Below are 41,405 nucleotides of genomic sequence, written 5' to 3'. Positions count from 1 at the left end.
CGCGCTGGATGCCCGTGGTGTCCTGGAGGACGCCACGACGGCCGTCCTGCGTCTGGGCGATGAGCCCGGGACCACGCTGCTCGACCGCGAGGTACCACGTACCGGGGGCGAGTTCGGCGATCGGGTTGGGGGCGCCGTCCTCGCCGTACAGCGGACGGGCCACCGGCACCGCGAACCAGAAGGGGGTGAAGTCACCGGCCGGTGCCCCACCGCCCTGCGGAGCCTGCTGCGCGGCCTGCTGGTGCTCCGGCTGGCCGGGCTGGCCCGGCTGGGCACCGTAAGGCTGCGGCTGGCCGGGCTGTGCGCCGAACGGCTGCTGGCCACCGGGGTAGCCATAGCCCTGGCCGGGCTGCTGGCCGTACGCCGGCTGCACCTGTGCCGGGCGGGGTGCGCCCACGAGCGGGGCCTTGAGCGCGGGAACCAGCGGAGTGGCCACGGCGCCGCCGGCGAGTGCGATGGCCGCCAGGAGTCCGAGGATCAGGCCCGCGCCCGCGTCACCGGCGTCGATGATCGTCCAGAACATGGTCCACAGGGAGAACACGGTGAACGCGGCGCCGAACTGGCCGAGTTCGAAGCCGACCACCTTGCGGCCCGGCATCGCACGGCTGACGATCAGCAGCGCGGCACCGATGATGCCGGCGAGGTAGATGCCCATCAGGACGGAGAGCGAGTCCCAGGCGTTCGCGCTGTAGCCCGAGCAGTCCACGCCCGAGGGGCAGTCGTAGCCGGAGAGGTCGAGGAAAGAGGCGATGAACAGCACGACCGCTGCTCCGATCACCACGCCGTCGCCTCGAGTGAGGGAGCGGATATTCACGTGAAGGTCCTTAGTCGGTCGTCTCGTCGGGGCGGTCGTCGATGCCGCCTGAACGGCGGGTACGGCGCGAAGCTCGGGGCGGCTCCCCATCGTACGGATGAATCTATCGTCTGCACGGGCGGGTTGTGATGTTGCCCGGACCCCGGACTGGCTATCCCCCCAATGTCGCCACTATCACCGCAGAACTACCTCTTGAGATAGCTGCCGATGCCCTCGGCAATGCCGAGAGCCGCTTTCTGGCGCCAGCCCGCGCTGGTGAGCAGGGCGGCATCCTCCGGATCACGCATATTGCCGCATTCGATGAACACTTTGGGCACGGTCGACAGATTCAGGCCGCCGAGATCGTTACGGGTGTCCAGTCCGGTGCGGTCGCCGATGTAATTGGAGGGGGCGCTTCCGGTAACGCGTACGAAATTCCCGGCAATCCGCACTCCCAGTTCACGCGAAGGGACCACGATCTTCGAGGTGTCCGCGTCTCCTCCGTTCACCGCTGCGGGGAGAATGACGTGGAATCCCCGGTTGCCGGTTGCGGAACCGTCCGCGTGAACCGAGACGACCGCGTCCGCCTTCTCCTTGTTGCCGATCCGCGCCCGCTCGTCGACGCACGGGCCGTAGGCGCGGTCGCCGTCCTGGGTGAGGACGACCTTCGCGCCCTGTTCCTCCAGCAGGGTGCGCAGCCTGCGGGAGACGTCGAGGGTGAACCGGGCTTCCGCGTAACCCGAGTTGGTGGCCGTGCCCGTGGTGTCGCACTCCTTGCGACCGGTGCCGATGTCCACCTGGCTGTTGATCTCCCGGGTGTGGTCGCGGTTACCGGGGTTGTGCCCGGGGTCGATCACCACGGTGCGGCCGGTGAGCGGGCCCCGGGGCAGGGGCCTGGCGGACGTGGGCCCCGTGGAGGGGCTCGCTGCCGCAGCCGACGACTGCCGGGGAGAGGGAGAGGGAGAGGAGGAGGACGGTACGGACGTCGCCGGCCGGGACGCGGATTCCGCTCCGGCGCCGGGACCCTGTCCGCCGTCGCCCGCGCATCCCGTGGCGGTCAGACAGACGCCCGCCAGCGCGGCGGCGGCGAACACGGGCCGACGGCGCGGGCCCGGGCGCGATGTGGGGGGAACGAAGTCGTCGTTACGCACGTCGCGATGCTATCCGTGGCGCTCAGACCCCCGGCCCCGTACGCCGCAGAACGCGCAGCGAGTCCGTCACCGAGATCTCGGTGAACGCCCCCGAGGCCAGGGCGCGTCGGTGGACGCGGTACGGGGCCTGGCCGCCGTCCGCCGGGTCCGGGAACACGTCGTGGATGACCAGCAGACCGCCGTCGGCGACCTTCGGGGCCCAGCCCTCGTAGTCGCCGTTCGCGTGCTCGTCGGTGTGCCCGCCGTCGATGAATACCAGGCCGAGCGACCCGCCCCAGACGGCCGCGACCTGCGGGGACCGCCCGACGAGCGCAACGACGTGCTCCTCCAGACCCGCCCGGTGCAGGGTGCGGCGGAAGGTCGGGAGAGTGTCCATCAGGCCGATCTCCGGGTCCACCACCGACGGGTCGTGGTACTCCCACCCCGGCTGCTGCTCCTCGCTGCCCCGGTGGTGGTCGACGGTCAGGGCGGTCACCCCGGCCGCTCGTGCGGCGTCCGCCAGCAGGATCGCGGACCGCCCGCAGTAGGTGCCGACCTCCAGGAGCGGCAGTCCCAGCGCGGCGGCCTCGACGGCTGCGGCGTACAGGGCGAGCCCTTCGTGGACCGGCATGAAGCCCTTGGCGGCCTCGAAGGCGGCGAGAACCTCCGGCTCGGGACGGTCGGCGGACTCGGCGGCCACGGGGTTCCTCCTGGTGGGGCGGTGGGTCGGACGGCGTCCCATCGTGCCGTACGCCCCCGCGACAAGGATCGGCGGGGGCGTACGGGTGGGGTGGGCCCGGGTCGGGGCAGGCCCCTGGCAGGGCTGCCGGGTCAGGTCAGCAGCTCTGCCAGAGTCGGGTCATGACCCGGACGCCGAAGCGCAGGCCCTCCAGCGGGACGCGCTCGTCCACGCCGTGGAAGAGCCGGCCGTAGTCCAGGTCGTGCGGGAGCTTCAGCCCCTTGAAGCCGAAGCAGCGTATGCCCAGGTGGGTGAAGGCCTTGGCGTCGGTGCCGCCGGGATTGCAGTACGGCACGGGGTGGCCGTCCGGGTCCTCCGCGCGGACCGCGTCGCACATCGCGTCGACCAGCGGGCCGTCGAACGTCGTCTCCAGCGCGATGTCGTGGTTGACCCACTCGCGGCTGACGGAGGGCAGCAGCAGCCGGTCGATCGTGTCGATCAGCTCCTGCTCGTGGCCCGGCAGGAAACGCCCGTCGACCCGGGCGGTGGCCTTCCCCGGGATCACGTTGGTCTGGTAACCCGCCGTGAACATGGTGGGGTTGGCGGAGTTGCGCAGCACCACCTGCATGAAGTCCGCCACCGGCCCCAGCCGGGACAGAGTGCCTTCGATGTCGTCCTCGTCGAACTCGACGCCGTAGAGGCGGGCGGCCTCCTCCAGCAGGGCGCGGACCGGCTCGATCAGCCGCACCGGGAAGGTCTCGCGGCCGATGCGGGTGAGGGACTCGGCGAGATCGGTGACCGCGTTCTCGTCGTTGGGGGACGAGCCGTGGCCGGCCCGGCCGGTGGCGGTGAGCTCCATCCAGGCCATGCCGCGCTGGGCGTTCTCGATGGGGTACAGCCGCCGGGTGTCGTCGATCGCGAAGGAGAACCCGCCCCCCTCGCCGATCGCCTCGGTGGCCCCGGCGAAGAGCTCGGGGCGGTGCTCGACCAGCCAGTGCGCGCCGAACTTCCCTCCCGCCTCCTCGTCGGCGAGGAAGGCGAGGACCAGATCGCGGGCCGGCCGGGTACCCGTCCGGGCGAAGTGCCGGGCGGTGGCCAGCATGACCGCGACCGTGTCCTTCATGTCGATCGCGCCGCGCCCCCAGAGGTAGCCGTCGCGGATCTCCCCGGAGAACGGCGGCACCTGCCACTCGGAGGCGTCGGCGGGTACGACGTCGAGGTGGCCGTGGACCAGCAGGGCGCCCCGCGACGGGTCGGCGCCCGCGATCCGCGCGATGACGTTGGCCCGGCCCGGGGCGGACTCGACCAGCACGGAGTCGATGCCGGCCTCGGCGAGGCGGGCCACCACCCAGTCGGCCGCCGCGCGTTCGTCGCTGGTGGGGTTGGAGGTGTCGAAGCGGATCAGCTCGGCGCAGAGGCCGACGACCTCCTCCTGGGCCTGTTCGGACGCGGGGACGATGCTCATGCTGCTCCTGCCGGGGTGGTGACGTGGGCGGCGGGAGCGGGGGTGTGCGCGTCGTCGTCCAGGGTGGAGGTGCCGTACGGCCTGACCCAGCCCAGCAGGCCGAGCACGCAGTACAGCAGGAAGGCGGTGGCCAGCGAGTTGAGGGCCGGTATACCGCCGTCGTAGAACTTGCCGACGCAGAACGCGGCGAGCCAGATGGCCAGGGACATCGGCACCCAGGTGGGAGAGGTCGCGGGCAGCGTCTGCGCCTCGCGGGTCTCGTCCAGCGGCCGCCGCATCCGCTTCACGACCCAGTACTCCGCGACGATGATGCCGCCGATCGGAGGGATCATCACGCCGAGCAGGGAGAGGAACTCCGTGAAGTGGGTCATGATGCCGACCGCGGAGAGCAGCGTCCCGGCGATACCGAGGGCGACGGTGACCACCCCGCGGTGCAGCCGCTTGCCGAAGACGACCTGGAAGAAGTTGACGACGCCGAGCGAGGAGCCGTACAGATTCCAGTCGTTGATCTTGGCGGTGGACATCAGGACCACGATCACGCCGAACGCGCCCGAGGTGGAGAGCACGATGTGCGAGACCTCGCTGGACTTCACCAGGTGGCCGAGGAGCACGCCGACCATGCCGACGATGTACTCGGAGAGGATCATCGAGGAGGCGCTCTGCACGAAGACGTGCGAGCCCTTCCTGTTGTAGCGGGTCATCTCCGGGGAGACGATGGCGCCCGTCATGTAGCCGCCCGCGATCGCGGTGGCGGCCACCGCGAGCGGGATCGTCTCACCGGGCGGCGGTGAGCTGATCAGGTCGCCGAGCGAGTGGTCGTTCAGCGTGGTGATCACCGACCAGGCGACCATGCCGAAGAAGAGCGGGGTGACGATCTTCGCGAACAGGGCCATGTAGCGGAAGCCGAAGATCACCAGGGCGGTGATCGCGATGCCCGCGATCACGCACCACATCCAGGACGGGCCGCCGACGAGTGCCGAGACGCTATTGCCGAAGATGGTGTTCTGGACGCCGAACCAGCCGACCAGGCTGACCGCGATGACGAAGCTGACCAGGGCCGAACCGTTTCGGCCGAAGCCCACCCAGCGGGTCAGCATCGGAGTCGCCAGACCCTCACGCATCCCGGCCAGGCCGATCGCGAAGATCACGATCTCCAGGATCACCGCGCCGAGCGTGAAGGCGAGGAACGCGTCCCCGAAGGTCATTCCCACACCGATGGTGGCGCCGAGCGTGAACTGGGAGATCGACCCGGACTGGGCCAGCCACTGCAGGAGCATCGACCAGAAGCCGAAGCGCTTGTCGCGCGGCACCCGTGAGAGCGAGTAGTCGTCGCTGCCGATGCTCTTGGCCTCGGGGGCCGCGGCGGCCCGGCTGTCGGATGCCATCAGGACTCCTGGGGTGTGCGGCCGAAGGTCTGCAGGTGAGCCAGCGACCCGTAGCGGTTGACGAGGTTGTCGAACTCCACCGCGTCGTGGAAGTCCAGGGTTCCGGCGCCGAAGGCCTTGGCGACCTCGACGGCGTACCGGGCGGCGGACGCGATGTCCGTCTCGTGACTCGCGCCCGTCTGGCAGCCCGGCACCGCGGCGGCCGAGGTGACCGCGAGACCGACGACAGGAGCGGCGGTCGCGGTGGAGGGCTGAAGAATCGAATTGATGTGGTGTGCACCGTTACCGTACGGGGTGATGTCCTGGGTGGTCACCGGGTAGGTGACCAACGGCTCACCGGTCACCACCGCGAGCAGCTCGCCGAGCTGCTCGGACACCCGGAGCACCCAGCCCTCCTTGACGGTGGGCGAGAGCGCCAGGCCCTTGTGGTTGATGATCCGGTTGCCCTTGGTGGTGTCGATGGAGAGCACGGCCTCCATCTCGCCGGTGACCTCGTGCCGGTTCATCGTGGCGATGTCCACCGGGGACCCCATGAAAGGAACCGGGTCGTGCGGCTCGGTCGGGGCGCTCGGGCAGATGTGCGTGGCGACGATCACGTCACCGGGCAGCGCGTCGCCCCGGCGGCGCATGTCCAGCAGCTTTGCGGCGGTGGCGAGCGCCGAGGCCGCGCCGTCGGCGTCGGAGACGAGTCCGGTCACCTCCGGCCGTGCGCCGACGCCCCCGAGCCGGCCGACCACCCCGAGGGTCCGGGCGCTGCCGCCCGAGGTGCGCCCCCGGGCGCCCGGGATGCGGACGAGCACGAAGTCCGTCGCCCCCCGGTCGCCGGTGACCGTCGTGACCTGCGCGGACGAGCCCTCGGCCCCGGCGACGGAGTCGAGGTATCCGACGACCGACTTGCCGCAGACCTGCGGGTCGTCCAGAAGCTCGACGATGTCCAGTACGTACTTGAGCATGGGGGGCCTTTCTCCGGAGCGGGACACCCGCCCGGCGCTTCTGCGGGGAAGCGCGGGGCGGGGTGCTGGAGCAACATTCGGGATCGGCTACCGTGGAACGCAACTCTTTCCCGTTATCTGCAATTCAGGTCTGAATGGTGAGATGCTGATGGCCGACTTCGATCTGGACCGGCGCACCCCGGCCGGGGCCCTGCAAACCGTCGACCGGGCGCTCCTGGTCCTGCTCGCCTTCGAGCGCACCCGGCCCGACTGGGGCGTGACCGAGGTCGCCGAGGAGTTCGGCTGGGACACCTCGGTCGCCCAGCGTCTGCTCGCCACGCTCGCGGGCCGCGGCTTCCTGGTGTCCGACCCGGTCACCCGCCGCTATCGCATCGGCCCCGCGGTGCTGCGGCTCGGCCGGCTCTGGGAGCGCTCGGGGTCACTGGAGCTGCTGGCCGCGCCGGTGCTGGAGGAACTGCGCCGGACCACCGGCGACACCGTCCTGTTCTGCCTGCCCGACAGCTTCCACATGCGGTGCGTGGCCGCCGAGGAGGGCGAGACAGGGCCGCTGCGCTACTACCCGCTGGTCGGCGAGCTCTACCCGGCGCACGCCGGGGCCACCAGCAAGTCCTTCTACGCCTACCTGCCCGACGACCAGCGCCACCGCCTCTTCCGGGGCCGCCCCATGGCCCGCTTCACCGACCGGACGGTCACCGACCCGGACCTGTTGGAGCAGGAGTTCCTCAAGGTCCGCGCCCAGGGATACGCGTGGACCGTCGGCGAGTACGACACTGGGATCGCCACCGTCGCCGTCCCCGTGTTCCTGGGGCGTGAGCCCTACGGCAGCCTCAGTCTCGGTGGAGGCGAGGACCGGTTCCGGGGAGCGCCCGAGGACCGGCTCGACGCGCTGCGCCACGCCGCCCACCTGCTGGAGCAGCGGCTCACCCACCCGCCCCAGCGGCCGAAGTCCCGCGCGGGGCGCCCCCGCAGCGCCTGACCCCTGCCCGTACACCGCCCGGCCGGCCTGTGTGCTGCCGCCGGTCCGACCCGCACGAGGACCACCCGTGAATCTGCTGCTGCTCTCCAACTCCACCCAGTACGGCCGCGGTTATCTGGAGCACGCTCTGGACACCGTCACCGCGTTCCTCCCGGCGGACGCGCGGCTGGCTTTCGTGCCTTACGCGCTGGCCGACCACGCCGCGTACACCGCGCGCGTCCGCGGGGCCCTGGAACCGTCCGGCATCACCGTGCGTGGCGTCCACGAGAGCTCCGATCCCGTGTCGGAACTCGCCGCCTCGGACGCCGTGTTCATCGGCGGGGGCAACTCCTTCCGGCTCCTCGACGCCCTGTACCGCACCGGCCTCCGGGAAGCGGTACGGGACGCCGCACGGAACGGAATGCCCTACATGGGAGCCAGCGCGGGCACCAACATGGCCGCGCCGACCCTCCGGACCTCCAACGACATGCCCATCGTGCAGCCGCCGTCCTTCGAGGCGCTGGGCCTGGTCCCGTTCCAGATCAACCCGCACTACCTGGACCCGGACCCGGCCAGCACCCACAAGGGCGAGACCCGTGAGGAGCGGCTCACCGAATTCCTCGAGGAGAACGACGTCCCGGTGCTCGGGCTGCGTGAGGGATCCTGGCTCCGGGTCCGCGAGGGCGGGGCGACGGTCGAGGGAGCCCAGCCCGCCCGGCTGTTCAGCCGTGGCGTCCGGCCGCGGGAGCTCGCGGCCGGAACCGATGTGTCCGAGCTGCTGGCTACGGAGCCGAGGTTCGACGCTCCGGAGCACTGACCGGCACCGCCACGGGGGCGGACTCCGCGGCGGCGAGCGCGTCGCCCGCACTGCTGGCAAGCAGTACCGGGCGCGCCTGCCGCTGCGCCGGAAGGAAGGCGGCCAGCACGAGGCCGATCAGCACCGCCCCGGTGGCGATCACGAACGAGGTCCGGAAGCCCTCCATGGTGGGGACGTCCACCGACCCCATCCGCACCGAGGTGTTCGCCAGCACCATGCCGATCACCGCACTCGACAGCGAGGTGCCGATCGACCGCATCAGCGTGTTCAGGCCGTTGGCCGCACCGGTCTCGGACGCGTCGACCGCCCCGATGATCAGGGCGGGCAGCGAGGAGTAGGCGAGCCCGATACCCGCTCCGAGCACCACCGCGATCACCACGGTCTGCCAGGCGGCGCTCATCAGGCCGAGCCCCGCCCCGTAACCGACGGCGATGATCAGCATGCCCAGCATCAGGGAGGCCTTGGGACCGCGGCGGGCGGAGAGCCGGGCGTACAGCGGGGCGACGAACATCATGGTCAGACCCAGCGGCGCCACGCAGAGCCCCGCCATCACCATGGACTGCCCCAGGCCGTAGCCCGTCGACTCGGGCAGCTGCAGCAACTGCGGGAGGACCAGCGAGACGGCGTAGAAGGCCACCCCGACCATGATCGAGACGAGGTTGGTGAGCAGCACCTCACGTCGGGCGCTGGTCCGCAGATCGACCAGCGGCGCCGGGGAGCGCAGCTCGAACAGGCCCCACAGCACCAGGATCACCAGGGACGCGGCGATCAGGCCGAGCGTCAGGGGAGAGGTCCAGCCCCAGTCGCCTCCCTTGGTGACGGGCAGCAGCAGGCAGACCAGGCCGAGGGAGAGCCCCAGCGCTCCGACGAGGTCGAAGCGCCCCGGCGCGCGCAGCGGGGGCTCCGGCACGACGAGGACCGTCAGGGTCATCGCCAGCACACCCAGCGCGGCCGAGCTGAGGAAGAGCGCGTGCCAGTCGGCGTGCTGGGCGATGAGCGCGGCGGCGGGCAGCGCGAGTCCGCCGCCCACTCCTATGGAGGAGCTCATCAGGGCCATCGCCGAGCCGAGCTTCTCGCGCGGCAGCACATCGCGCATGATGCCGATCCCCAGCGGGATGGCCCCCATGGCGAACCCCTGGAGCGCCCGGCCGACGATCATGATCACGAGGTCGTCGGTGGAGGCGCAGATCAGCGAGCCGACCACCATCACCGCGAGGCTGGCCAGCAGCATCCGCCGCTTGCCGTACAGATCGCCGAGCCGCCCCATGATCGGGGTCGCGACGGCACCGGCGAGCAGGGTCGCCGTCATCACCCAGGTCGCGTTGGCCGGGTCCGTCCCGAGCAGCGACGGCAGGTCCTTGATCACGGGGACGAGCAGGGTCTGCATCACCGCGACGGTGATCCCCGCGAACGCGAGTACGGGAACGACGCCGCCGCCCTTGCCCCGGCGCGGGTCCGGCAGCTCCCCGGCTTGCTGTTCGTTCGTCGTCCGTTGCATACGTGTGGCCTCCGGGCAGGGGAAGAAGCGGAAGTTCGAGCGGGGTGGAGCATGCGGCAGCGCGCCGAAGGGCAGCGCCGACCGCCAAGTGTGTGCATGTTGAACGCTTCCGTACGCCCGCGATATTCCGGTGAACGCGGCGTAAAAAGAGGGAAGTCGGCGAAGGTCCTACGCCAGGGGACGGAGACCTGATGAGACCGGCGGGGGACCTGAAACCGATGTACGGGGCATGAGTGGCCTGCGAGTATGACACGCATGGTTGACGTCTCCCCGCCCACGCGGCCTCCCGCCCGGTCCAGAACCCGCACGTGGGCCGTGGTCGCGGCCGCCTGCACCGGCCAGTTCCTGGTCGTCCTCGATGTGTCCGTCGTCAATGTGGCGCTGCCGTCCATGCGCACGGACCTGGGCCTGAGCGCACCCGGACTGCAGTGGGTCGTCAACGCCTACTCCATCGCCTTCGCCGGCTTCATGCTGCTCGGCGGGCGGGCCGCGGACATATACGGCCGCAAGCGGATGTTCCTGACCGGGCTCGGCCTCTTCACCGTCGCCTCGCTGGCCGGCGGGTTCGCGCAGGAGGGCTGGCAACTCCTCGCCGCCCGCGCCGGGCAGGGACTCGGCGCGGCCGTGCTGTCCCCCGCGACCCTCACCCTTCTCACCGCCGCCGTCCCCGAGGGCCCGGCGCGGACCCGGGCCATCGGCACCTGGATGGCGGTCGGCGCGGGCGGCGGAGCGGCCGGCGGGCTGATCGGCGGAGTGCTCACCGACACCCTCTCCTGGCGGTGGGTCCTGCTGATCAACGTGCCGATCGGCATCCTCGTCCTCGCGGGCGCGGCGGTGTGGCTGGCCGAGGGCCGGGCCGGTGAGCGCCGCCGCGTGGACCTGCTGGGCGCGGTGCTCGTCACGGCCGGACTGGCGACGACGGCGTACGGCATCGTGCAGACCGAGGCCGCGGGCTGGACCGCGTCCGCCACCCTGGTGCCCCTGCTGGGCGGCCTGGCGCTGCTCGGCCTGTTCGTCCTGGTCGAGTCGAGGGCGGCGGTGCCGCTGATGCCGCTGCGGGTGCTCGCGGTGCGCGCCGTCTCCGCGGCGAACGTGTCGATGCTGCTGCTCGGGTCGGCGACGTTCGGCATGTGGTACTTCATGACCGTCTACGCCCAGAACGTCCTGGGCTACACACCGCTGCAGGCGGGCCTCGCCCTCCTGCCGACGTCCGTCGCCGTCTTCGCCGGCTCGAAGGCCGCCCCCAGGATCATGGCGCGGACCGGCGCCAAGACCCTGGCCGTGACGGGTGTCCTGGTCGCCGCCGCCGGATTCGGCTGGCAGTCCACCATGGGTGTGCACGGCTCCTACCTCACCTCGGTCTGCCTCCCCGGCGTCCTGATGATGGCCGGGGCCGGACTGGCCTCCACCCCGCTGGCCACACTCGCCACCTCCGGTGCGGCGGCCGGTGACGCCGGACTCGTCTCCGGACTGGTCAACACCTCCCGGACGATGGGCGGTGCGCTGGGCCTCGCCGCGCTCTCCACGGTCGCGGCGGCCCGCACGGCGGGCTCGGCCGAGGCCGCGGAGATCACGGCCGGATACGCCCTGGCCTTCCGGACGTCCGCCGTGGTGCTGGTGGCCGGAGCGGTGATGATGCTGGTCTGGCTGCCGGGGCGCGGGGGAATGAGCGCGGGCGGCCGGCCGGGCACGAGGGCCGGGGGCCGGGCGGGGCAGCCGGGGAAGAGGACGCCACCGGCGCTGCACTCCCCGGAGGCGTGAAAATCCTCCTCCGGCGGGGGAGGGAGGAACGGACGGTACGTCAGAGCCAGCCCTGCTGACGCGCCGCGCGCATCGCCTCCATGCGGTTGCGGGTGCCCGTCTTGCCGATGGCCGAGGAGAGGTAGTTGCGGACAGTGGACTCCGACAGGCGCAGCTTCCCGGCGATGTCCGCGACCGTCGCCCCGTCCACTGACGCGTTCAGCGCGTCCCGCTCCCGTGGGGTCAGAGGGCTCGGGCCCGCGCCCAGCGCGGCGGCGGCGAGCGCCGGATCGATCACGGTCTCGCCGCCCAGCACCTGCCGGATCGCCTTCGCCAGATCCCCGACCGGGCCGTCCTTCACCAGGAAGCCCGAGGCTCCGGCCTCCATGGCGCGCCGCAGATAGCCCGGCCTGCCGAAGGTCGTGAGGATCAGCACCCGGCAGTCCGGCACCTCCGTACGCAGGTCGGCGGCAGCGTCCAGGCCGCTGCGGCCCGGGAGTTCGATGTCCAGCAGTGCCACATCCGGGCGGGCCAGATGTGCCGCGTCGACGATCTCGTCGCCGGCGGCCACCTGGGCGACCACCTCGAAGTCCGGCTCCATCCCGAGCAGGAGGGCGAGCGCGCTGCGCATCATGCCCTGGTCCTCGGCGAGCAGGATGCGCACCGAACCCGTGGGCCGGTGGTCCTCCGGCATCTCGTTCACGGGCTCAGAGTAGGCCGCCGGGGCTCTCGCGGAGGGCCCGACGCCACCACCTCGCCGGGTGGCGCGCCCCACCCGGCCCGCTACCCCTCCCGTCCTGAACGGAGTGACCGATCCGGCCCGGCGCGTGGCCTGCCCCGGCTGAGCCGCGCGGCATCCGCGACCGGTCGGCCCGTCAGCACCGACTCACGTGCTCGTCCCGGCAGGCGGCTGCTTGAAGTCAAGGACTCGCTGATACAGCTGGCGGGCGCGTTCGTGGTTCCCGGCGTCGCGCTCCACGTCGGCCCAGTACAGGAGTACGTCGGCCCTCTGCTCAGTAGGTCCGTCTGCCTCGGTGCTCTGCTGGAGCAGCCTGCGGGCTTCCTCCAGATTCCCGGCCCACACCTCGATCACGGCCAGGTTCCACGACGCTGCCATGACCATGCCCCACTCGCCGCTGTCGATCGCCTGCCCGAGGAGGTTGCGGGCGTCCTCCACGTTCCCGGCGTCTCTTTCCAGCAGACCCCAGGAGTTGAGCGCCCAGCTCCTGTGCCAGAGAGGACCGGTCTCGACGACTTGCTGGTACAGCCTGCGCCCCTCGTCCACATTCCCGGCCTGCGTCTCCAACCAGCCCAGGCCGTTGCGTGCGTCGGACGTCTGCTCAGGGGTGCCGCCGGCGTCGATGGCCTGCTGGAGCAACGTGCGCCCCTCATCCGGATTCCCTGCGCCCGCCTCCAGATTCGCGAGGCGGAGCAGCGCGTCGACATGGCGGTGCAGTTCCCGGTCACGCTCCCGATCATTCGGACGCCCCCGGTCGGCCGCGTTCTCCTCGTCCGCCTCCGCCTCCGCCTCCGCCTCCGCCTCCGCCTCCGCCTCCGCCTCCGCCTCCGCCTCCGCCTCCGCCTCCGCCTCCGGATCGGTCTCGGAGGAGACCGTGTCGTCCCGTGCGGGAGGGATGACGTCCCGCTCGGCGATCATTGTGGTGAGGGCGGGGGGCAGCCACGAGATCCCCGCCCCGTCCGGGATGACCACCCGGTCGAGAATCTGTTCCACGGTCGGACGTCGCGAGGCGTCCTTGGCCAGACAGTCCGCGACCAGCGGGGAGAGGGCCGCAGGCAGCCCCGACAGGTCCGGATCCTCGTGCACCACCCGGTAGTTCACCGAGTGAGGGATGCCTGCTCCGAAAGGCGGCCGGCCGGTCGCCGCGTAGGCGATCACGACGCCGAGGGAGAACACGTCCGACGCCGGCCCGGCACGATTTCCCACAAGGTGCTCCGGAGCCATGAAACCGGGTGTCCCGATGGCCATTCCTGTGCTGGTGAGGTGCGTGTCCTCGACCGCCCGAGCGATGCCGAAATCAATCAGCCGGGGGCCGTCCGATGCCAGCAGGACGTTCCCCGGCTTCAGGTCACGGTGCACCATCTCGCAGTCGTGTACGGCGGCGAGCCCTTCCGCGAGCCCGGCGGTCAGCAGCCCCAACGCGCGCTCCGGCAGCGGACCGTTCTGCTCGACGGCCTGGTGCAACGAGGGGCCGGGAATGTAGGAGGTGGCCAGCCACGGCGGATCAGCCGCAGGATCGGCGCCTACGACGTGTGCGGTGTAGAAGCCGCCGACCCGCTGTGCGGCCGCTACTTCGCGCGCGAAACGCCGTCGGAACCCGGTGTCCACTGCCAGCTCCGGCCGTACCACCTTCACCGCCACCAGGCGACTACCACGCGAACGGCCCAGAAACACCTGCCCCATCCCGCCCCCGCCCAGCCTCTTCAGTAACCGGTACGGCCCGACCTCCGTCGGATCCCCGGCCCGCAACTCCTCCACGTCGCCCCCTTCGAACGAAGAACCTCCGCGCCCGGCCCACTGGTCGCGAGACCCTCGTGACCCGTTGCTGTGCTGAGGCCACTACCCCTACCCAGGACGCCACTACCGCCCCGGCAGTTCTGGTGCCGGCGGCCCCGAAAGCCGGTGAGTCCGGCTGCTCGCGGAAAAAGGCACCACGGTCACCGAAGCCGATGAGCCCCACAAGACGCTGCCACGGCACGTGCGACTCCGTCGACGCCGCATGAGAGGCATTAAGGGCAGTCCCGCCCTCCGGGGCCCTCCGGCGCCTCGGCCGGAAGTTCCGCGGTCACGACGAAGCCGCCGTCCGGGCCCGGGCCCGACTTCAGGGAGCCGCCCGCGGCGGTCAGCCGTTCGGCCAGTCCCTTCAGCCCCGTACCGCCGACCGGGCCCGCGGGCTGTTCGGGGCCGGCGCCGTCGTCCGTCACGGTCAGCCGGACCCGTTCGGGTGTGGAGTCGATCACGAACACACAGCGGGTCGCGCCACTGTGGCGTACGGCGTTGGTGACGGCCTCCCGCGCCACCCAGCCCAGCAGCGCGTCGGTCTGCGGAGCCGGGGACGGCCCCGAGCGGTGGACGACCGTCTCGATCCCGGCGGCGGTCAGCACCGGGCCGGCCCGGTCCAGCTCGGTGGCCAGGCTCCCCTCGCGGTAGCCCGTCACCGCCTCACGGATCTCGGTGAGGGCCTGGCGGCCCACGGACTCGATGTCGGAGACCTGCGCGATCGCGGCGTCGATGTCGTGAGGAGCGAGCCGCCGTGCCGCCTCCGACTTGACGACGACGACCGACAGGGTGTGTCCGAGCAGATCGTGCAGATCACGTGAGAAGCGCAGCCGTTCCTGCTCGACGGCGCTGCGCGCCAGTTCCTGCCGGGTCGCGCGCAGTTCCGTCACCGTCTCGGACAGGGTGAGGATCGCGGCCGTCACACCCCCGGAGATGAACGTGCCGTACCCGATCGTCCACGGCTCCGACACGTGGTCGCCGTGCCACACGGCCACAGCGCAGGCGCACGCGGCCAGGACGATCAGGCCGATGCCCAGCCGCCTCCCGCGCAGGATCGTGCCGCAGGCCAGCGAGAACAAGGGGAAGAAGAGCAGCCAGTTGCCGCCGTAGCCCATCGCGAGACCGAAGGTGATGGTGCCCATCGCGGCGAGCAGCACGTAGGACGTGACGCTCTCCCGCTTCCTCCTGTCGAAACCCCGGAACACCACCGAGATGTAGAGGGAGTTGAAGGCCAGCAGTCCCAGGCCGCCGACCCAGGGGTTCGGCGTCTCGCCCTGCCAGAGGTTGGAGAACGCGCCGAGTCCCATCAGCAGCGTCGGGAGCAGGGCGTAGGGGCCGGGCGGGCCGGGCCGTCGGTTTCGCTTTCCCGCCGTCTTCCCGCGCACGGCCGCTCCCCTCACAGGGTCCTCGCCGACCGGCGGTAGGACAGCACCGCGTACCCGCCGAACAGCAGCAGCCACACGCCCAGTACGGCCGCGGACCCGGCCGCCGGGGCGTGCCCGGCGATGGTCGCCCAGCCCAGGTCGGCGAAACCGTGCGCGGGCGTGAACCTGCCGACGGCGCCCAGCCATCCGGGGAACATGCCGAGCGGGAACCACAGCCCGCCGACGACCGCGAAGCCCATCAGACAGGCCACGTTGACCACTCCGGTGCCCTGGGGGGTGAGACGGTAGCCGTTGCCGATGCCGAGCAGGGTGAAGGGCAGCGCGCCGATCCACAGCAGCAGCACCAGCGCACCCCACTGCCAGAGCTCCAGCCGCACGCCGTTGACGAGGGCCCCGGCCAGCAGGACGGTGAGGACGGTCGGCAGGACCGTCACCGAACCGCTGATCGCACGTCCTGCCACAGCGCGCCCCGGGGACAGCGGTGTGATCCTCAACTGCTGCAGCCAGCCGAGGGACTTGTCCGACGCGATGCCCGTACCGATCGCCATGGCGGAACCGAGTGCCCCGTACGCCGCCATACCGACCATCGACGCGGCCTTCCAGTCGTCGTACGCGCCGCCCCCTCCGAGATTCGTGAAGAGCAGGTACATCATCACCGGCATGCCCGTCCCGAAGATCAGGAACGTGGGGTCACGCAGGGTCCGCCGGATTTCGAGGGCGATGTACGGGAACATCACACGGCCTCCTTCTCCTGGCCGGCCGCCGCCCCCGCGGGCGCGGGCGGTGACTCGGGCGTGGTCAGGGAGAGGAACGCGTCCTCCAGCGTTGCCCTGCTGACCTGGAGGCCGCGTACGGCCCCGAGCCGGGCCAGTTCGACGACCGTCGCGTCCGAGTCGTCCGTGCGCAGGAGGGCCCGGTCCCCGTGCACCTCGACGAACGTGACGCCGGGGAGCGACTCCAGCCCTGCGGCGGACCGGCCGGCCAGGTCGAAGGAGACCGCACCGCCGCCCGCCGAGCGCTTGATCACCTCGCCGCTTCCGTCCGCGACGATCCTGCCGCGGTCAAGGACGACGATCCGGTCGGCGTTCCCGTCGGCCTCCTCCAGATGATGCGTGGAGAAGAGGACGGTGGTGCCGCGTTGCGCGGAGGAGCGGATCGAGACCCAGAACGCGCGCCTCGCCTCCACGTCCAGGGCCGCAGTCGGCTCGTCCAGCACGACCAGTTCGGGATCACCTGCCAGCGCGACGGCGAAACGGACGCGCTGGACCTGGCCGCCGGACAGCTTGTCGACGCGCCGGTCCGCGTACTCCGTCACCCCGGCGAGGGCCAGCGCCTCGGCCACGGGCAGCGGGCGCGGGTAGAGGGACGCGACGAAGCGGACCAGCTCACGCACCGTCACCCGGGGAATCGGACGGCCGTCCTGGAGCATCGCGCCGGCCAGCCCGGCACGGACCGCCCGGTCGGGGGTGCGGCCGAGGAGCCGGACCGTGCCGGAGTCCGGGTCGTTCAGGCCGAGCAGCAGGCTGATGGCCGTGGACTTGCCCGCGCCGTTGCGGCCGAGCAGGGCGACCGTCTCGCCCCGCCCGATCCTGAGGTCGATGCCGTCGACCGCCCGGACGGTGCGCCCCGCCCTCCCGAACGTCTTGACCGCCGCGGTGAACTCCACCGCCGGGCCGGCCCCCGTCTTCCCTGTCGTCCTCGTGGTCCCCGTTGTCCGTGTCATGACGACGACGCTACGGAACCGGTGCTCCCGGCGGCAGGGGCTTGTGTACGGAGTCCGCGATGACAAATGTCCTGGGACATCGAGCTGTTGGGCTTCCTCGGCGCGGCTCGGCCGCCGCACCGCCGAGGCCGCAGCACCGCCGAGGCCGCCGCACCGCCGAGGCCGCAGCACCGCCGAGGCCGCCGCACCGCCGAGGGCCGCCGCGGCCGGACGGCTGCGACGGCCCGCGTGTTCTACGGAGCGGTTTCAGGCCGCCACGCTGCCACCCCCTTCGGAGGGACGGCGGTGACGGCCGTGCGGCTGCGCGGTCGCGCTCTCCGCAGATGCGCCTCCTCGGTGCTTTCCGTAGCCGCCGGCTTCGGCCCGGTCCGCGTCCGCCTCGGACGGACGGTTCTGGGTCGTGTCGGTTCGGGCTTCAGACATGTGGGAAGTCTCCCCGTTGCAATCGCTTACGTGTGTGTCGCAGCCCCGCCGCCATCCGGCACGGTCACCGTCGGCGTCCGCACGGAACGGCTGCGTAGCCCGGAAGAGAGTTTATCCAGGTGCGGTGCGTCCCGTGAGAGGCGCCTGCCCCAGCGGGACGGGTTTGCACACACCGAAAACCGGGGCAGCCGCGGACGCGTCCGTTCCATTCGTGACGACCCGGTGAGGCTCGTCCGCAGGAGCCTCCAGCAGTGCCACGGCGCAGGGAGCGGCCTCCTGCGAGTACGGCAGGTGCAGCACTCCTTCCCGGGTCCAGAAACCGGTTCCGGCCAGCCACCCGCCGGGTGCCGCGACCTGGTGCAGCCGACGCCCCGCCGGACGCCACAGCCCCACCCAGCTGCCGGCGGCCCCGTCGATCCGGAGGGCCACCGCGCAGCTCTCCGGCATCAGCATCTGGCCGGGCTGTACGGCGAACGGCGTCAACGTCTCGTCCGCCGCGCGCAGGCACTCCGGGAACCGCACCGGGAGGCAGCTGCCGAGTACGCCCCAGCCGAGCCGGTCGTGGCCGGGTGCGTCCGACCGGACCAGCAGCAGGCCGCTGTCGGCGTCGGCCATCAGCAGCCTGTCGTTGCTCTCCGGCGCGATCTGCAGCAGCGGTGTCACCTCGCCGCCGCGCTCCAGGTCCACGACGACCGCCTTCAGGGGGCCGCCGCCGGGCATCTGCCGGTCCAGGGCGAGCAGCCGGCCTTCGCGGTCCAGCCAGACACCGCCCGAACAGCGTCCCGGTACATCCGCGACATGCTCGGGGCCGAACGCACCACCCGCCACCAGCCAGACGCCGGTGGAGCGTTCGCCGGGAAGCAGGGCGAAGACGCTCATGCCGTCCGGGGACGGGGGCAGGAGCGCGAGGTCCGTGCAGTCGAGGGCGCCGAGCGGGATTTCTCCAGTTTCGGGCCCGGTCGGATACAGCAGCGAGAACGTGTGCCGGTCGGCCGCCACCCGTCGCCGGATCAGGACCCGCCCGTCCGAGAGCGGCAGGACGTCGGCCTCCGCCTCCTCCGGCTGGCCGAGAGGGAGGGGCACGGCGTAGGGCTCGGGGCCGTCCAGTGTCCAGCGCTCGGGGAACCAGGCCGGCTCGTCCGCCGTCCCGGCCGCGGTGAGCCGCGCCGCGTACGAGTGGTCGGCGGCGATGGTGAGCGCGGGCGGCACGAGACGCGACGGAGCCAGGGAGCAGGCCGCTTCCACGGTCGGTGCCGCAGACGCGGTCCGTAGGGGCGGTTCGGGGGATGCGGTCCGTACCGGCGGCGCCGCAGGCATGGGTGGAGCCGGTGGCACGGGCGGGACCGGCGGTACGGAGGGGAGGGGCGGTACGGGTGCGGCGGCCTTCCCGGGCTCGCCGGATCCACCCTGTGCGGCCTCGGACGCGACAGGGCTGCCGGGGCCGACGGCGGCGGCATCGGGCACCCCCACGTCACGCGGACCGGCCCCCTGGTCAGGCGTCTGTGCCGTGACCGGATCGGCGCCCAGGTCCGCCGCAGCCGCTCTGAGTGGATCCGCGCCTTCGTCCGACGCGCCCGCGGCGCGGGGTTTCACGGGCTCGGCCGGTCCGTCCGGTTCCGCCGGTTCGGGTGCGGGCTGGGTCGTCGCGGCAGCCCTTGGGACTCCGGCGGTCTTGTCCTCGATGGCACAGGCAGTCATGGTCCGGTCACCTCCGGCAACAGAAGCTAGATTTCGGACACCCCACCGGACAACACGAGCCACGTCACTTCACACATAAGGGTGCCGATGTCCTGATTCGCCTGCGGAGGCAGGGGTGGCTGTGCTGCCGCTTCCGTGTACACCTAAGGTGAGGCTTCCCTAAGAATTTCCTGTGTACGTCCCGAACCGGAGCAGAACATGTCCTTCAGACGCCGCGGCACCGCCGCGATCGGTCTCGCGGTCGCGGCCGCACTCTCCCTCTCCGCGTGCGGCGGCGACGGCACGGCGGGCGGCACGGCGGCCGGTGACACGGGCGGCGACAAGAAGGCGGCCGTCGCCACGGGCGGCAAGGACTTCGCCGACGCGGCCAAGAAGACGGCGCGGTACGGGACCGATGCCGGAGCCGGCGAATTCCCCCGTACGATCACCCACGCCATGGGCAGGACCGAGCTCGAGGCCGCTCCCGAGCGCGTGGTCGTGCTCGACGTCGGTGAGTTCGACAACGTCGTCTCCCTCGGTGTGAAGCCCGTCGGCTACGCACCCTCCGAGGGCGACGACGCCATCCCGTCGTACCTGGAGAAGGACGCCGGGAACCCGGTGAGCGTCGGGACGATCAACAGCCTCAACCTCGAAGCGATCGCCGGCCTGAAGCCGGATCTGATCCTCGGCAGCCAGCTGCGCGCCGCGGACAAGTACGACGAGCTCTCGAAGATCGCGCCGACCGTGTTCTCCATCCGCCCGGGATTCACCTGGAAGGAGAACTACCTCCTGAACGCCGCCGCGCTCGACAGGACCGCGAAGGCGAAGTCCGAGCTCGCCGCCTACGAGGCGAACGCGAAGAAGCTCGGTGAGGAGATCGGCCCGGACAAGCCGACCGTCTCCATGGTCCGCTACCTGCCGGACAGGATCCGCCTCTACGCCAAGGCGTCCTTCATCGGCACGATCCTCCAGGACGTCGGCCTGCCCCGGCCGAAGAACCAGCAGATCGACGATCTCGCCGCGGAGATCAGCCCGGAGAACATCGACCAGGCGGACGCCGACTGGATCTTCACCGGTGTGTACGGGGACGCGAAGGCCACCGAGCGCGACACCGCCCGCGCCAACCCGCTGTGGAAGAACCTCGCCGCGGTGAAGGCCGGACAGGCCAAGGACGTCTCCGACGAGACCTGGTACCTCGGCCTCGGAGTCACCTCCGCGAACCTGGTTCTCGACGACCTCCGCGCCGACCTGGCCAAGTAACGATTCGCACCGGCTGCGGGTCCCACTGCACAGGCCTCGGCGGCCAGGGGCGGCGGGGCACGGCGGACAGGTAGCCTTTCCTCCGTGCCCCGTCTGTCTGAAGTCATCGCCGAGCTCGACGCCCTCTGGCCCCCCGAGCGGGCCGAAGGATGGGACGCCGTCGGCACGGTCTGCGGCGATCCCGAAGCGGAGATCGACCGGGTCCTCTTCGCCGTCGACCCCGTACAGCAGATCGCCGACGAGGCCCGCGCCCTCGGCGCCCAGCTGATCGTCACCCACCACCCGCTCTATCTGCGCGGAACGACGACGGTCGCGGCCTCCACCTTCAAGGGCCGGGTCGTGCACGGGCTGATCAAGCACGACATCGCCCTGCACGTCGCGCACACCAACGCCGACACCGCCGACCCCGGGGTCTCCGACGCACTCGCCGCCGCCCTGGACCTGCGGGTCGCCGGCCCTCTCGTGCCGGACCCCGCCGACGCCGGCGGCCGCCGCGGACTCGGCCGGATCTGCGAGCTCGACCACCCCGAGACTCTCCGCGACTTCGCCGCCCGCGCCGCCGCCCGGCTGCCCGCCACCGCGCAGGGCATCCGGCTTGCCGGGGACCCGGACGCGGTGCTGCGCCGGGTCGCGGTGAGCGGCGGCTCCGGCGACAGCCTCTTCGACGCCGTGCGCGCCGCCGGTGTGGACGCCTTCCTCACCGCGGACCTGCGCCACCACCCGGCCTCCGAGGCCGTCCAGCACTCGCCGCTCGGCCTCGTCGATGCCGCACACTGGGCCACCGAATGGCCCTGGTGCGAGCAGGCCGCCGCGCAGCTCGACGCGATTTCCGACCGCCACGGATGGGACCTGCGGGTCCATGTCTCGAAGCAGGTCACCGACCCCTGGACCACCCACCACTCTTCTGGAGCCCCCAACTGAACGCCGCGCCCGCCGACCAGATCCGACTCCTCGAAGTCCAGGCACTCGACGTACGTCTGTCGCAGCTCAACCACAAGCGCACATCGCTGCCCGAGCACGCCGAGCTCGACTCGCTCAACAGCGACCTCGCGCAGCTGCGGGACCTGCTCGTCGCCTCGCAGACCGAGGAGAGCGACACCACCCGCGAGCAGACCAAGGCGGAGCAGGACGTCGACCAGGTGCGCCAGCGCGCCGTCCGTGACCAGCAGCGGCTCGACTCCGGAGCGGTCTCCTCGCCGAAGGACCTGGAGAACCTGCAGCGCGAGATCACCTCGCTGGCCAAGCGCCAGGGTGACCTGGAGGACGTCGTCCTCGAGATCATGGAGCGCCGCGAGTCCGCCCAGGAGCGCGTCGCCGAACTGACCGAGCGCGTCAGCGCGGTGCAGGCCAAGGTCGACGACGCGACGGCCCGCCGTGACGCCGCTACCCAGGAGCTCGACAGCGAGGCCGCCACCGTGGCCAAGGACCGCGAGGTCGTCGCGGGTGCCATCCCCGCCGACCTGCTCAAGCTGTACGACAAGCTGCGCGCCCAGCAGGGCGGCGTCGGCGCCGCCCGTCTCTACCAGCGCCGCTGCGAGGGCTGCCGCCTCGAGCTGAACATCACCGAGGTCAACGACGTGAAGGCCGCGTCCCGCGACACCGTGCTGCGCTGTGAGAACTGCCACCGCATCCTGGTCCGCACCTCGGAGTCGGGCCTGTAATGCCCGGTCCCCGCCGGCTGGTCGTCGAGGCGGACGGTGGTTCCCGGGGCAACCCGGGGCCCGCCGGCTACGGCGCGGTCGTCCTCGATCCGCTCGACGCCGTCACGCTCGCCGAGGTGGCCGAGTACATCGGGGTCGCGACGAACAACGTGGCGGAGTACAGGGGCCTGATCGCCGGTCTCAAGGCGGTGAAGGAGCTGTTCCCGGACACGCCCGTGCAGGTGCTTGTCCGGATGGACTCCAAGCTCGTGGTCGAGCAGATGTCGGGGCGCTGGAAGATCAAGCACCCCGACATGAAGCCGCTCGCCGAGGAGGCCGCGGGCATCCTGCCGGCCTCCTCGGTCACGTACGAGTGGATCCCGCGCGCCGAGAACAAGCACGCGGACCGGCTCGCCAACGAGGCGATGGACGCCGGCAAGCGGGGTGGGCAGTGGGACCCGGCGGACTCGACGGCCGACATGGAGGCGACGCGCCCGCCCGCCCTGCCCGAGCCGCCGCCTCCGTCAGGGCCGCCCGGTGACGCGGTCGCCGGCGCGGCGAGGGTCCGCGCCGCGATGGCCGCCGCCCGCCCGGCGGCGCCCGCCCGGCAGACGGGACCGGCAGCGGCCCCGCAGGTGGGCTGGGGAAGCGCACCCGACCTGGGCGCGCCCGCCACCTTCATCCTGCTCCGGCACGGCGAGACGGCCCTCACCCCCGAGAAGCGGTTCTCGGGGAGCGGCGGCAGCGACCCCGAGCTGTCGGAGACCGGCCGTCACCAGGCCGCCTGCGCTGCGGAGGCGTTCGCCGCGCGGGGCACGGTCCAGGAGATCGTGAGCTCCCCGCTGCGCCGCTGCCGCGAGACGGCGGAAGCCGTGGCCGCCCGGCTCGGCCTGGAGGTCCGCATCGAGGAAGGCCTGCGCGAGACGGACTTCGGCGTCTGGGAGGGACTCACCTTCGCCGAGGTGAGGGAGCGCCACGGTTCCGACCTCACCGCCTGGCTGGCTTCTCCCGACGCGGCGCCCACGGGCGGCGGCGAGAGCTTCGCCGAGGTGGCGGAGCGGGTCTCGGTGACACGCGACCGGCTGATCGCCCGTCACGCGGGCCGTACGGCGCTCCTGGTCACGCACGTCACCCCGATCAAGACCCTGGTCCGGCTCGCGCTGGGCGCCCCGCCGGAGTCGCTGTTCCGCATGGAGCTCTCGCCCGCCTCCGTCTCGACGGTGGCGTACTACGCGGACGGGAATCCGTCGCTGAGGCTCCTCAACGACACCTCGCACCTGCGTTAGCGGCGTCGAGGTGACCTGGTCCACGGGACTCCTGGGGTTCGTCGCCGGACTGCTGATCTCGGTGGCGACCGCACCCGTGGGGGTGTCCGGCGCGGTGTTCCTGCTGCCGGTGCAGGTCAGCGTCCTGGGCGTGCCGAGCCCCGCGGTGACCCCCACCAATCTGCTGTACAACGTGGTCTCGTGCCCCGGGGCCCTCCTGCGCTACCGCAGCAGCGGCCGGCTGCGCGGTCCGCTGACCCGGCTGCTCGTGACGGGCGCCGTACCGGGTGTGGTGATCGGTGCGGTGATCCGGGTCTTCGCCGTGCCGGGCCCCACGGTGTTCCGGGCGTTCATCGCCGTCCTGCTGCTCCCGCTGGGGGCGTGGCTGTGCGCCCGTACCCTGCGTCCCGCCCGGCGCGCGGACGGGGCAACCGCTCCGTCGCCCCGGGCCACCACGGGTCTCGCCCTGGCCGTCGGTATCGCGGGAGGTGTCTACGGGATCGGCGGCGGCTCCCTGATCGGCCCGATCCTCGTCGGGCGCGGGGTCCCCGTCGCCAAGGTCGCTCCCGCCGCGCTCGCCTGCACGTTCGTCACGTCCCTGGCGGGGGCGGGCGCCTACGCCCTGCTGTCCCTGACGGCCACGGGCGACATCGCGCCCGACTGGGCACTCGGTCTGGCCTGCGGCCTCGGCGGGCTCTGCGGCGGCTACCTCGGCGCACGGCTCCAGCCCCGCCTGCCCGAGACGGCGCTACGGCTCCTGCTGGGCGTCCTCGCCCTGGGCATCGGCCTGCTGTACGCGGTCCGGGCGGCGAGCTGAGCCCGGGGCTCAGCCGCGGCCCAGTGCCGACGCCTCGGCCGCCAGCCGCTCCACGCGCGCCCAGTCCTTCGCCGCCACCGCGTCACCGGGCACCATCCAGCTGCCGCCCACACAGCCGACGTTGGGCAGGGCCAGGTACGACGGCGCGGAGGCCAGCGAGACGCCGCCCGTCGGGCAGAACCGGGCCTGGGGGAGCGGAGAGGCCAGGGCCTTCAGATACGCGGTGCCGCCCGCGGCCTCGGCCGGGAAGAACTTCATCTCCGTGATCCCGCGCTCCAGCAGCGCGACGACCTCGGAGGTCGTCGAGACGCCCGGGAGGAAGGGCACGCCCGAGGCCTTCATCGCGTCCAGCAGGGCGTCCGTCCAGCCGGGGCTGACCAGGAAGCGCGCTCCGGCCGCGACGGTCCCGGTCACGTGCGCCGGGGTGATCACCGTGCCCGCGCCGACCACGGCGTCGGGGACCTCCGAGGCGATCGCCCGGATCGCGTCGAGGGCGGCGGCCGTCCGCAGAGTGACCTCGATCGCCGGCAGCCCGCCCGCGACGAGCGCGCGGGCCAGCGGCACCGCGTCGGCCGCGTCCTCGAGCACGACGACGGGGACGACGGGGGCGAGGTCCAGCACGGAAGCGGACACGGCGGCGGGCGCGGAGGAGGTCATGGGGTCATCCTGCCGCGAGAACCGCACACTGCGCAACGAGCGTTGCGTATGCTGCAACGCGTCGTGGATCAGTGGATCTCGGTGACCACCACATCGAGAGCCCAAGGCCGTCCGGACCGCTCAGGGGCCCGCGCCTCCACCATGTATCCGAGGTCGCCCAGGACGTCCACCAGCTCCGCCGGCCCCTTCGGCCGGGCACCGGCCAGCAGCAGGTCGCGCACCATCCGGCCCTTGGTGGCCTTGTTGAAGTGACTGACGACGGACCGCTTCTCCACCCCGTTCACCATCTGGGACTGGAGCACCCGCACACTCGCCGTGCGCTCCGCGACCTCGCCCGCGGGCTTCCACGCCCCGGCATACGCGGACGAGCGCAGATCCAGGACCAGCCCGTCCCCGGCGGCCTCCGGCATGACCGACGCCATCGGGGCGCGCCAGAACGCGTTGAGCGCCCCCAGACCCGGCAGCCTCACCCCCATCGAGCAGCGGTACGAGGGAATCCGGTCGCCCACCCGCACCGCTCCCCACAGCCCGGAGAAGACCAGCAGCGACTTCCCGGCCCGCCGCTTGGCCCCCGCGTCCAGCGTGGCCAGGCCGAGGGCGTCGTACAGCACGCCGGTGTAGATCTCCCCGGCGGGCCGGGTCCCGGCCGTGCGCAGCTCCGTGTTCTTCGCGATCTCGCCGCGCAGCCCCTCGCTCAGGCCGAGCACCTCACGGGCCTTGTCCTCGTCCGCCACGCACAGCTCGACCAGCTCGTCGAGGATCGCGGCCCGCGCGTCCGCGAGACCCGGCAGGGACAGGGACTCCGGCTTCAGCGGTGCCCCGCGCCCCGAGGCGGCCTTACCTTCGGAGGGCGGCAACAGCACGAGCACGGGCGTTCTCCTTCATACGCGGCACAGGGCCCCCTCACACGCGGAAGCCCTCCGGCAAGGGTACGGGCCGGTCCGCCCGGAGCCCGCCGGACGACCGGGATGCCGACCCCACCGCCCCGGCCTACGCTCGGTGACATGCCTCGCCGCCAGCTTCACATGACCGGCGCAGACGGCACCCCGCTGCGGGCGGCCCTGCGCGCCCTGCGCACCGGGCTCGGCCTGCCCGCCGGCTTCCCTCCCGCCGTCCTCGCCGAGGCCGGCGAGGCGGCGGGGTCCCCGGACCTGTCGGGCCACCAGGACGCCACGGACCTTCCGTTCCTCACCATCGATCCGCCGGACTCCACGGACCTCGACCAGGCGATGTACCTGGAGCGGCGCCCGCGCGGCTTCCGGGTGCACTACGCCATCGCCGACGTCGCCGCGTTCGTCCGGCCCGGCGGAGCGCTGGACACCGAGGCCCACCAGCGGGTGACGACCCTGTACTTCCCCGACGGTAAGGTCCCCCTGCACCCGCAGGTGCTCTCCGAGGGAGCCGCGAGCCTCCTCCCCGGCGAGACCCGGCCCGCCGCTCTCTGGCGGATCGACCTCGACACGGAGGGCCGCACGGTCGCCACCGAGGTGCGCCGGGCCCTCGTGCGCAGCCGCGCGAAGCTCGACTACGCGGGCGTCCAGCGGCAGATCGACGCCGGCACCGCGGAGGAACCGCTCGCCCTGCTCAAGGCCATCGGCCTGCTCCGCGAACAGCAGGAGATCGCCCGGGGCGGCATCTCGCTCGACGTGCCGGAGCAGGAGATCGTCGAACGCGACGGCACCTACGACCTCGACTACCGCGCACCGGAGCCCGCCGAAGGCTGGAACGCCCAGATCTCCCTGCTCACCGGCATGGCAGCCGCCGGGATCATGAGGGACTCGGGCACCGGCATCCTCCGTACGCTGCCGGTCGCCCCCGACGGCGCCGTCGCCCGCCTCAGGCGCTCCGCGGAAGCGTTGCGCATCGACTGGCCGCACCATGTCGCGTACGCCGAAGTGGTGCGCTCCCTCGACCCCGCGAAGGGCGACCACGCGGCGTTCCTCCAGGAGTGCACCACTCTCCTGCGTGGCGCCGGCTACAGCGTGTTCGAGCACGGAGACCTTCCCACCCCCGCCGTGCACGCCGCCGTCGCGGAGCTCTACACGCACTGCACCGCGCCTCTGCGCCGCCTCGTCGACCGCTACGCCGCCGAGCTGTGCCTCGCCGCGATCGCGGGCAGGGAGCCGCCGGAATGGGTGGTCCGGGCGTTGCCCGGCCTGCCGAAGGAGATGGCCGAGGGGACCCGCCGCGCGAACACCGTGGAGCGCGAGTGCGTCGACCTCGTCGAGGCGGCGCTGCTCGGGGACAAGGTCGGCAAGGTCTTCGACGGGTACGTGATCGACGTCAAGGACGACGAACCGACCGTCGGCACCGTGCACATCGAGGACCCGGCGATCGTCGCCCGGATCGAGTCCGCCGCCCCTCTCCCGCTCGGGGAACGGCTCCGGGTCCGTCTCACCCAGGCGGACCTCGGCTCGTCGAAGGCGCTGTTCGCGCCCGCGTGAGCGCCGCCACGGCCCTCGCGCAAGTCGTCCGCGTGGAAGACGGCGCGGGCCGGGCAGGGCGGGCGAACGGGCCGCGGAGGGCCGGGCCCAGGTCCCCGGCGACCGGCTTGTCCGCATCTCGTACGATCACGTCCTCGGTTACGGACTGCGTACCCGACTCCGTACCAGGGAAGGTCTTACGTGTGAGTGACCTCGCCATCGCCCCCACGGCCGACAGGCCCCGGCAGATCATCGCCGCCGCGCGCGCCCTGCTGGAGGCGGAAGGGCCCGAAGCGCTCACCATGCGCCGGCTTGCCGACCGGGTGGGCGTCAAGGCGCCGTCCCTCTACAAGCACTTCCCGGACAAGTCCTCCGTGGTGGCGGCACTGGCCGCCGAGATGCTCCGGGAGACAGCCGGGGTCCTGGCAGCCGCCGAGGCGGCGGCCCCGGGTTCCTTCTCCGCACTCGCCACCGCGTACCGCACCTACGCCCTGGCCCACCCGCACCTCTACCTCCTCACCATGGGGCGCACCCTTCCCGCCGGGGGAGCGGCGGACGCCGCCGCCGCTCCGCTGTTCCGTGCGGCCGGGGGCGACGAGGACCGGGCCCGGGCGGCATGGGCCTTCGCCCACGGAATGGTCGTCCTGGAGCTCAACGGCCGTTTTCCCCCGGGCGCCGACCTCTCGGCGGCCTGGGAGGCGGGCATCGCGGCCTTCACCCCCGGCCCCGCCGGGTAGCATGGTCATCACGGCAGACGAGCCGGGCGGACGGCCGCGTGAGGATCTCCGGATCCTCCCGAGGAACGTCCGGGCTCCACAGGGCAGGGTGATGGCTAACGGCCACCCGGGGTGACCCGCGGGACAGTGCCACAGAAAACAGACCGCCGAGGACCTCGGTCCTCGGTAAGGGTGAAACGGTGGTGTAAGAGACCACCAGCGCCTGGGGCGACTCAGGCGGCTAGGTAAACCCCACCCGGAGCAAGGTCAAGAGGGAGCACCCCGGTGCTCCTGCGCGAACGTCCGAGGGCTGCCCGCCCGAGTTCGCGGGTAGACCGCACGAGACCGGCAGCAATGCCGGTCCTAGATGGATGGCCGTCTCCCCGGCCGCCGCGAGGCGACCGGGCGACAGAACCCGGCGTACAGCCCGACTCGTCTGCCGCTCCACCTTTCCGGAAGGGCCTCCGGCTCGCCGCAAAGGCCCTTTCCGGCCTTTCTGCGAGTTCCCGATCCGGGCCGCTCCTTGCCCCCACATCCGGGCCGTGCCCCTGATGTCGGCGTACCTCGTCCGAGCCTTGCCACGGCGGCCGGAAGGTTCCGGCCACAGCGTGATCGAATACCTTCGGTATGCGGAGGGGAGTTGATCACTTGCATCCCAAACCCGATAGGCTCCCCTGCGGCGCGGCGAGTTGACTCGAACTCACTCGGCCGCTGCCGCGCTGCCCGCTCGACGTGTGCGGCGCCTGCACGACCCCCCTGTTCGATTGTGTTGCTCTCGAAGGATGCAGATGGAACTTGCCACTCCACCCCCGGCGGCACGCGCTCCGGTCGCCTGGTACGGCTGGTGGCTGATGCCACTGGCCTTAGGGGCCGGAACCGTCGCCACCGCAGTGGCGGGACCTGATCAGGTCCAGATACCCGCGACGTTCGCGGGTGCCGCGGTCACCGTCGCCGGCGCGGCCTGTGTACGGCTCCTCGTCCGGACCCGTAGTCAACTCGGCCGTGCGAACGACGACTTCCGCTCGGCTCAGACCGAGCACTCCCAGCAGCGGTACGCGGATGTGCGGGGCCGGGAACAGAGATTCGCGGCCGAGCGCTCCGCTCTGGAGGCGCAACTCGGCGAGCAGGCAGCCGCCTTCGAGGCCCGGCTCGCGGAGCACACCCAGGCGTACGAGACCGGCATCACCGCACGGACCGGCGCGATGGAGGAGCACCTCGCGCTCCAGCAGGCCTCCGTCGGCAGACTCGGCGACAGCGACCTCCCCGAAGCGATCAAGCGGTTGCGGGACGGCGAGGCCATCGACGACATCCTGGCCGAGGTCGGCCAGGACGCCGACGCGAGTCCGGAGCTGCGCGCCGCGCAGCGCAAGGTCCTGCGGACCGCGCTGCTCGGCGTGGAGGAGGAGCTGAATCGTTCCACCTCGGCCGAGCAGGCCGTGGTCGGTATCGGCAGCCGGATCCACGTACTGACAGGCCGGCTTCGCGGCCGGCTGCACGAGATGCAGGGCGAGCACGGGCGGCTGCCCGCGGTGGCCCAGGGGCTCATGGAGCTGGACCAGGAGATCGGTCCCGCCGACTGTCTCGCCGCCAGCATCGGTGTGCTCGGTGGTTCGGACCGGCCCGGACGCCAGTGGCAGGAGCCGCAGCGACTGCTCAGCGTGGTACGGGGCGGCATCGGGCGCATCAAGGACTTCAACCGTATCCAGGTGCGTCACCTGCCCGAACTCGGTGTCGACGGCGGGCTGGTGGATCACCTCACCCTGATCTTCGCCCACCTCCTGGACAACGCGGCGCGCTACTCGCCGCCCACCGAGCCCGTGGTCGTCTCCGGCAAGGAGGTGCCCAACGGTGTCGGCATCGAGATCCAGGACGCGGGCAAGGGGCTGAGCGACGAGCGGAAGCGCGAGGCGGAGCAGTCCATCGCGGGTACCTCGAAGGGCCCCGGCCTCGGCGGTATCTCGGAGGACGCCAACCTGGGTCTGCGCGTGGTGGGTGCCCTGGCGCGCCGCTACGGCATCCGGGTCACCTTCGCGGACTCGCCGTGGCTCGGCACCTCCGTGGTCGTGGTGGTTCCCCACAAGTACTTCAGCCATCTGCCCGCCCCCGTCACCGAGCCGGTCAGGCCCGTTGCGGGAAGGGCCGAGCCGGTCCCCGAGCCGGCCGAGATCGCCGTGCCGGTGGAAAGCACCGAAGCCATGGAAGCCATCGAAGCCATGGACACCACGCCCGGCGGCCTGCCCCGACGCAGGAGCAGGCGGGCCGACACGCCTACCGCCCGGCCGAGCGCCGGCGACCGGAACGTGGACTCCATGGCCGCCGTGCCGCCGGACGCGTCGTTCGCCGGCCTTGCCGCCTTCGCCACCGCCGGACGCGAGAGCGGCCCGCCAGGGGTGACGACCGCGGACGCCGACCCGGGCGCCCGCGAGACGACTTCCGGCCGCGAGTCCAACCGCACTGAAGAGAGCGACTAGTCCACATGACGCAACAGGGAACCGACGTGAGCTGGGCGCTCCGGGATCTGACGGAGAGCATCCGGGAGATCCGCTTCGCCCTCGTGGCATCCAGCGACGGCAAGGCCATCACTTCCTACGGCGCCGACGATCCGGACGACGTGGACCGCTTCGCCGCCGTGGTCGCGGGCCTGCAGGCGCTCGCGCAGCCGGTCGCCGAGCAATTCCCCACGTACGCGGGGCAGTTGCGCCTGGCGATGATCGAGGTCGACGGCGGTCATCTCTTCGTGGTGCGGGCCGGTGTGGAGACGTACCTCGGGGTTCTTGCCAGGGAAGGGCTCGACCAGGGCCTGCTCGGACATCAGATGAGGGACCTGGCGCGAAGGATGGGTGAGCTTCTCGGCACCAGCCCGCGCCTGGAGGAGCACTCTGGATGAGTGGTCCCAGCCGGCCCACGGACCCGCCCGGTCTCGAGCGCTACTACGTCCTCACAGGGGGGCGCAGCGGACCGGGGGGTTCGGCGTCGACCCTGGACGTGGCGACCCTCATCATCTCCCGTGCCGCAGCCGAGCCCGGCCTGCAGCACGAGCACGAGGAGATTCTCCGGCGCTGCCGCGATCCGCTGTCGGTGGCCGAACTCGGCGCCCACCTCGGATTGCCCTTCAACATTCTCGCGGTGCTCCTGGCCGATCTGCTGGACGCAGGCCGCGTCGAAGCCCGTGATCCCATCCCGGCGTCAGGAGCCGGCCGCGGGCCCGACATCGCGCTTCTTGAGGAGGTACTCAGTGGACTTCAAAGGCTTTGACCATCCCGACCGGCAGACGGCCGGGGGCACCCGCTCGGTGAAGGTGATGATCGCCGGCGGCTTCGGTACGGGGAAAACCACCCTGGTGCGCTCGGTCAGCGACATCAAGCCGCTCACCACCGAGGAGACGCTGACCCAGGCCAGTGTGGACGTCGACGACCTGATCGGGGTGGCGGACAAGCAGGAAACCACCGTCAGCCTCGACTTCGGCAAGATCGGCATCAACGAGGAGCTGGTGCTGTACCTGTTCGGGACACCGGGGCAGGAACGGTTCTGGTTCCTGTGGAACGGCCTGTTCAAGGGCGCCCTCGGGGCCGTGGTCCTGGTGGACACCCGGCGACTGGCGTCCAGCTTCCGGGCCATCGAGGAGATGGAGCGGCAGAACGTGCCCTTCGTCATCGCCCTGAACGTGTTCCCCGACTCCAAGGACCACCCGGTCGAGGAGATCCGCGACGCCCTGGACATCCCCGAGCACACCCCCGTCGTGACCTGCGACGCCCGTGACCGGAACTCCAGCCGTGACGTGCTGATCGCGCTGATCCGTCACCTCAAGGCGCGCTCTGCCGTCGCTCTGGAGCCCCGATGACCGATCACCCGGCGAACGCCGCGGACGCCACCCGCGGCTGCCCCGTCATGCACGGCGGTGCGGACGACCTCACCCGGCTCTACGGGCCGGACGCGGCGATCGACCCGCAGGGCATCTACGGGCGGCTGCGCAAGGAACACGGGGCGGTGGCACCGGTACTCCTCGAGGGTGACGTCCGCGCGTGGCTGGTGCTCGGCTACCGCGAGAGCCGGCGCGTGCTCGACAACCCCCTCCAGTTCAGCCGGGACTCGCGCATCTGGCGGGACTGGCAGGAGGGGGGCGTCGAGGAGACCTCGCCGCTGATCCAGATGCTCGGCTGGCGCCCCGACTGCGTGTCCCAGGACGGCGAGCCGCACCGCAGGCTGCGCAGGGCCGTCACCGACAACCTGGACACCCTCGCGGGGCGCGGAATCCGTCGCCATGTCACGCACTTCGCGAACAAGCAGATCGACGCGTTCGCCGAGAAGGGCAGCGCCGACCTGGTGGGCGAGTACGCCGAGTACCTGCCGATGCTCGTGCTGACGAGGCTGTTCGGGCTCCCGGCGGCCGAGGGGCGAAGTCTCGCGGTCTCCTGTGCCCAGGTCATCAAGGGTGGTCCGGACGCCCTCGCGCACAACGACCGCATCATGGAGATCCTCGGAGCGCTCGCCGAACGCAAGCGCGTCGAGCCCGGCCCCGACTTCACCACCGGGCTGCTCGCGCACACGGCAGGCCTCGACGAGGGCGAGATCCTCAGCCATCTGCGCCTGGTGCTGATCACCGCGCACACCACGACCAGCAACCTGCTGGCCCGGGTGCTGGAGCTGGTCTTCACCGACGCCTCCCGTCTCGCGGGACTCGTCAGCGGCCAGCGATCCGTCTCCGAGGTCGTCGAGGAAGTCATGTGGAACACCCCGCCGCTGGCGGTCCTCCCGGGGCGTTTCGCCACCGCGGACCTCGAGCTGGGCGGTACACAGATCAAGGAGGGCGACCTGCTGGTGCTCGGGCTCGCCGCCGGCAACCTCGACCCGGACATCCGGCCCGACTCGGGTGTCTCCGTACACGGCAACCAGTCGCACCTCGCGTTCAGCGGCGGCCCGCACGAGTGCCCCGGCCAGAACATCGGCCAGGCCATCATCGAGACCGCCGTCGACGTCCTGCTGCACCGGCTGCCCGGGCTGCGCCTGTCGGTACCCGCCGACGAACTCACCTCGACCGCCTCCACCTGGGAAGCGCGTCTGGACACCCTCCCGGTCGAGTTCGCGGCACAGTCCTCCCCGGTCTGACCGCGCCCCGCGTTCCTGCCCGGCCGAGGCTTCCGGCCGGGCAGGAACGGCGTGTCAGACGGCGAGCAGATCGTCCAGCGATCCCCTGCCCGCCAGCTCGGCCGTGGCGGCCGGGCCCTCCTTCGCGGCGGCGTAGCGGCCCGAGGTCAGCGCCCACTCGTAGTTGCCGCTGATCCAGTGCTGGATGGCTTCCACGCCCATCCGCACCTGGTCCCGCTGCTCCGCGCCGAGGCCGAGCTCCTCGCACATCACCGGTATGTGCGCCTCGAGTTGGAGGTACTCCTCCAGGCACTCCGAGGTCATGCGGTACGCCTCGTCGGCGGCCTGCTCCCACGTACCGCCGCGCTCCCGGTGCAGCACGGCGATGAGGTTGTGGCCGTCGCCGCGGCGCTTCTCCCGCTCGAAGGAGTGGATGTCGTTCATGAACCCGATCGTGTCCGCGGCCAGGTCCCGCATCCGGACCATGAGGTCGTGCGCCTGCACCTGAGCCGGCACCTCGAAGCCGCGGCTGCGTTCACCCGCGTCGATGCTGTGGTGGATGCCTACGGTGCGGCGGCGGAACTCCGCGTACTCGTCGATACCGAGGGTTCCGGCCCGGCCCTTGGCCGCCAGGTCGACCTCCTCGGTGTGTGCCACGAGGAAACGCCCCCAGGAGGCGGCGAACCGGGTCCGCCAGGTCAGGGACATGCCATCCGAGAGATGGGCCCACACCTCGGCCCAGGCCACGGTGATCGGGCAGATCACGCGCGGAGCCGTCCCGGCGGGCCGGAGCGGCGTGGCTATCAGCTCCCGCGCGACCTCCGCTATGCGGTCCGCGCGATCGGGGCTCCCGGAGTCGAACTGGTCGTCGAACAGGAAGGCCAGGGAGAACCAGTTCATCAGGACGACCATGTCTTCGGCCGAGGCGTGGGGGTACGTCCGCGCCGCCGCCTGGGGCAGGTCCCAGGACTGGTATTCCTCGAACCCGGCCTGGCTGCGAACCAGGCCCATCTCCCACACCCAGCGCAGGTGGCGCTCCCGGGCGTAGGCGAGGTGCTCGCTGACCGGGGCCTCGAAGGGGAGGTCGAATGTGACGTCCTGCGGCATTGGCGTCCTCTCTTGAGACGATTCACAGGCCCCCGCCCTGCGACAGGGCGATCGGGATTGACGCCCATTGACTCGAAGTGCACGTTTTGAGCCCGTAATTGATGGCTCATCATGTGCGCCCTGAGGCTGCCCAGAGCCTAAACGATCTATGCCGCAAGATCGGCTCGAAGAAAATTTTCCGGAATCAGGGCTTCATCCGACCCCGGCCGTCCCCGCCCGCACCGGCCCCGGGGTGACTTCACGGAGGTCAGGGAGCGGGGACGAGAAAAGGGGGCGGTCCCGGGGCGTACGGCTGCCGGCGGCCCGATGACCGGCAGAGGGCCCGTCGTGGTCCGCCTTCCGGACAGGGGGGAGGGGGCGCTGTTTCGGCCGTTGCCCCCCGAGACGCCGCTCGGCCCCTCTCCCGCCGGGAGCGCCCTCCCCTGAACGGCCCTCTGCTGCTCAGGGCGGCGGCGGTGGCCCGCGCGAACGCGTCAGGGTTGTCCAGCATCATGTTGTGGCCGCAGTCGGCGACCGGCACCACGGTGACGCCCGACCGCCGTAGTTCCTCGGCGCCCGCGAACGGGCCGTCGGCCTCGGGGAACAGGAAGGTCCGTGGCGCCACCGGACGCGTCATCAGTTCACGGATGGTGGGGGTGGTCCCGCGGGTGGGGTGGACCGCGCTGCGGTGCAGGGCCTCCCGACCGGCCAGGCATCGTCGGTGGCCGCCGTGACCGGCTCGCGCGTACGCCGCGTCTCAGAACCCGCCCAGATCGGAGCTGAGCCAGTGCTGGGGGCGCATGTGGATGACCACCTGCTCGCCGTGCTCCTTCCAGGCGAAGTCGACGTAGCCGTCGACCTTCTCGGCGGGCAGGTAGCGGGACGAGATCTCCACCAGCTGTTCGCGGGTGGCGGGGAGCGTCGCGACCACGGGGCCCTCGACGGAGACGTAGCGGACGGTCGGCGTGACGCGGTCGACCATGATGCTGAAGCGGCCCGCACCGGCGATGGAGATCCCCTTGCGGGAGGCGCGCCCCGTCATGATCCACAGGTCGCCTCCGGGTTCGTACTGGTACCAGATCGGCACGGTGAGCGGTGCCCGCCCCTCCTCCGCCGCGTTCACGGCGAGTGCGGCGACGTGCGGCTCGGCCAGGAACTGTTCACGTTCATTGCGGGTCAAGGCCACAGCTGGGACTCCTCGGATGAGCGGTCGGCGTTGCCTGAAGGCCGCATTATGCATCGTCCGACCCGCGCGGGCGGTGGAGTCACACGCCGTCCCGGTCCGTGAGTTCCCGGGTGTCGAGCCGCAGGCGCAGGACGTTCCGGCGGTGGACCGCCGCCAGGTCGGTCCGCAGGGGTGACGGCGGGACGGCGAGCACAGGGCACGGCGCGTGCGCCAGGCAGTAGCGGGCCACGGAGGGCCGCAGGAATCGCCGCAGCGCGCCGCGCGAGCCGGTCCCCACCACGAGGACGCAGTCCTGGGCGAGGGCCGCGTCCACGAGCACGGCACCAGCAGTGCCCCGTACGGCCCGGCCGGTGACCGGCACTCCGGCCCCGACCGCGCCGAAGGCCGTGCCGAGGGCATGGCTCAGCCTCTCGACGGCATCCTCACGGCACAGCGGGAGTGAGGGGGCGAGGCTGACGCCGTGCCGGCCTCCGATGCCGGCCCCGGGGGCGTCCCAGGCCAGCACCGCCCACAACTCCGCGCCTCTCAGGCGTGCTTCGGCGGCCGCGCACAGCAGCACCGCGGGACTTCCGTGTGTGCCGCTCACCCCGGCCACGACTCTGGGCCGCATCGACTCCACCTCTCCCGGCCGCCGCACCGTCCTCCCCATGACAGCGCGGGGGCAGGCACCCGGAGCGCGGTACTGACGGGCCTCTGACGCGCCGGCCGCGGATCCTGACGGTCCGCTGATGCCTCTGGACGCCCCTGGTATACCTGTGCGTTCACCGACGAGGGGGAGCGACAGGATGGCTCAGGACACGTCCGTACGGCTGAGGGCGGCGACCGCCGAGGACGCGGAGGAGATCACCCGGGTCTTCCTCGCCTCACGGGCCGCCGCGCTGCCCGGTCTGCTGCGCGTGCACAGCGACGAGGAGACGCTCGCCCGGATCACCCATGTGGTGCTGCCTGACAGCAGGGTGTGGGTGGCCGAGGGGGAGGCGGGGGAGCTGCTGGGCTTCGCCTCGCTGGACGGGGACGAGCTCGACCAGCTCTATCTGCGGCCCGACACGCTGCGGCGGGGCATAGGCACGCAGTTGCTGGAGCGGGTGAAGGAGGCCTCGCGGGGGGAGGTGAGCCTCTACACGTTCCAGCGCAACTCCGCCGCGCGTGCCTTCTACGAGCGGCACGGCTTCGTCGCCGTGGCGTACGACGACGGCAGCCGCAACGAGGAGGAGGAGCCGGACGTGCTGTACCGGTGGACGGCGGTCAGATGACCGGCGGGCGGCCCAGCCGCGTCATCCGCCACACCGTGCGCCAGCGCATCGGGTCGCGTTCGCCGCACTCGGTGCGCACCCCCTCGGCGAAGCCGGCCGCCCAGGCGCGCAGGCCGGAGGCCGAGCGGGTACGGGCGACGGTGAGCAGGATCCAGGTGCCGAGGTAGACGGGGACCAGGAGGAAGGGCAGGTTGCGGCGGGCCAGCCAGACACGGTTGCGGGCCGTCATGCGGTAGTAGACCGCGTGCCGGGCCGGGGACGTCTTGGGGTGCTGGAGCAGCAGTCCGGGCTCGTAGAGGATCTTCCAGTCCGCGTCCAGCGCCCGCCACGACAGGTCCGTCTCCTCGTGCGTGAAGAAGAACTCCGCAGGCCAGGGGCCGGTTTCGGCGAGCATCTCCATGGAGAGCGCGTGGCCGCCGCCGAGGAACGCGGTGACCGGGCCGCCGCGCATCGGGTCCTTGGCGCGTAGGCGGGGGACGTGCCGGCGCTGGGTCTCGCCGTGTTCGTCCGCGATGCGGAAGCCGACGATGCCGAGGCGCGGGTCGGCGGCGTACAGCTCCTGGACCGTGCGGAAGACATCCTTGTCCACGAGGAGTCCGTCGTCGTCCAGCTCGATCACCACGTCCACGTCGCCGAAGCCGGCGAGCGCGTCCAGGGCCTCGTTACGGCCGCCGGGGCAGCCGAGGTTCTCGTCGAGTTCGAGCATGGTCACGCCGCCGGTCAGGTCCGTCAGGCCGGGGAAAGAGCCGTAGTCGGGGAGCGGAGAGCCGTTGCCCACGACGACCACGCGGGAGGGGCGAACGTCCTGCATGGCCACCGACGCCAGCAGTGCCTCGACCTGACGCGGACGGTCTCCCATGGTCACGATGGATACGCCGATGCGTGGTTCGGACAAGGCTCGGCTCTCCAGGGGTTTCAGTGGCTGCGGCACCGCGGTGCCACCGCGGTGCCCGCGATCGTAACGCCTCGTGTTCAGCTGCCGGTGGGTGCCCGGACACCGGGAGGCCGGTCGTCGTTCAGCCGGGAGCAGATCAGCATGTCCCGGCGCCGCCCCCCGATCTCCTGCCAGCCGCGCAGCAGACCTTCGCGCCGGTAGCCGGCACTCTCGGCGGTGCGCACCGAGGCCGTGTTCCACGGCTCGATGAGCACCTGGACCCGGGGGATGCGCAGCTCGTGCAGGGCCCAGGTGGTGACCGTGCGAAGTGCCGCTCCCGCGACCCCCTGGCCCCGGCCCGGGGCCGTCATCCAGTAGCCGAGTGTCGCCCTGCCCTCGGCCGCGTCCGCGAGCCAGAGTCCGATGGAGCCGACCGGCCGCCGGTCCCGGGTGCGCGCGATGGTGAACGGGTACCCGGTCCCGTCGGCCGCCCGGTCCCACTGGCGCCTGACGTAGGCCTCGGCCGCCTCTTCGGAGTAGGGCGAGGGGATCGTGGTGATCAGTGGGATGTAGTCGTCCTCCGCCGCCTCGCGGACGAGGGGCAGGTCGCTCATCTCCCAGGGGCGCAGGACGAAATCGGCTCCGGCGGTCATGCTGGGGACGGTCAGCGGTTGTGCCATGACCGTCATCCTGCCGCGCCCGTGTCCCGCCGCCCGGGCCCGACTCACCCGGCGGAGGCCCGGCTCCCGGACCGGCCGAGGAACGCCCCGGCGAGCAGTGCTCCCGCGAGGACGAGGGCGGAGTTGACGAGGACCGCCGCCGAGACCCCGGACAGCACTGCTTCGGGCCCGGTGTCCGTGCCCGTCCGGGCGGTGACGATCGCGCTCATGACCGGGATGCCCATGGTGATTCCGACCTGCTGGGTCATCGTGGCCAGTCCGGTCGCCAGCCCCTGCTCCGTGTCGGGAAGACCGGAGGTCGCGGTGACCATGAAGCCCACGATCATCAGCATGTTGCCGACGCCACCGACGAAGGTCGCGGCCAGCAGGAGCACGATCCAGCCGCCGGAGGTGCCGAGTGCCACCAGGGAGAGGGTGGCGGCGGCCTGGACGACGCCGCCCAGGACGATGGTGCGCCGGTTGCCGAATCTGCCCACCGCACGGCCGCCGAGCATGCCGCCGGTCACTGTGCCCACCCCCAGGACGCCGAAGGCGAGTCCGGTGGCGAGCGGGGAGTAGCCGAGGACCTCCTGGAGGTAGAGCGTCAGCAGGAAGACCAGGGAGGTCTCCGTGACGAAGGCGATCAGCCCGGTGGCGTTCCCCCAGATGACGCTGCGCCGCCTGAGTATGTGCACGGGGACCAGAGGTGCCGCCGCCCGCTTCTCGACGAACCAGAACCCCGCGAGGAGCGCGGCGCCCACCAGCAGTGCGGCCTGCGTGGTGGGTGTGGTCCAGCCGGACTCGCCCGCCTGCGTCAGACCGTAGACGACCAGGAGCAGGCCGCCGGTGACGGTCGCGGCGCCCGGCAGGTCGAGCTTCGGCCGCTCGGCCGGCCGCGAGTCGCTGATCACGGACGGGGCGAGGGCCACGACGAGCGCGGCGACGGGGGCGTTGATGAAGAAGGCCCAGCGCCAGGAGAGCAGATCGGTCAGCAGGCCGCCGAGGATCGCCCCCGCCGTGAATCCGGCGGACATCAGGGCGCCGTTGAGCCCGAGGGCACGCTCGCGAAGGGGGCCTTCCCTGAACGCCGTGGTGAGCAGCGCGAGTCCGGCCGGAGTGACGGCCGCGGTGGCCAGGCCCTGCATGACGCGTGCGGTGAGCAGCACCTCGGGAGAGGTGGCGAGCCCGCCGAGTACGGAGGAGAGGCCGAGGACGGCCATGCCGCCGATGAACAGGCGCTTACGGCCGACGAGATCGGCGACGCGCCCGAACAGCAGGGTGAATCCGGCGGCGGCGAGGGCGAAGGAGGTGGCGATCCACTGGAGGTGGGAGAGGGAGAATCCGAGACCCTCGCCGACGGCGGGCAGGGCGACGTTCAGGATCGAGAAGTCCACGGCGATCATGAACTGCGCGCCGAGGAGGAGGACGAGGACGAGCTTCTGCCGGCCGGTCATGCGCGGGGCCGGAGTCCGGGGAGGCGCGGTGGCGGATGCCGTGCTGGTCGTGGACATGGGGTGCCCTTCCTGGAGACCCGAGAGCGTTAACGGTTCTTTGGTTCCGTTAAGATGGGTTCACCGTAGCAGGGCTTGGTCGACTAATGGAACTGGAGAACCGTTATGGATGCAGGGGATGGAGAGCCGGGCACGGTCCGGCCCGGCGGGCGTACGGCCCGGGTGCGGGAGTCCGTGCTGCGCGCGGCCGGTGACGCGCTGGTCGAGCAGGGCTTCGACCGGCTCGATCTCGCCGATGTCGCCCGCCGTGCCGAGGTCGGCAAGACCACGGTCTACCGGCGCTGGTCCACCACGGCGGGACTCGTCGCAGACCTGCTGACGGACATGGCGGAGCAGTCCGTCCCGCGCACGGACACGGGGTCCCTGGACGAGGATCTCCGGGCCAACGCGCGGCTGGTGGTCCGGACGCTGACCGACGCACGCCAAGGCCCTCTCTTCGCCGCCGTCCTCGCGGCGGCGACCTGTGACGCCCGGACGGCCGAGGCACTGCACCACTTCTACGCGGTGCGCATCGACGAGTGGGCGGGCTGTGTCGACGCGGCGGTCGGGCGGGGTGAACTGCCCCCGGGCACCGATGCCCGCGAGGTGATCCGGGCAGTGTCGGCGCCCCTCTACTACCGGCTGCTGGCCAGTGGCGACCCCCTGGACCAGGCGGTCGCCGACCGCGCGGCCGAGGCGGCCGCGGTGGCCGCGAGGGCGGGCGTGTACGTGAGCTGAGACGGGGACCCGTGAGGGTGAGCCGGAGGGGCCGGCGAAGGACGCTTGACTTCTTGTGCACTCCAACTCGTAGCTTCTGCGCCATGCGGACGGAAACGGATTGGCAGCAACGAACGCTCGGCAGCAGCGGGATCGAAATGGGTGCGCTCGGCTTCGGGTGCTGGGCGATCGGCGGCGAGTGGTCGGCGCCCGACGGCAGCCCGCTCGGCTGGGGCAAGGTCGACGACGACGAGTCGGTGGCCGCGATCCGCCGGGCGCTCGACCTCGGGGTGACCTTCTTCGACACAGCGGACGTGTACGGGGCCGGGCACAGCGAAAGGGTGCTGGGCAGGGCGCTCGCGGGCAGGCGGGACGAGGCCGTCGTCGCCACCAAGTGGGGCAACCTCTTCGACGGGCGCACCCGGACGATGGGCGGGGCCGACAGGTCTCCCGCGTACGCCCGTGAGGCGCTGACCGCCTCGCTGCGCAGGCTGGGGACCGACCGGATCGATCTCTACCAGCTGCACCTCGGTGACACCCCGCTCGACGAGGCGGCGGAACTGCGCGATGCCTGCGAGGAGTTCGTGGCCGAAGGGCTGATCAGGGCCTACGGGTGGAGCACCGACGACCCGGAGCGCGCCGCGGTGTTCGCCGAAGGTGAGCACTGCGCGGCAGTCCAGCACGCCTGCAACGTGCTGGAGGACGCTCCCGGGATGCTTGACCTCAGCGAGGAGCGAGGTCTGATCAGCGTCATCCGGAGCCCGCTGGCCATGGGCCTCCTCGCCGGCGTCCGTGGCCAGGGCCGGCGGGCGGCCGCGGGGGACATCAGGTCCACCCCGCCCGCCTGGCTGAGCTGGTTCGAGGCGGGCGGGGTACCGGCGGAGCACTGGGCGAAGCGGGTCGAGGCCGTACGTGAGGTCCTGACCGCCGACGGCCGGACCCTCGCCCAGGGGGCCCTCGGCTGGCTGTGGGCGCGCAGCGGACGGACGGTGCCGATCCCCGGCTTCCGGACGGTCGCCCAGGCCGAGGAGAACGCCGCGGCCCTCGACCACGGCCCGTTGCGGCCCGAGCAGCTCAAGGAGATCGCCGGCCTGCTCGCGTGAGGACGGGCGCCGGCCCGCTCGTGTTCCGACGGG

General features: G+C 71.9%; 40 protein-coding genes, 1 other RNA gene and 1 pseudogene. 19 read left to right on the top strand and 23 right to left on the bottom strand.

The features are described 5' to 3' along the window. From ACFWFI_RS11340 to ACFWFI_RS11315, 6 genes are all read right to left on the bottom strand, one after another. The coding region (locus tag ACFWFI_RS11340; protein ID WP_387387967.1) for a hypothetical protein at positions 1-814 on the bottom strand (814 nt) is incomplete at its 3' end. Positions 815-999: 185 nt separating this feature from the next. Further along, entirely contained in the window at positions 1,000-1,944 is a 945-nt protein-coding gene (locus ACFWFI_RS11335) for an N-acetylmuramoyl-L-alanine amidase (protein ID WP_387387965.1), read from the bottom strand. A 22-nt stretch (positions 1,945-1,966) separates the two neighbouring features. Next, complete coding sequence (locus tag ACFWFI_RS11330) at positions 1,967-2,623, bottom strand: class I SAM-dependent methyltransferase (protein ID WP_387387963.1); 657 nt, start codon at positions 2,621-2,623, stop codon at positions 1,967-1,969. Positions 2,624-2,759: 136 nt separating this feature from the next. Further along, the gene (locus ACFWFI_RS11325; protein ID WP_387387961.1) at positions 2,760-4,067 is read right to left on the bottom strand and encodes a M20/M25/M40 family metallo-hydrolase; all 1,308 of its coding nucleotides are present in this window, start codon (positions 4,065-4,067) and stop codon (positions 2,760-2,762) included. After that, the gene (locus ACFWFI_RS11320) at positions 4,064-5,452 is read right to left on the bottom strand and encodes a cytosine permease (protein WP_387387960.1); all 1,389 of its coding nucleotides are present in this window, start codon (positions 5,450-5,452) and stop codon (positions 4,064-4,066) included. Before ACFWFI_RS11320 ends, ACFWFI_RS11325 begins: the two co-directional genes overlap by 4 nt. Continuing rightward, a complete protein-coding gene (locus ACFWFI_RS11315) occupies positions 5,452-6,405 on the bottom strand; it encodes a DUF1177 domain-containing protein (RefSeq protein WP_387387958.1) in 954 nt (317 codons plus the stop codon). Before ACFWFI_RS11315 ends, ACFWFI_RS11320 begins: the two co-directional genes overlap by 1 nt. 148 nt (positions 6,406-6,553) lie before the next feature. On the opposite strand from ACFWFI_RS11315, the gene ACFWFI_RS11310 reads away from it, so the two are divergent. Both ACFWFI_RS11310 and pepE read left to right on the top strand, forming a co-directional pair. Then, the gene (locus ACFWFI_RS11310; RefSeq protein WP_387387957.1) at positions 6,554-7,381 is read left to right on the top strand and encodes an IclR family transcriptional regulator; all 828 of its coding nucleotides are present in this window, start codon (positions 6,554-6,556) and stop codon (positions 7,379-7,381) included. Positions 7,382-7,448: 67 nt separating this feature from the next. After that, entirely contained in the window at positions 7,449-8,177 is a 729-nt protein-coding gene (gene pepE / locus ACFWFI_RS11305; protein WP_387387955.1) for a dipeptidase PepE, read from the top strand. Here the strand turns inward: pepE and ACFWFI_RS11300 are convergent. Then, entirely contained in the window at positions 8,143-9,675 is a 1,533-nt protein-coding gene (locus tag ACFWFI_RS11300; RefSeq protein ID WP_387387954.1) for an MFS transporter, read from the bottom strand. The two genes, pepE and ACFWFI_RS11300, sit on opposite strands and share 35 nt — an antisense overlap. A 246-nt stretch (positions 9,676-9,921) precedes the next feature. Between ACFWFI_RS11300 and ACFWFI_RS11295 the strand changes: the two genes are divergently transcribed. Continuing rightward, positions 9,922-11,436, top strand: a complete 1,515-nt coding sequence (locus ACFWFI_RS11295; RefSeq protein WP_387387952.1) for an MFS transporter — start codon at positions 9,922-9,924, stop codon at positions 11,434-11,436. A 40-nt stretch (positions 11,437-11,476) separates the two neighbouring features. Here the strand turns inward: ACFWFI_RS11295 and ACFWFI_RS11290 are convergent, their stop codons facing one another. From ACFWFI_RS11290 to ACFWFI_RS11260, 7 genes are all read right to left on the bottom strand, one after another. Beyond that, the gene (locus ACFWFI_RS11290) at positions 11,477-12,109 is read right to left on the bottom strand and encodes a response regulator (RefSeq protein ID WP_387387969.1); all 633 of its coding nucleotides are present in this window, start codon (positions 12,107-12,109) and stop codon (positions 11,477-11,479) included. A gap of 192 nt (positions 12,110-12,301) precedes the next feature. Next, positions 12,302-13,912 carry a protein kinase domain-containing protein gene (locus ACFWFI_RS11285; protein ID WP_387387950.1) on the bottom strand — a complete coding sequence of 537 codons (1,611 nt, stop codon included), beginning with the start codon at positions 13,910-13,912 and terminating at the stop codon, positions 12,302-12,304. A 251-nt stretch (positions 13,913-14,163) separates the two neighbouring features. After that, a complete protein-coding gene (locus ACFWFI_RS11280) occupies positions 14,164-15,318 on the bottom strand; it encodes a sensor histidine kinase (protein WP_387387949.1) in 1,155 nt (384 codons plus the stop codon). A gap of 11 nt (positions 15,319-15,329) precedes the next feature. Further along, positions 15,330-16,052, bottom strand: coding sequence for an ABC transporter permease (locus tag ACFWFI_RS11275; protein ID WP_387387947.1), 723 nt, complete (start codon positions 16,050-16,052; stop codon positions 15,330-15,332). Next, positions 16,052-17,041 carry an ABC transporter ATP-binding protein gene (locus ACFWFI_RS11270; protein ID WP_387387946.1) on the bottom strand — a complete coding sequence of 330 codons (990 nt, stop codon included), beginning with the start codon at positions 17,039-17,041 and terminating at the stop codon, positions 16,052-16,054. Before ACFWFI_RS11270 ends, ACFWFI_RS11275 begins: the two co-directional genes overlap by 1 nt. Positions 17,042-17,287: 246 nt before the next feature. After that, complete coding sequence (locus tag ACFWFI_RS11265; RefSeq protein ID WP_387387945.1) at positions 17,288-17,464, bottom strand: hypothetical protein; 177 nt, start codon at positions 17,462-17,464, stop codon at positions 17,288-17,290. Between the two features lie 111 nt (positions 17,465-17,575). After that, positions 17,576-19,162 (bottom strand): hypothetical protein, encoded by a 1,587-nt coding sequence (locus tag ACFWFI_RS11260; RefSeq protein ID WP_387387944.1) that lies wholly within the window; start codon positions 19,160-19,162, stop codon positions 17,576-17,578. 198 nt (positions 19,163-19,360) lie between these two features. On the opposite strand from ACFWFI_RS11260, the gene ACFWFI_RS11255 reads away from it, so the two are divergent. The 5 genes from ACFWFI_RS11255 to ACFWFI_RS11235 all read left to right on the top strand — a co-directional run bounded on the left by ACFWFI_RS11255 (position 19,361) and on the right by ACFWFI_RS11235 (position 24,123). Continuing rightward, positions 19,361-20,401: an ABC transporter substrate-binding protein gene (locus ACFWFI_RS11255; protein ID WP_387387942.1), complete on the top strand. Its 1,041-nt coding sequence runs from the start codon at positions 19,361-19,363 to the stop codon at positions 20,399-20,401. 84 nt (positions 20,402-20,485) lie between these two features. Continuing rightward, a complete protein-coding gene (locus tag ACFWFI_RS11250; RefSeq protein WP_387387940.1) occupies positions 20,486-21,322 on the top strand; it encodes a Nif3-like dinuclear metal center hexameric protein in 837 nt (278 codons plus the stop codon). Next, positions 21,319-22,062, top strand: coding sequence for a zinc ribbon domain-containing protein (locus tag ACFWFI_RS11245; RefSeq protein WP_387387968.1), 744 nt, complete (start codon positions 21,319-21,321; stop codon positions 22,060-22,062). Before ACFWFI_RS11250 ends, ACFWFI_RS11245 begins: the two co-directional genes overlap by 4 nt. Further along, on the top strand, positions 22,062-23,327 hold the full coding sequence (locus tag ACFWFI_RS11240; RefSeq protein WP_387387939.1) for a bifunctional RNase H/acid phosphatase: 1,266 nt from the start codon (positions 22,062-22,064) through the stop codon (positions 23,325-23,327). Before ACFWFI_RS11245 ends, ACFWFI_RS11240 begins: the two co-directional genes overlap by 1 nt. Before the next feature lie 10 nt (positions 23,328-23,337). After that, complete coding sequence (locus tag ACFWFI_RS11235) at positions 23,338-24,123, top strand: TSUP family transporter (RefSeq protein ID WP_387387937.1); 786 nt, start codon at positions 23,338-23,340, stop codon at positions 24,121-24,123. Between the two features lie 9 nt (positions 24,124-24,132). Here the strand turns inward: ACFWFI_RS11235 and eda are convergent, their stop codons facing one another. Together eda and yaaA are read right to left on the bottom strand one after the other, a co-directional pair. Next, positions 24,133-24,780, bottom strand: coding sequence for a bifunctional 4-hydroxy-2-oxoglutarate aldolase/2-dehydro-3-deoxy-phosphogluconate aldolase (eda, locus tag ACFWFI_RS11230; protein WP_387387935.1), 648 nt, complete (start codon positions 24,778-24,780; stop codon positions 24,133-24,135). Between the two features lie 68 nt (positions 24,781-24,848). Beyond that, a complete protein-coding gene (yaaA, locus tag ACFWFI_RS11225; protein ID WP_387387934.1) occupies positions 24,849-25,649 on the bottom strand; it encodes a peroxide stress protein YaaA in 801 nt (266 codons plus the stop codon). A 135-nt stretch (positions 25,650-25,784) separates the two neighbouring features. Between yaaA and ACFWFI_RS11220 the strand changes: the two genes are divergently transcribed. The 8 genes from ACFWFI_RS11220 to ACFWFI_RS11185 all read left to right on the top strand — a co-directional run bounded on the left by ACFWFI_RS11220 (position 25,785) and on the right by ACFWFI_RS11185 (position 33,025). Then, positions 25,785-27,224 carry an RNB domain-containing ribonuclease gene (locus ACFWFI_RS11220; RefSeq protein WP_387387933.1) on the top strand — a complete coding sequence of 480 codons (1,440 nt, stop codon included), beginning with the start codon at positions 25,785-25,787 and terminating at the stop codon, positions 27,222-27,224. Positions 27,225-27,406: 182 nt separating this feature from the next. Further along, positions 27,407-27,940: a TetR/AcrR family transcriptional regulator gene (locus ACFWFI_RS11215; protein WP_387387932.1), complete on the top strand. Its 534-nt coding sequence runs from the start codon at positions 27,407-27,409 to the stop codon at positions 27,938-27,940. An 18-nt stretch (positions 27,941-27,958) separates the two neighbouring features. Then, positions 27,959-28,358: RNase P RNA component class A (gene rnpB, locus ACFWFI_RS11210), an RNA gene on the top strand. Positions 28,359-28,707: 349 nt separating this feature from the next. Next, positions 28,708-30,390, top strand: a complete 1,683-nt coding sequence (locus tag ACFWFI_RS11205; protein WP_387387930.1) for a sensor histidine kinase — start codon at positions 28,708-28,710, stop codon at positions 30,388-30,390. Positions 30,391-30,395: 5 nt separating this feature from the next. Continuing rightward, entirely contained in the window at positions 30,396-30,806 is a 411-nt protein-coding gene (locus tag ACFWFI_RS11200) for a roadblock/LC7 domain-containing protein (protein ID WP_103515535.1), read from the top strand. Then, the gene (locus ACFWFI_RS11195; protein ID WP_387387929.1) at positions 30,803-31,174 is read left to right on the top strand and encodes a DUF742 domain-containing protein; all 372 of its coding nucleotides are present in this window, start codon (positions 30,803-30,805) and stop codon (positions 31,172-31,174) included. Before ACFWFI_RS11200 ends, ACFWFI_RS11195 begins: the two co-directional genes overlap by 4 nt. After that, positions 31,155-31,760, top strand: a complete 606-nt coding sequence (locus tag ACFWFI_RS11190) for a GTP-binding protein (protein ID WP_387387928.1) — start codon at positions 31,155-31,157, stop codon at positions 31,758-31,760. Before ACFWFI_RS11195 ends, ACFWFI_RS11190 begins: the two co-directional genes overlap by 20 nt. Further along, the gene (locus ACFWFI_RS11185; RefSeq protein WP_387387927.1) at positions 31,757-33,025 is read left to right on the top strand and encodes a cytochrome P450; all 1,269 of its coding nucleotides are present in this window, start codon (positions 31,757-31,759) and stop codon (positions 33,023-33,025) included. Before ACFWFI_RS11190 ends, ACFWFI_RS11185 begins: the two co-directional genes overlap by 4 nt. A 54-nt stretch (positions 33,026-33,079) precedes the next feature. Here the strand turns inward: ACFWFI_RS11185 and ACFWFI_RS11180 are convergent, their stop codons facing one another. From ACFWFI_RS11180 to ACFWFI_RS11165, 4 genes and pseudogenes are all read right to left on the bottom strand, one after another. After that, a complete protein-coding gene (locus tag ACFWFI_RS11180) occupies positions 33,080-34,111 on the bottom strand; it encodes a 7-epi-alpha-eudesmol synthase (RefSeq protein ID WP_387387926.1) in 1,032 nt (343 codons plus the stop codon). Positions 34,112-34,550: 439 nt separating this feature from the next. Continuing rightward, positions 34,551-34,802, bottom strand: a pseudogene (locus ACFWFI_RS11175) (alpha/beta hydrolase); the annotation flags it as partial. Positions 34,803-34,847: 45 nt separating this feature from the next. Further along, complete coding sequence (locus tag ACFWFI_RS11170; protein WP_387387924.1) at positions 34,848-35,276, bottom strand: pyridoxamine 5'-phosphate oxidase family protein; 429 nt, start codon at positions 35,274-35,276, stop codon at positions 34,848-34,850. A 79-nt stretch (positions 35,277-35,355) separates the two neighbouring features. Further along, positions 35,356-35,886 (bottom strand): universal stress protein, encoded by a 531-nt coding sequence (locus ACFWFI_RS11165; RefSeq protein WP_387387922.1) that lies wholly within the window; start codon positions 35,884-35,886, stop codon positions 35,356-35,358. Between the two features lie 175 nt (positions 35,887-36,061). Here ACFWFI_RS11165 and ACFWFI_RS11160 point away from each other — a divergent pair, with 175 nt between their 5' ends. Next, positions 36,062-36,529, top strand: coding sequence for a GNAT family N-acetyltransferase (locus ACFWFI_RS11160; RefSeq protein ID WP_387387921.1), 468 nt, complete (start codon positions 36,062-36,064; stop codon positions 36,527-36,529). On the opposite strand, the gene ACFWFI_RS11155 is transcribed toward ACFWFI_RS11160, so the two are convergent. The 3 genes from ACFWFI_RS11155 to ACFWFI_RS11145 all read right to left on the bottom strand — a co-directional run bounded on the left by ACFWFI_RS11155 (position 36,522) and on the right by ACFWFI_RS11145 (position 39,573). Continuing rightward, a complete protein-coding gene (locus tag ACFWFI_RS11155; RefSeq protein ID WP_387387920.1) occupies positions 36,522-37,424 on the bottom strand; it encodes a glycosyltransferase family 2 protein in 903 nt (300 codons plus the stop codon). The genes ACFWFI_RS11160 and ACFWFI_RS11155 overlap by 8 nt on opposite strands. Positions 37,425-37,501: 77 nt before the next feature. Then, entirely contained in the window at positions 37,502-38,083 is a 582-nt protein-coding gene (locus tag ACFWFI_RS11150; protein ID WP_387387918.1) for a GNAT family N-acetyltransferase, read from the bottom strand. A 44-nt stretch (positions 38,084-38,127) separates the two neighbouring features. After that, the gene (locus ACFWFI_RS11145) at positions 38,128-39,573 is read right to left on the bottom strand and encodes an MFS transporter (RefSeq protein ID WP_387387917.1); all 1,446 of its coding nucleotides are present in this window, start codon (positions 39,571-39,573) and stop codon (positions 38,128-38,130) included. Between the two features lie 105 nt (positions 39,574-39,678). Here ACFWFI_RS11145 and ACFWFI_RS11140 point away from each other — a divergent pair, with 105 nt between their 5' ends. Both ACFWFI_RS11140 and ACFWFI_RS11135 read left to right on the top strand, forming a co-directional pair. Next, positions 39,679-40,290 carry a TetR/AcrR family transcriptional regulator gene (locus ACFWFI_RS11140; RefSeq protein ID WP_387387915.1) on the top strand — a complete coding sequence of 204 codons (612 nt, stop codon included), beginning with the start codon at positions 39,679-39,681 and terminating at the stop codon, positions 40,288-40,290. Positions 40,291-40,373: 83 nt separating this feature from the next. After that, positions 40,374-41,372 (top strand): aldo/keto reductase, encoded by a 999-nt coding sequence (locus ACFWFI_RS11135; protein WP_387387914.1) that lies wholly within the window; start codon positions 40,374-40,376, stop codon positions 41,370-41,372. The last annotated feature ends 33 nt before the right edge of the window (positions 41,373-41,405 follow it).

Source organism: Streptomyces sp. NPDC060209, assembly GCF_042728155.1.
Taxonomy (GTDB): Bacteria; Actinomycetota; Actinomycetes; order Streptomycetales; family Streptomycetaceae; genus Streptomyces.
The sequence above is the reverse complement of the archived record's forward strand: the minus strand, read 5'-3'. Positions and strand labels throughout refer to the sequence as shown.

Excerpts from the sequence above, each read along its gene's own strand:
- ACFWFI_RS11260 (WP_387387944.1), bottom strand. The coding sequence starts at position 19,162 with ATGACTGCCTGTGCCATCGAGGACAAGACCGCCGGAGTCCCAAGGGCT.
- ACFWFI_RS11140 (WP_387387915.1), top strand. The coding sequence starts at position 39,679 with ATGGATGCAGGGGATGGAGAGCCGGGCACGGTCCGGCCCGGCGGGCGT.
- ACFWFI_RS11310 (WP_387387957.1), top strand. The coding sequence starts at position 6,554 with ATGGCCGACTTCGATCTGGACCGGCGCACCCCGGCCGGGGCCCTGCAA.
- ACFWFI_RS11320 (WP_387387960.1), bottom strand. The coding sequence starts at position 5,452 with ATGGCATCCGACAGCCGGGCCGCCGCGGCCCCCGAGGCCAAGAGCATC.
- ACFWFI_RS11315 (WP_387387958.1), bottom strand. The coding sequence starts at position 6,405 with ATGCTCAAGTACGTACTGGACATCGTCGAGCTTCTGGACGACCCGCAG.
- ACFWFI_RS11265 (WP_387387945.1), bottom strand. The coding sequence starts at position 17,464 with ATGTCTGAAGCCCGAACCGACACGACCCAGAACCGTCCGTCCGAGGCG.
- ACFWFI_RS11150 (WP_387387918.1), bottom strand. The coding sequence starts at position 38,083 with ATGGCACAACCGCTGACCGTCCCCAGCATGACCGCCGGAGCCGATTTC.
- ACFWFI_RS11180 (WP_387387926.1), bottom strand. The coding sequence starts at position 34,111 with ATGCCGCAGGACGTCACATTCGACCTCCCCTTCGAGGCCCCGGTCAGC.
- ACFWFI_RS11135 (WP_387387914.1), top strand. The coding sequence starts at position 40,374 with ATGCGGACGGAAACGGATTGGCAGCAACGAACGCTCGGCAGCAGCGGG.
- ACFWFI_RS11240 (WP_387387939.1), top strand. The coding sequence starts at position 22,062 with ATGCCCGGTCCCCGCCGGCTGGTCGTCGAGGCGGACGGTGGTTCCCGG.
- ACFWFI_RS11295 (WP_387387952.1), top strand. The coding sequence starts at position 9,922 with ATGACACGCATGGTTGACGTCTCCCCGCCCACGCGGCCTCCCGCCCGG.
- ACFWFI_RS11145 (WP_387387917.1), bottom strand. The coding sequence starts at position 39,573 with ATGTCCACGACCAGCACGGCATCCGCCACCGCGCCTCCCCGGACTCCG.
- ACFWFI_RS11200 (WP_103515535.1), top strand. The coding sequence starts at position 30,396 with ATGACGCAACAGGGAACCGACGTGAGCTGGGCGCTCCGGGATCTGACG.
- ACFWFI_RS11290 (WP_387387969.1), bottom strand. The coding sequence starts at position 12,109 with ATGCCGGAGGACCACCGGCCCACGGGTTCGGTGCGCATCCTGCTCGCC.
- ACFWFI_RS11325 (WP_387387961.1), bottom strand. The coding sequence starts at position 4,067 with ATGAGCATCGTCCCCGCGTCCGAACAGGCCCAGGAGGAGGTCGTCGGC.
- ACFWFI_RS11205 (WP_387387930.1), top strand. The coding sequence starts at position 28,708 with ATGGAACTTGCCACTCCACCCCCGGCGGCACGCGCTCCGGTCGCCTGG.
- ACFWFI_RS11165 (WP_387387922.1), bottom strand. The coding sequence starts at position 35,886 with ATGCGGCCCAGAGTCGTGGCCGGGGTGAGCGGCACACACGGAAGTCCC.
- eda (WP_387387935.1), bottom strand. The coding sequence starts at position 24,780 with ATGACCTCCTCCGCGCCCGCCGCCGTGTCCGCTTCCGTGCTGGACCTC.
- ACFWFI_RS11300 (WP_387387954.1), bottom strand. The coding sequence starts at position 9,675 with ATGCAACGGACGACGAACGAACAGCAAGCCGGGGAGCTGCCGGACCCG.
- ACFWFI_RS11185 (WP_387387927.1), top strand. The coding sequence starts at position 31,757 with ATGACCGATCACCCGGCGAACGCCGCGGACGCCACCCGCGGCTGCCCC.
- ACFWFI_RS11275 (WP_387387947.1), bottom strand. The coding sequence starts at position 16,052 with ATGTTCCCGTACATCGCCCTCGAAATCCGGCGGACCCTGCGTGACCCC.
- ACFWFI_RS11195 (WP_387387929.1), top strand. The coding sequence starts at position 30,803 with ATGAGTGGTCCCAGCCGGCCCACGGACCCGCCCGGTCTCGAGCGCTAC.
- ACFWFI_RS11255 (WP_387387942.1), top strand. The coding sequence starts at position 19,361 with ATGTCCTTCAGACGCCGCGGCACCGCCGCGATCGGTCTCGCGGTCGCG.
- ACFWFI_RS11270 (WP_387387946.1), bottom strand. The coding sequence starts at position 17,041 with ATGACACGGACAACGGGGACCACGAGGACGACAGGGAAGACGGGGGCC.
- ACFWFI_RS11160 (WP_387387921.1), top strand. The coding sequence starts at position 36,062 with ATGGCTCAGGACACGTCCGTACGGCTGAGGGCGGCGACCGCCGAGGAC.
- ACFWFI_RS11220 (WP_387387933.1), top strand. The coding sequence starts at position 25,785 with ATGCCTCGCCGCCAGCTTCACATGACCGGCGCAGACGGCACCCCGCTG.